This window comes from Caballeronia sp. SEWSISQ10-4 2, from assembly GCF_030464885.1.
In the GTDB taxonomy this organism is placed as follows: domain Bacteria; phylum Pseudomonadota; class Gammaproteobacteria; order Burkholderiales; family Burkholderiaceae; genus Caballeronia.
Genome location: NZ_JALPRJ010000034.1, coordinates 1 through 56,945, shown reverse-complemented (window position 1 = coordinate 56,945; position 56,945 = coordinate 1). Strand labels below are relative to the sequence as shown.

Sequence of the window (56,945 nt, the reverse complement as noted above, 5' to 3'; positions counted from 1 at the left end):
CGAAGCGGCGTCGGCGGCATCGGCCGTTCCCGTCGCGCCGAGCATGTTGCGCGCGCTCGAAGCGCCGCGCGTGCCGGTCCCGCCCATCGCCACGGAAGCGCGGGAAATGGCGCGGCCAGCAACTGCATCGAAAGCGCCGGCTGTTGCCAACGCGAAGGAAGTCACCCGCACAGCCGAGGTCCGCAAGGCCCCCGCCGCACCGACACCGCCGCCACCGCCGAAGGAACCCGCGCCGAGCGCCGCGATTCCCCGCAACATCGGCAAAGGCGCCATCCAGACGTTGACGCCGTCTGGCGGCATCGACGAGTAAAGGAGAATCGCCATGCAAGCGCTGCAATTCGACAAGCGCGTCTGGCTCGAACGCACGAAGCGCATGTTCGCGGGCTTCGACAAACCGCTCGCGCTGATCGTGTTCCTGCTGCTGTGCGTGGGCATCGTGACGCTGTATAGCGCAAGTCTCGATGTCCCCGGCCGTGTGGAAGACCAGTTGCGCAACATCATGCTGACGTTCGGGCTGATGTGGATTCTCGCCAACGTACCGCCGCCCACGCTGATGCGTTTCGCCGTGCCGCTTTATACCGTCGGTATGGCGCTGCTGATTGCGGTCGCTACGTTCGGGCTGACCCGCAAAGGCGCGAAACGCTGGCTAAACGTGGGCGTGGTGATCCAGCCCTCGGAGATCATGAAGATCGCGATGCCGCTCATGCTCGCGTGGTATTTCCAGCGGCGTGAAGGCGGCGTCCGCTGGTGGGATTACATCGTCGGCTTCGTGATCCTGATCCTGCCGGTCGCGATAATCGCCAAGCAGCCGGATCTCGGCACTGCCGTGCTGGTGTTCGCGGCGGGCCTCTTCGTGATCTATTTCGCGGGTTTGAGTTTCAAGCTGATCGTGCCGATTCTCGTTGCAGGCGTGATGGTGGTCGCGAGTATCGGCATATTCCAGGAGCGGATTTGCCAGCCGGAAGTGAACTGGCCGCTGATGCACGACTACCAGAAGCACCGTATCTGCACGCTGCTCGACCCGACCTCCGATCCGCTCGGCAAAGGCTTCCACACCATTCAGGCCGTGATTGCGATTGGCTCGGGCGGTACCTTCGGCAAGGGCTGGTTAAAGGGTACGCAGGCGCATCTGGAGTTCATCCCCGAGAAACATACCGACTTCATTTTCGCGGTGTTTTCGGAGGAATTCGGGCTCGTGGGCGGGCTCGTGCTGCTCTTCCTCTACATGGCGTTGATCGCGCGAGGGCTGTTTATCGCGGCGAACGGGGCGACGCTGTTTGGACGCTTGCTGGCCGGATCGCTGACCATGGCGTTCTTTACTTACGCGTTCGTGAATATCGGGATGGTGAGCGGGATTCTGCCGGTGGTCGGCGTACCGCTGCCGTTCATGAGTTACGGAGGAACCGCGCTGACGACGCTCGGCGTCGCGATCGGTCTCATCATGAGCGTGTCACGGCAAAAGCGGCTGATGAAAGGCTAGGGTTTCTCTAAATCACACGTTGTGACGGCCAAGCCCGCGATGATGTTTTCATCGCGGGCTTTTGTTTTATTGCGGCCGTTCCCGCGCGAGTTCCGCGCTGAGTTGCTGATACTTCAGCTTCGCCGCAGGATCGCCCTGCGCCGCCGCCGCTGCGTAATACGCGCGCGCCACGTTGATGTTCCTCTGCACGCCATCGCCGCCGCGTTCATAAAACGATCCGGCCACGTATTGCGCCGTCATATCGCCGCCTTCGGCCGCCTTCTTGTACCAGACGAACGCCTGCGCGTTGTCGCGCGGTGTGCCTCGGCCATCGAGGAATTGATTCGCCAGCGCGAGTTGCGCCTGGACGTGGCCCTGGTTCGCCGCGCGCAGAAACCAGCGGTGCGCCTCGATTGGATCGCGGTCGACAAACTCGCCGTCGTCGAACATCTTGCCGTACACGAATTGCGCTTGCGTCATGTTGGCATCGGCGGCTTTGCGCAACCACTTTTTGCCTTCGTCCACATCCGCCGGACCGCCTTCGCCATTCACCAGCATCATCGCGTAATTGAATTCGGCGAGGCGACTGCCCTTCTTCGCCGCACGTAGAAACTCCGAGCGCGCCGCGCCAAAGTTGCCCGCGTTGTAATCGGCGACGGCACTTTGCGTCGCCAGATCACTGTTCTTGATGGTCTGCGCGTTTGCTGCACTGCACGCCAATGTCACCGTCACCGTCACCGCCATGAAAACTGCGCCCAATATTCCGGGTTTCATGCCCTTGCCTCCTGCAACGCCTGTCGCGTCGCTTTTAACAGCCAGCCCACATCCGCCGATAACGCGATCACTTTCACGCCGGCTTCCGCGTACAACCGCGCGCTCGCAACATCAAGCGCGAAGATGCCGCTCGCGATGCCCGCGCGTTTCGCGGTATCGATGATCTTCGTGATCGCCGCCTGCACATCCGGATGTTTCGTATCGCCGAGATGGCCGAGACTCGCGGCCAGATCCGCTGGTCCGATGAACAGGCAATCCACGCCAGGCGTCGCCGCAATCGCGTCGACGTTCGCGAGCGCCTGCTCGGACTCGATCTGCACAATCGTCGATATCTGCGCGTTGGCCGAACCCACGTAATCGCGCCGGATTCCGTATGCCGCTGCGCGCACTGCGCCGGCCGCGCCGCGCAAGCCATCGCGTGCATCTGCGCTCGGATATTGCGTGAGACGCACGACGTGTGCCGCCTCTTCCGCCGACTCCACGTTCGGGAACATCAGCGTGCGCGCGCCTGCGTCGAGCACGCGTTTCACGAGCCAGCCTTCATGCGCCGGCACGCGAACGATCGGCTCAGTGGGCAAGTGCGCTGCGGCAATCGCGCGAAGTTGCGCGACGACGTCGTGGCTGTCGTTCGGCGAATGCTCCATGTCGATACAGAGCCAGTCGAAGCCCGCATGCGCCACGGCTTCGGCCACGTCCGCGCTGCCGAGCGACAACCACAGACCGAACAACGTGCCGGATTCGTTGAGGCGCTGCTTGAGGAGATTGGTGTAGGTGCTCATCGCGGGATCTCGGATAGATCAAACACGACGGGATAGTTGGCAGGCATGTCTCGCTCCGATAGGGCTATGTCGCTGGAATGCGCCGCAGCAAAACGTGCGGCTTGTTCAACGATCATACCGTGACAAAAGCGCGCTGGCAGGAGGCCAGCCTTGGAAGCCGCGACCTCGGAGACTTTAGATGCCTTCGACGTCAGCCCAGCAATTCGGCGTTTCATACAGGCGTATGCGCTTGAGCTTCAGATTGACGCCATAGTGCGCGTCGTAGACGCCGGAGAGAATCCGGAACGCCTCGCCGGCGAGATTTTCAACGGTCGGAATACGGTCGAGCACGATGGTTTTATGGTCAGCCATGGACTCGAGAAAACCGCGTACTTTTTCGTCGCGTGCATAGACGATGAACGCGTGGTCCCACTTGTTGACCAGGTGTTCCATTGCCAGCGCCTTGACATCGGCGAAGTCCATCACCATGCCGCGATCCGGCGCACCTTCGGTTTCGACGAGTTCGCCTTGCAGCGTGATTTCGAGCACGTAACGATGGCCGTGCAGGTTACGGCACTGGCTGCGGTGATCGGGGATGCGGTGGCCCGCATCGAATTCGAGTTTTCGGGTAATCGTCTGCACGTCGGCTCAGCTTGGGCGTGATTCGCGTTAGGGGATGTTGAGGTACTTGTGCGTCTGCATGGACAGGCGCCATTGCGGATGCCGCTTGCACCAGTCGATCGCGAGCTTCGTATTGATGTCGCGCGACGGGCCGTCCATGGGTTGCACAAGGAAATACTGGAAGTCGAGTTTCGCGTAATCGGCGAGCGGCTGATTGTCTTGCGGCACGACGACTTTCAACTCGTTGCCCTTCGTCACGACCAGCGGCGCGCCGGCTTTCGGGCTCACGCAAATCCAGTCGATGCCATCCAGCACCGGCAGCGACCCATTCGTTTCGATGGCCATTTCAAAGCCCGCTGCATGCAGGGCATCGACGAAAGGCTGGTCGATTTGCAGCATCGGCTCACCGCCCGTACAGACCACGAACTTATGCGCTTCGCCATCAGGCCATTGCGACGCGATCATCGCGACAAGCTCAGCCGGCGTGCGATATTTGCCGCCATTCTCGCCGTCCGTGCCGACAAAATCCGTATCGCAAAACTGGCACACGGCGTCCGCGCGATCTTCCTCGCGACCGGACCAGAGATTGCAGCCGGCAAAGCGGCAGAACACAGCCGGACGGCCGGCGTTCGCGCCTTCGCCCTGCAACGTGTAGAAAATTTCCTTTACTGCGTACGTCATGATTAAACCGGTTCGGTGGTGACTTGCTCGCCCGACTTGTAGGCTTCGTAGCCGCGCTTGCGCAGCTTGCATGCCGGGCATTGGCCGCAGCCGAAACCCCACTCGTGGAGCTCGGCGCGCTCGCCGACGTAACACGTGTGTGTCTCGACGCGCACCAGTTCCACCAGCGCCTCGCCGCCTAGCTGTTCGGCTAGCCGCCAGGTATCGGCTTTATCGAGCCACATCAACGGCGTCTCGAGCAGAAAGCGGCTGTCCATGCCGAGATTGAGCGTGATTTGCAGCGACTTCAGGGTGTCGTCGCGGCAATCGGGATAGCCCGAGAAATCCGTCTCGCACATGCCGCCGACCAGCACCTTCAATCCCCGCCTGTACGCGATGGCGGCTGCGATGGTCATGAACATGAGGTTGCGGCCCGGTACGAACGTGTTGGGCAAACCGTTCGCGCTCGCTTCGATTTCGATCTCGCGCGTCATGGCGGTATCGCTGATCGCACCGAGGACCGACAGGTCGATCATGTGATCTTCGCCGAGCCGCTCAGCCCAGTGCGGGAACTGCTGTTTCAACGACGTACGAAAGCCTTCCCGACATTCCAGTTCCACGCGATGCCGCTGACCATAGTCGAAGCCGAGCGTCTCGACGGTCGTATAACGATCGAGCGCCCAGGCGAGGCATGTGGCCGAATCCTGGCCGCCGGAAAACAGCACCAATGCGCTGTCTTTAGCGTCTGTCCGAGTCACCGTGAACTCCATGAATGAAGGCTTGAGAGGCGCGCCGTGGTGTGGCATTTCGCGCTAGACCTGGCGACGGCAGTGTCAGCACCGGGCCACACCAGTATAGGTGGCGAAAGCGGGTGCGCTGCGAGCTCATTGCGCCCAAGTCTTTGAAGAACCAAGGATTTTACCATGGCGCCGTTTTGACGCACCGGGGCAGCATTGGGACGACGAGGGTTGGCAGCTCGCTGGCAGCTCAAACGCGCCTTCCGGACACAATTGAAAATGCCCGGAAACCTTGCGGTTTCCGGGCATTTTTTGCAACTGTGGTGGCCTGGGACGGAATCGAACCATCGACACGCGGATTTTCAATCCGCTGCTCTACCAACTGAGCTACCGGGCCACGAAGAACGAAAGTATATCAAAGTGGATTATGCCGCTCAAGTGCTTTTTGGCACCTTTTTACTGCAACGATCCTGGAACCCAAGCCAGTCAAGCCTCGCTCTTGTTTTTACCAAGGTCAACGCCAAGCTGCTTTAACTTCCGGTACAAGTGCGTACGCTCCAGTCCCGTCTTCTCCGCCACGCGCGTCATGCTGCCGTTCTCACGCGCCAGGTGATACTCGAAGTACGCGCGCTCGAAGGCATCGCGTGCATCGCGCAATGGGATGTCGAAGGAAATGGATGCCGTCGCACCCGCCGGACTCGCCGCCGCGCCCAGCGCGTTGCCATCGGCGCTACCGCCTAAGTTCAGCGACGAAGCCACCGGCAACGCTGCAGATGCCGGCACCGTCGAACCGCTCACCGGCAACGCCGGCCGCATGGCCGCGTTTGCAATCGGCGCTGCCGCCGTTCCGCGAGCCAGCCCTTGCTCGACCGCCTTGAGCAATTTTTGCAACGCGATCGGCTTCTCAAGGAAGTTGAGCGCGCCGATCTTCGTGGCTTCAACCGCCGTATCGATGGTCGCATGGCCAGACATCATGATCACCGGCATGGTGAGCTTGCCCTGCGCCGCCCATTCTTTCAGCAGCGTCACACCGTCGGTGTCGGGCATCCAGATGTCGAGCAGCACGAGATCGGGCGCCTGCCGCAATCGATACTCCCGCGCATGCTGCGCATTCTCCGCCGTCTCCACCACGTGACCTTCGTCGCTCAGGATCTCCGAGAGCAATTCCCGGATACCCATTTCGTCGTCTACCACCAAGATGGTTGCCATTTACGCTGCCCTTGTCTGCACTAATGCTTTTGTCGTTCCGTGGCTCGCAGCCGTCGAGGGCGGCGTCGCGCCCGGTTCGGCGGTATCGTCCGCGAGTTGCAGGAACAGAATCGAGATCTGCGCGCCTTCGATCACGTCAGCGGTCTTCGAACGATTACGAATGTCGATGCGCGCGCCATGCTCGTCGACGATCTTCTTCACCGTTGCAAGACCCAGGCCCGTGCCCTTGGCCTTCGTCGTCACATAAGGCTCGAACGCGCGCGAGAGAATTCGCGCGGGAAAACCAGAACCGTTATCCGATACCGTCAACCGCACCGCTACGCGGGCATGTCCTGAGGCATCGGGGTCGCCATATTCTACTGTCTTCGTTTCAAGCAGCACGCGTGGCTCGGCGACATCGGCCACGGCGTCCTGTGCATTCTGCAGAAGGTTGTGAATCACCTGACGAAGCTGCGTGGCATCGCCGCGAATCACCGGCAATTTTGTCAGCTCGACGGTGATATGACTCTTGCCCTCTTCGATGCCATACAACGTCAGCACTTCCGTCACGAGATCGTTGAGTTGCAGGTTGCCAAGAACAGCCGGCGGCGTGCGCGCGTATTCGCGGAAGTCGTCGACCATCTGCTTCATTGCCTGCACCTGGTTCACGATGGTGGTCGCGCCGCGCTTGAGCACGTCAGCGTCGGCGGGAGCGAGCTTGTCAGCCAGCTTCATCTGCAGCCGTTCGGCCGACAATTGAATCGGCGTGAGCGGGTTCTTGATCTCATGCGCAAGCCGTCGCGCCACTTCACCCCATGCAACCGAACGCTGCGCCGAGATGACGTCGGAGATATCGTCGAATACGACTACGTAGCCGGTTGTCTCGGCGTCGTCGGTATCGCTTTCGGTCAGGGTCAGCAACTGCGTGCCGCGTACCAGCAAGGTCAGCGGATCGGTCTCGCCGGGTACGGGAACCGCGAGTTGCTGCTGCCAGTGACCGCGATCGCCGATAGGCCGGCCACTGCCGCTCGCCGCCGCGTCGCGATCAGCGAAGGCTTTACGGACCATCGCGCCGAACTCCGCCAACACGCCAATTTGCTCCAGCGGCAGATTCAATGACCCATTGAACGGCTGCCTGAAAATACGCTCGGCACCGCGGTTCGCCGTAGTCAAACGGAACTGGCGGTCGAACACGAACACGCCCGCCGTCAAGTTCGCGAGAATGCTCTCGAGATACGCCTTCGAATGCTCCAGCGCAATGCGATTGTTCTCGACCGCCGCGCGCGCCTCAGACAACTGCCGTGTCATTGCGTTGAACGACTGCGTGAGGAAGCCGAGTTCGTCACGCGACTTCACTTCGCGCTTGGGCGTGTAATCGCCCTCGGCCACTTCCTTCGTCCCTTGCGCGAGCAGGAACAACGGGCGGGCGAGCTGATTGCCGAGCGCGAGCGCCAGCATCATCGCAATGAAGGTCGCGAGGAACAACGCGAGCGTGAGCGTGCCGATGTACATCTTGCGCAAACCGGTGCGCCCAAGTGCCTTTTCCTGATACTCGCGATACGCGCGCTGCACAGCATCGGCATTGCGGGCGAGTCCGGTACTAACCGGCTGTTCGATCTGCAGGAAACGTTCCGTTGGCTGCAACTCGGTGGTGGAACTGTCGGGGATCTTTACAATCACCCGCAGCCGCAACGCGCCTTTCGGCCCGGTCTGACTCGAATCGCCATCCACCTCGCCTTCGATCGCCCCATAAGGCCGGCTGCGCGCCTGATTCAGTTGCAGGGGCGATGGCAAATCGTCGGGCACGAGCGCGGCGAAGTTACTCGATGCCTGCGCCACCACGCGCACATCGGGCGCGGTGCCCGAGCCGCTTCTCGCTGGTTCGACGATGGTCGCGTCCTGCACGTTGAACTGATCGCGCAGGCGCAAGAGCGTGAGCGTGAGGCTGGTTGGATCGGCGCTGGCAAGCTGGTCGCCCATCAGACGGCCTTTATTCTGCAGATCCGACAACGATGCGTCGAGCATGCCGCGCCCGAGATTGAGCCCCGACGTGAGCGCGGTTTCCACATTCACGTCGAACCATGATTCGATACTGCGTGACACGAACTGATACGACACCACGTAGATGATTCCGCCCGGCACCACGCCCACGAGCGCGAAGATAAACGCAAGTTTCGCGAGCAGCCGCGTGCCGAACTTACCCTGCCGCACCCGCGTGATGATGATCGCCAGCAGCCCGATGACAATGAGTATCAGCACGACCGCTACCGCGAGATTCGCGGCGTAGAGCCACTGATAATAGCGATCGAAGAACTCGGTGTTCGCGCTGGCGAGCGCCAGCATCACGAGCAGCAGAATGGCCGTGAGCGCGACCGTCGTCACGAGCACGCGAACCACGATGCCCGTCATGTTCGTGCGGCGCAGCGGCCGGCGGCGTAGTTTATTTAGCACTGGTCGCCGCCGTAAAAGTGAAACGCTTCCAGTCGGAAGAGAGATTCCAGTCGCGGTTGTTCACCGCGTCGATCTGGAACGGCTTGGGCATCAACGCTATGTCGAGCTGCATGCGCACCGACGCGTTATATGTCTCGCCGGGCTTGACCTGATTACGATCGATCACGTGCCATGACGTTACGTGCTTGACGACCGCGAGCGCCTCCTGAAGCGTGGCGAAGCCAAGCTGCAAGCCTCCCGTGGAGACACGATACTCGCGCGTGAGCGGCTGAAACGAAAGCCTGATGCTTTGCGACACGCTCACCGGTTCTTCGTCGAACCAATACCAGCGTGGCCGCGACAAATTGAAATCGGTTGTGAAATACAAAGGCACGCCCTTGTTCACGGCATCTTCAAGACTGCTGTTGAGATCGAAGTCGAAACGGGCGTCGAGGCTCCAGCCGGTTCCGTCCGCCTGCAACGACGCACGCTGCACAGCGATGGGATCGGCCTGCGCGGCCGAAACGCTCATGAACGACAGCGCAAGGCTCAACAACAAGCCCAGCAGGGCCTGGCCGGCAGGCGCGAGCCGCAGCGGAAAAAAGCGTTTGATCGTCACCGTTTCTGAAAGCGCGCGTAGAAGAATCCGTCGTGGTCCGCAAAGGCTTCCGCGTCCCGCGTTAATGTTAAGCGGGTACGTTGCGCCTCGCCTGAATTGTCCGTCAGCGAGTTCGTGGCCGGGTCCGGTGATACTTGCAAGCCAGCCGTGCCGGTTCGGCTGGCTGTCGGCAATAATTGCCCCGGCGCGTCCAATCGTACCGCATCTTCGTGCACCGCTCCAAACCACTGCGCCTGCAACTCGCCCTCTTCGGGAAAGATCGAGCACGTAACGTAGAGCAACTCGCCACCGCTCGCAACCAGTGGCCAGAGCGCGGCGAGAATGCGGCGCTGTTCTTCGACCAGCGCGGCAATATCGGTCGGACGGCGCAGCCAGCGAATGTCAGGATGACGCCGCACGATCCCCGACGCCGAGCACGGCACGTCGGCAAGAATACGATCGAACGGATCGCCGTCCGACCAACCGGCCGGGTCTCCGGCATCGCCCACGCGAATCTCGGCTTGCACATTCAGACGCTGCAAATTCTCACCAATGCGCCGCGCGCGCCCTGCATCGCTTTCCACCGCGATCAACTCTACGTTCGCGAGTTCGAGCACGTGGCCCGTTTTGCCACCGGGCGCAGCACAGGCATCGAGCACGCGCATGCCGTCGCGCGCGTTCAGCAACTGCGCGGCGAGTTGCGCGCCGGCGTCCTGAACGGAGACTACGCCATCGGCAAAACCGGGGATCTTGTCGACCGCCATCGGTGTTTTGAGGCGCACGGCGTGAATGCCCGCGGCTTCGGCTTCGATGTGCTCGGCCTTGAGGACGTCGAGATATTGCGCGACGCTCATCCGCCGTGCATTCACGCGCAAGGTAAGCGGGCCTTGCCGGTTACCGGCGTCCAGGATGTTTTCCCATTCGTCGGGCTGGCCGCGCTTGACGGCGTCGATCCACCACGCGGGATAGTTGAAACGCGCGACCGGATCGCTTTGAACCTCAGTCAGCAGCGCGTCGCGCTCACGCAGGAACGAGCGCAACACCGCGTTGACCAGACCCTTCGCAAACGCAAACTCGCGCCGCGCGGCGATGGCGCTGACGGCTTGATCGACCACGGTAAACGGCGTGTAAGCGGCGTCGGCTTCGTCGTCCACTAGCAGTGCGAACGCGCAGACCATCACATTCGATACGTGCGGCGGCGGCGCCTTGCGCACCAGCTTTGCAAGCAACGCGTCGGCTACGGCGAGACGCCGCAATGTGCGATAAGCGATGTCCTGCGTCGCTCCACGCGATACCGCCACATGCGTTGCCGCGATCACCGTCTGCAACGCCGCGGGCAGCGCGGAACCGGCGCGCACGGCGCCGACCGCTTGCGCGGCGGCATCGAGCGCGAACGCGAGTGAATCGGGAGCGAGGTGAAGCGTAGCGAGACGGGCGTCGGACGACGCTCGGCTGCTATCCGCAGATGAAACGGCGCGGCGCCGGGAAGGCTTTTCGGTCATGTCGGGGCGAAGGCGTTCGAGCCGGCCAATGCCGGTCCGCACAAACGAAGTATTGTAACTTGCGAGGGGTTTGGGCCTGAGATAGGCGCCTGCATGCTGGCCGAACGGACGGGATTGAAGGGGGTTCCGCTGTTATGACCGCTGTTATGACAAGACCCATCGCCGCTTGAACGGCGATGGGTCTATGGCCTGCGCCCTTGGTGCAATCACTCCATCCGACCGGTTCGCGCCATCTCCATCAGGCGTGCGACGCGCTCTTCGGTGGCGGGGTGCGTCGAAAAGAGCTTGGAGATTCCGCCGCCCGCCAGCGGGTTCATGATCATCATCTGCGCGGTGGCCGGATGTTGCTCGGCGGTCGGAAACGGCACGCCCGCTGCATAGGCGTGAATTTTCTCGAGGGCGCTGGCGAGCGCCTGCGGATCGCCCGAAATCTGCGCCCCGCCACGATCGGCTTCGAATTCGCGCGCGCGCGATATTGCCATCTGGATCAGCGCACCGGCAAGCGGTGCAAGCATCGCCACTGCAATGCTCGCGATCGGGTTCGACCGCCGCCCGTCTGAATCGCGTCCGCCAAAGAACATCGCGAAGTTCGCGAGCGCCGAGATCGCGCCGGCCATGGTCGCCGATATTGTCGAAATCAAAATGTCGCGATGCTTCACGTGCGCGAGCTCATGCGCCATCACGCCGCGCAATTCGCGCTCGGACAGCACCCGCAGAATGCCGGTAGTGGCCGCAACCGCCGCGTGCTCCGGATTACGGCCGGTGGCGAACGCGTTCGGCGCGGCTTCGTCGATGAGATAAACCTTCGGCATTGGCAACTGCGCGCGCGTAGCAAGCTCGCGAACCATGCGGTAGAACTGCGGCGCGCTGGCTTCGTCGACTTCCTGTGCGTTGTACATCTTCAGCACGAGCTTGTCGGAGAACCAGTACGAGAAGAAATTCATCGCGAGGGCGACGATCAGCGCAAGCGCCATACCCTTGCTGCCGCCGATCATTCCGCCGATCACGACAAAAAGGGCCGTGATCGCAGCCATCAGCATCGCGGTTTTGACCCAATTGAACATGTCTTGAACTCCTCACCCAATATCAATGCGCGTTAAGCGCGAGCGGCCGAAACGGCCTTTTTGCCTGACCGAACAGTTCGGCCATAGATTGTAAGCAAAATGTTAGATAAGGGCATCCCGGAAAAATTCAATCACCTTTGCGAAGTCGCCAGCTTGATGCCCAATCCGACGAATGCACTACCTACGACCCTGTCCAGCCATAGCTTTACGCTCGGCTTGCCAGAGAAGCGTTGCGTCACGCTGCCCGCAATCCAGGCAACTATCGCGTTCCAGAAAGTGCTGACGAGCACGAACACAAACCCGAGCGCGAGGAACGCCAACGTCTTGTGCGCGCTGTCGGCAGCGACGAACTGCGGAATGAAAGAGACGAAAAACAGTACTACTTTCGGGTTCAGCACGTTCGTAACAAAGCCTTGCGCGAAGAGTTGCTGGAGCGATTTCGGCGCGGCGCGAACACGGGTTTCTTCGGCTTGGTTGTCACGCTCTTTCGCAGCTGCGGGCTTTGCGAAGATCAGTCGCACGCCCAGATAGATCAGATAAATCGCGCCGGCAAACTTGACGATGGTGAACGCAGTCGCCGACGCAGCCAGCAACGCCGTGAGCCCGAACGCACAAGCGAGCGTATGCACGATGCACCCAAGCGCAATGCCCAGCGCCGACACCACACCCGCGCCACGTCCTTGCGCGACGCTCCGGCCAACGATGTACGCCGTATCTGGCCCGGGCGTGACGCTTAGCAACATGACGGCGACGACAAACAGCGTGAAACCGGTGATTCCAAGCATCGCGGGACCTTTGGTGAATTGTGTTCTTGGCTGGCTTTAGCCGCTGCGGCTACGGCGCGGGTGCATTCGCGCGGTCACCGTTTCAGGCTCCCGGCGCGACTTCCCGAAGTTCGAATCGTTGCCCTTTAACAATAGGCGATCCGGCAAGAAATTCGCGCACGGAGAGACGTTTGCCACCGGGTTTTTGCAACTGCGTGAGACGCAAGCCGCCCTGAGCACACGCAACCACGACACCCTCCGCGCCGCTTTCCACGATCACGCCAGCCTCGGCATCACTCGTCAATTCCACCGGCTCGGCCGCCCAGATCTTTACGACAACACCGTCGAGCGTGCCGAACGCGCCGGGAAACGGATCGAAGGCGCGAATCTGGCGCGCGAGCATGCTCGCCGGACGACGCCAGTCGAGCGCCGCTTCGTGCTTGGCGATCTTCTGCGCGTAGGTCGCGCCGTCTTGCGGCTGCGGCGTGGCGGGCAAGGCGCCGTCGCGCTCGAGATCGCGCAATGCTTCGACGATCAGCTCAGCGCCCAGTTGCGCCATGCGCTCATGCAGCGTGGCGGTGGTGTCTGTCGGGCTAATTGCTATGCGGCCCTCGCGGATCATGGCGCCGGTGTCGAGTCCTGCGTCCATCTGCATGAGCGTGATGCCCGTCTCGGCGTCGCCGGCTTCGAGCGCACGATGGATTGGCGCAGCGCCACGCCAGCGCGGTAGCAGCGAGCCGTGAATGTTAATGGCGCCAAGCGGCGCGATATCGAGCACTTCCTGCGGCAGGATCAGCCCGTACGCCGCAACCACCATGACATCGTGCGGCGTGGCCTTCAAACGCTCGATAGCGGCGACCGCTTCCTCGGGATACTTGCCATTGCGCCTGAGCGAGGTCGGCTGCGCCACCGGCAAGCCATGTTCAACGGCAAAGCGCTTGACCGGGCTCGCGGCCAGTTTCATCCCGCGCCCGGCCGGACGGTCCGGCTGCGTCAGCACGAGCGGCACGTGAAAACCCGCCGCGTGAATGGCGGCCAACGCGGCGGCGGCGAATTCAGGCGTTCCAGCAAACACGACACGCAGCGATTGAGTCATCGATCGGGCAACCTGCAAATTCCAGCATCAATCTTCGTGAATCGACGCGTTACAGCGCCTTTTCGAGCTTTTTCATCTTGCCGCGAATCCGCGTTTGCTTGAGCGGCGACAGGTATTCGACAAACACGTGCCCCATCAGGTGATCCATCTCGTGCTGGATGCACACGGCGAGCAACTCGTCGCAGTCGATTTCGAACGTCTCGCCTTTCTCGTTGAGCGCCCGCACGCGAACCTTTTCCGGCCGCTCGACGAAGTCGTAGATGCCCGGCACCGACAAGCAGCCTTCCTCGTGATCCTTCTTCTCGTCGCTCGCCCAGATGATCTCCGGGTTGATGAACGCCTGAAGCTGGTTGTGCGTGTCCGAGGTGTCGATCACGATCACGCGTTCATGCACATCCACCTGGGTCGCGGCAAGGCCGACGCCGGGTGCCGCGTACATGGTTTCAGCCATGTCGGCGACCAGTTTGCGAATCCGGTCATTGACGACTTCTACGGGCTTCGCGACCTTGTGCAGCCGCTTGTCCGGGTACTTGAGTATGTTGAGCAGAGCCATGATTCAGAGTATCGACGCACGCCGCAGCGCGCGATAGTCGGCCATTCGGCCAGGTTGTAAAAGAGTGCCGGTATCGAGAAGATGATTGGGCTGAAACGCGTCGGTTCAACGCCGCGTCAGTGCTGCTCGTGGAGCGGCAACGCGTTGCCCGAACGGCCGGAAACATGACCGCTCGGCAATCCTTTCGTATTTCGGGATATGAAAATTTTAACATGACGCCTTTCCAGATGCCGACAGCCGACACCACGCCCCATCTGGGCGAAACCGGTGCGTAAGACATTTCAGCCTGGTTGCGACTGGCGAATGCGAGCGGTTTGCCGCCCATCGCGCTACGTGCGTTGCTGGCCGAGTTCGGTGGTCCGCAGGCGGTGCTGAACCAGCCGTTTAACGCGCTGGCGGCGATCGCCGGTGAGAAAGCCGCGCTTGCCGTGCTCGGCTGCCCGCCGCGCTCGGAACTCGGTTCCTTCGAAGAATGCCTTGCGCGCACGCTTGAATGGGCGTCGGTGGCGGGCAACACAATCGTCACGCTCGCGAATTCAGCGTATCCGCCAGCGCTTCTGACCATGCCCGATCCACCGCCGCTGCTATATGTAAAGGGGCGGCTGGACCTGCTCCAAGTGCGGGCGGTCGCGATTGTCGGCAGCCGGAGCGCCACGCCGCGAGATATCGAAGATGCCCGGCGCTTCGCCCAGGCGCTGTCGGATGCGGGCTTGACGGTGGTGTCGGGGCTTGCGCTCGGTATCGATGGCGCCGCGCATCGGGGCGGGCTTGGGCGCGGATCTCGTCTATCCGTCGCTGCACCACGCGCTCGCACATGAAATTGCGACAAACGGCACGATCGTGTCCGAATGGCCGCTCGGCACACCGGCCCGGTCAGCCAATTTCCCGCAGCGCAACCGGTTGATCGCGGCACTCGTGAGTGGCGTGCTGATCGTCGAAGCAGCCATGCGCTCGGGTTCGCTGCTCGGGCACTGATTACTGCCCGGCTCGCCAACGGAATGGGGCGCGATGGGACGCGATAGGGCGCGATGTATTCGCCATTCCGGGATCGATCCACGCGCTGCTGTCGCGCGAGTGTCATCGGATGATCAAGCAGGGGGCGAAGCTCGTGGAAACGCCCGAGGATATTCTCGAGGAGTTCGGTTTAGCGGTCCCGAGCGGAGTGGCGGAGGCTCCCGCGTCGAAACCACGAAGGCGAGGAAAAGCACGTCCAGCGGCGGCGGCCGGCGCCGACCCGGCCACCAGCGAATTCGCGCTGGAACTTCAGAGCGCATCAGGGTCAGGGTCAGGATCCGCGTCCGCCTCGCGCGGCAAGCCGGCCAGTGCATCATGGGCGTCGGCATCGATAAAACCTGCCAACCCCGAAGCCGAACACCTGCTCGATGCACTCGGACACTCGCCCGCGACGCTTGAAATTCTTGCCGAACGGACCGAAATGAATGGAGCGACGTTACAAAGCCTGCTGCTGCAACTCGAATTGACGGGGCGAATCGGCGCGTTGCCGGGAGGACGTTTTGCCCGGCTTGAACGCTGATTTTTCGACGTCATGCTACATTCGCGACAAAATCCGCTGCTTGCAAGGCCAGACAAATCACTTACGAAGAGGACCGCAAGGAACCATGCCCGCGCTGAATCTCGACACCGACGCCGATCAGATTGCCGAGCGTCTGGCCAGCGCCGGCACGCTGCTCGTCGCCTGCCTGTGTGCCGAATGGTGCGGGACGTGCCGCGATTATCGCGAAGGTTTCGACCTGCTCGCAGACGCTCATCCGGAGGTCTGCTTTGCGTGGATCGACATCGAAAACCAGGCGGATCGCTTCGACGATCTCGATGTGGAAAATTTTCCAACCATCTTGATAGAGGACGCCGTGACCACCCGTTTTTTTGGAACGGTGTTGCCACAAACGTCCATCGTTGCGCGGATGTTGACGGACTTCAGCGCGTTGCCGGGGGTCGTCGGCGCGCCGAAGATACGACCCGCGCTGGTCGCCGCTTAAATCGAATCCGACCGGCAGGACCAAGCTGCGCGGCGAACCTGCGCAGTTAAGTGCGTTCGCAAGCTGAAACGGCTTTCACGCTCGCATCACAAAGCGCTCACATTCACCGTTCGGCATCCCGCGTTTCATCAAATGCCAGACCGCGCGCCGCACGCCATATGCTATAAAGCGGACGTTAACGGGTCCGAACCGTGGTGGCGCGAGCCGCCCGAACCCGGCCTCATGCCAGTCCCTAACTAGAATCGAGTCATGTCCAAAGCCCTGATCATCGCTGAAAAGCCTTCTGTCGCGAACGACATCGCGCGCGCTTTGGGCGGCTTCACCAAGCATGACGAGTATTACGAAAGCGAAGACTACGTGCTGTCGTCGGCTGTCGGCCACTTGCTCGAAATCGCTGCGCCCGAAGAATACGAGGTCAAGCGCGGCAAGTGGAGTTTCGCCAATTTGCCCGTCATTCCGCCGCATTTCGACCTGAATCCGATCGCGAAAAGCGAATCGCGATTGAAAGTGCTGACCAAGCTGCTCAAGCGCAAGGACGTCGATCGTCTGATCAACGCCTGTGACGCGGGGCGCGAAGGCGAGCTGATTTTTCGCCTGATCGCGCAACACGCAAAAGCCAAACAACCGGTGCAACGCCTCTGGCTCCAGTCGATGACTGCCGGTTCCATCCGCGACGGTTTCGCGAATCTGCGCAGCGACGCCGACATGCAGCCGCTCGCCGATGCCGCGCGCTGCCGCTCCGAAGCCGACTGGCTCGTGGGCATCAACGGCACGCGTGCGATGACCGCGTTCAACAGCAAGGGCGGCGGTTTCTTCCTGACCACTGTTGGCCGCGTTCAGACTCCAACGTTGTCTATCGTCGTGGAACGCGAGGAAAAGATCCGTCGTTTCGTGCCGCGCGATTATTGGGAAGTGCGTGCGGAATTTATCGCGGCAAAGGGAATTTACGAAGGCCGTTGGTTCGACCCGAAATTCAAGCGCGTCGAAGGCGATCCCGAGCAACGCGATTCGCGGCTCTGGAGTCTGCCGGCGGCCGAAACGGTCGTTGCTGCCTGTCGCGGCAAGACCGGTACGGTCACGGAAGAAGCGAAGCCGTCCACGCAAATGTCACCGCTGTTGTTCGACTTGACGAGCCTGCAGCGCGAGGCCAACGGCCGTTTTGGTTTTTCGGCCAAGAACACGCTCGGCCTGGCTCAGGCGCTGTATGAAAAACACAAGGTGCTCACGTACCCGCGGACCGACGCCCGCGCGTTGCCCGAGGATTACATCCCCACGGTGAAAGACACGCTCGCGATGCTCAAGGAGAGCAACAACTATCTGCCGCACGCGAAGCAGGTCCTGGACAAGGGCTGGGTAAAGCCGAACAAGCGCATCTTCGACAACTCGAAGATCAGCGATCACTTCGCCATCATCCCGACCCTGCAGGCGCCGAAAGCGTTGTCCGAGCCCGAGCAGAAGCTGTACGACCTCGTCGTGAAGCGCTTCCTCGCGGTGTTTTTCCCGGCGGCCGAATTCCTGGTCACCACGCGGATCACCGAAGTCGCCGGCCATCATTTCAAGACCGAAGGCAAGGTGCTGGTCGAACCGGGCTGGATGCAGGTCTACGGCAAGGAAGTGAGCGGTGAAGACGCCAATCTCGTGCAGGTTCAGAAGGACGAGAAGGTCGATGTGGAAAAGGTCGCGGCGCACGGTCTCGTAACGAAACCGCCGGCACGCTACAACGAAGCATCATTGCTCTCGGCAATGGAAGGCGCGGGCAAGCTGATCGAAGACGAGGAATTGCGCGAGGCGATGGCCGCGAAGGGCCTGGGTACGCCGGCTACGCGCGCGGCGGTGATCGAAGGGCTGCTGGGCGAAAAGTATATGGTGCGCGAAGGCCGCGAGCTGATTCCGACGGCGAAGGCGTTCCAGTTGATGACCTTGCTGCGCGGTCTGGGCGTCGAGGAATTGACGGCGCCGGAACTGACTGGCGAATGGGAACACAAGCTGTCGCAGATGGAACGCGGCAAGCTCCCGCGCGACGAGTTCATGCAGGAAATCGCGCGCATGACGCAGACCATCGTCAAGCGCGCGAAGGAATACGACTCCGACACCATTCCCGGCGATTATTCGACGCTCGAAACGCCGTGTCCGAATTGCGGCAGTCAGGTGAAGGAGAATTATCGGCGGTTCGCTTGTACGAAATGTGAGTTCTCGATCTCGAAGATTCCAGGCGGACGGCAGTTCGAAATTCCCGAAGTCGAGCAGTTGATCAAGGACAAGACAATCGGGCCGCTGTCGGGTTTCCGCAGCAAGATGGGCCGGCCGTTTTCCGCGATCCTGAAGCTTTCCTTCGACGACGAAATCAAGAACTTCAAGCTGGAATTCGACTTCGGTCAGGATTCGGGCGGTGAAGACGGAGAACCGCCGGACTTCTCGGAGCAGACGCCGGTTGGTGCGTGTCCGAAATGTCAGTCGCGTGTGTACGAGCACGGCATGAGTTATGTCTGCGAGAACTCGGTGGCGAACCCGAAGACCTGCGATTTCCGTTCGGGCAAGGTGATCTTGCAGCAGGAAATGTCGCGCGAGCAGATGTCGAAGTTGCTCGAAGAAGGGCGGACGGATCTGCTGACTGGCTTCAAGTCATCGCGCACGGGCCGGAACTTCAAGGCGTTTCTCGTGAAGCAGTCGGACGGCAAGATCGGCTTCGAATTCGAGAAGAAAGAGCCGAAGCCGGGTGCGAAGCCGGCCGCTAAGCGCGGTGCGGTAGCGGCGCCTGAAGTGGAAGACGACGGTGACGGCGACGTGGCCGTGGCGGCGAAGAAAACGACGGTGAAGCCCGCGGCTAAGAAAGCGCCTGCGAAGAAGGTGGCGGCCAAGAAAGCGCCGGCTCGGAAAGCGGGCTAGGTTTTCTAGTCGTTCCGACCGTTAAAAAAGCCGCTCATATCGAGCGGCTTTTTTTCGGTCATCGCGTTCAACTGCGCGCAGCGGATGCGGCACCACGGCGGCCGCCATCAGAACGGCGAAGGCACGACCAGGGTCGAACGCGTCCGTGACTTCGCCGGCTTGCCGCCGAGCTTGTTGTCATCGGCTGGAGGCGCTTCGAATCGTGAACCGCCCTCCGCCTCCGCATAGGCCGCGTGCGCGACGAGCGGCTCGGAGTCGTGTCCAATGATAGCTGGCAGTCCCGGCTTGACGAAACCGTCCTTCACCCACTGCTCGCCAAGCTGGTGATTCGGCGTCTGGCTGAAATGTTCGACAAGGTGGTCGATGAACGTGCGCACCTTCGCCGGCAAATGCCGCCGGCTCGGATAGGCAACGTTGATCTCGACCTGCGGCAACTGGTAATCGCTCAGCAGTCGCACCAGTTTGCCGCGCGTGGTGTCGTTGCCAATCAGATAGCTCGGCAGGATCGCGATGCCCATGCCGAGCAGCGCGAACTGGCGAAGCATTTCGGTATTGTTCGCGACGATCACGTTCGTCGGCCGCACGCGCACTTCGCCGTCGGGACCCGTGAACACGCGTTCGTCGCCGAAATATTCCGACGGCAAGCTCAGCGACGGATGTTCGGCCAGATCCTCCGGCCGCGTCGGCACGCCATGCTTCTCGAGATACCCGGGCGTGGCGCACACAGTCAGGCAACCGGTCGTGAGGCGCCGCGTAACAATGCTCGCGCTGCGCATCTGGCGCGCGATCACAATGCCCACGTCAAAACCCTCTTCCACCAGATCGACTTGGCGATCGACCAGCGTAACGTCGGGAATGACTTTCGGATAACGTTCCGTGTACGTCTGCAGCACGGGCGCGAGATTGTGTAGGCCAAACACCACGGGTGCGACAATTCGTAGCGATCCAACCGGCTCGTGGTTACGTGCAACCACCATTTGTTCGACGTCCTCGAGCTCATCGAGGATCTGCCGGGCGCGTTCCAGATACACCTGACCCGACTCGGTCAACGACAAACTACGCGTGGTCCGGTTAAGCAAACGGGTGCCGAGGCGCCCTTCCAGGTCGGCGATATGACGTGTCGCCACTGCATTCGAGATATCCATTGCGCCGGCTGCGCGGGCAAAACTGCCGAGATCGGCCACTCGGACGAACACTTTCATCGACTGCAAATGATCCATGAGACAACTCCTGCTGCTAGACGCCTCTTAAAATTCGAGAAGCAATTCGGAATTATCCTAGGACTCGCGTTTTCGTGCAGAAGTTGCCAGAAAAGTGACATTTTTCGACGAAAGTTTTCTGCTTTGCCGATCGGTAAGGTAGAAGGTGCCGCATTGTTGCTGATATCGGAACGATGTGAATATTAATGGATGGTCGTCTTAATTCTGAAAAGCTGGCTGACGCAATTTTGGCGCAGTACAGCGGGAAATGCATAAGGGCCGCTAATGCGGCCCTTATTTAATCGATTATGTCGACTTCCGTCATTAATCAGACTTAATAAAAAATTAAGCCGTCAGCCGTTTTTCGATTTCGGCTTTCGTCTCGGCAAGCTCCGTGGGCAGTCCTTGCGCGAGTTTGGTGAACAACTCATCGTGTAATTCGAGTTCTTCGCGCCATGCCGAGTCCTGCACGGAAATGACACGTTCGAACTGCTCGCGGGTGAAATCGAGCGCGCCCCAGTCGATGTCCTCAAAGCGCGGCGAGAGCCCGAACGCGTGTTCCTCGCCCTGCGCCGTGCCTTCAATACGCCCGATCATCCAGCTCAGCACGCGCATGTTGTCGCCGAAACCCGGCCACACGAACTTGCCGTCCGTGCCCTTGCGGAACCAGTTCACGCAGAAGAATTTCGGCAGCTTGGCGTCAAGTCGCTCCAGCCGCTCGCCTACTTTTAGCCAGTGGCCGAAATAGTCGCTCATGTTGTAGCCGCAGAACGGCAGCATCGCGAACGGGTCGCGCCTGACCACGCCTTGCTGGCCGGACGCGGCCGCTGTGGTCTCCGAGCCCATCGTCGCGGCCATGTAGACGCCCTCGTTCCAGTTGCGCGCCTCGGTCACGAGCGGCACGGTGTCCGAACGGCGGCCGCCAAAAATGAATGCATCGATCGCCACGCCCGCGGGATTTTCCCAATCGGCATCGATAGACGGACATTGCGCGGCCGGCGCCGTGAAACGCGCGTTCGGATGCGCCGCCTTTTTACCGGAGTCGGGCGTCCAGTCATTGCCCTGCCAGTCGATCAAATGTGCCGGCGGCCTGTCCGTCATGCCTTCCCACCAGACATCGCCGTCGTCGGTGAGCGCCACGTTCGTGAAGATCACGTTCTCTTTGAGCGTCGCCATGGCGTTGAAGTTGGTCTTCTCGCTCGTGCCCGGCGCCACGCCGAAATAGCCCGCTTCCGGGTTGATCGCGTAGAGCCGGCCGTCGCGGCCCGGCTTGATCCAGGCGATGTCGTCGCCGATCGTGGAAACCTTCCAGCCCGACATATCCTGCGGCGGGATCAGCATGGCGAAGTTGGTCTTGCCGCACGCCGACGGAAACGCCGCTGCGACGTGATATTTGCGCCCTTCCGGCGACGTCACGCCGAGAATCAGCATGTGTTCGGCGAGCCAGCCTTCGTCGCGTCCCATGGTCGATGCAATCCGCAGCGCGAAACATTTCTTGCCGAGCAGCGCGTTGCCGCCATAGCCCGAACCGAAACTCCAGATCTCGCGGCTTTCGGGGAAATGGACGATGTACTTCGTATCGTTGCACGGCCAAGCCATATCCTTCTGCCCCGCCTGCAAAGGCGCGCCAACCGAATGCACGCACGGCACGAACTCGCCGCCTGCGCCCAGCACGTCGTACACGGCGCGGCCCATGCGCGTCATGATGCGCATATTGGTCACCACATACGGACTATCGGTCAGTTCCACGCCGATATGCGCGATCGGCGAACCGAGCGGCCCCATCGAAAACGGGACGACGAACATCGTGCGGCCGCGCATGCAGCCGTCAAAAAGACCGTTCAGCGTGAGACGCATTTCCTTCGGGTCGATCCAGTTGTTCGTCGGACCGGCTTGCTCCGGGCGCGCCGAGCAGATGAACGTGCGATCTTCCACACGCGCGACGTCGGACGGGTCCGAGCAAGCGAGATAGGAATTCGGCCGTTTGGCGGGGTTCAGGCGTTTGAGCGTGCCGGCATCGACCATCTGCTGTGACAAGCGGTCGTATTCCTCCTCCGATCCGTCACACCATTCGATCCGGTCCGGTTTCGTCAGCGCGGCGACTCGCTCCACCCAGTCGATGAGTTTTTGATTCTTCACATACGCCGGCACATCGCTGTCGTCGGCCGCCACGTTTTGATCTACTACTGCGGGCTGGTTCATCGAGCACACTCCGTTCTTAGATGAGAAAACGGTTTGCAACCCGCCGGCGCTGCTCGCGAGAGGCGCATTTCGGTCGCCAGATGATTGACTGCACGGACTCACTCACGTGGCAGACGGCGACACAAAAACAAGGCATGCGTCGGGAGTTGACTAGTCTCGTGGCGACTGCCGTCTGAATCGCGGCTTGCGTCGGCACGGAACAAACTGTTAAAAAGAGATAGGGTTGTCTCCGTCGTTGCCGGTTTTCCGGCGCTAGCGACGCGTGAATGGCTAAACTGCCGCATTCCGCATTCGATATTCTTTCCATTACGTATCCGGCGACCGGTAAATTCGTCGGATACACCAGCAGCTTAACGCGAGGCGATGCCCTTATTTCGGCGAATTTGTACGTAATTACCCGAACTTAGCACGTCGATCCCTGTCCATCTTCGAATTTCTGCAGCACGTTTGATGCCTATCAAAAGCCAATCCATGCCAATCAAAATTGCCATCCTGGACGACTATCAAGACGCCGTTCGCAAGCTCGATTGCTTCAGCCTTCTCGCCGATCACGAGGTGAAAGTATTCAATAACACGGTGCGCGGGCTCGGACAGTTGGCTAGCAGACTCTCGGAAGTCGAAGCCCTGGTTTTGATCCGCGAGCGCACCCGGATCAGCTCCCAACTGCTCGATAAACTGCCCCGGCTGCGCATGATCAGCCAAACCGGCAAGGCGGGCGGCCATATAGAACTCGAGGCCTGCACCGAACGCGGAATTGCCGTGCTCGAAGGCACCGGTTCGCCGATCGCGCCGGCCGAGCTGACCTGGGCGCTGATCATGGCCGCGCAACGCCGGATTCCGCAGTACGTCGCGAACCTGAAGCAAGGTGCGTGGCAGCAATCGGGTCTGAAAACCTCCGCGTTGCCGCCGAATTTTGGCTTGGGCCAGGTGCTACGCGGCCAGACGCTCGGGATCTGGGGCTACGGGAAAATCGGCCAGTTGCTCGCCGGTTACGGCAAGGCGTTCGGCATGAAAGTGCTGATCTGGGGACGGGAGCATTCGCAGGCCGCCGCGCGGGCGGACGGTCTGGATGTCGCAGAAAGCCGCGAGGCGCTGTTCGAACGCAGCGATGTGCTGTCACTGCATCTGCGGCTCAACGACGACACGCGGGGTATCGTCACGGCGGCCGACCTGATGCGCATGAAGCCGACCGCGTTGTTTGTGAACACGAGCCGCGCCGAGTTGCTCGAGGAAAATGCGCTGCTCAATGCGCTGCATCACAACCGGCCGGGGATGGTTGCCATCGACGTGTTCGAAAGCGAGCCGATCCTGCAAGGTTATAGCTTGCTGCGCATGGAAAACGTCATTTGCACGCCGCACATCGGGTATGTGGAGCGCGAAAGCTACGAGCTCTATTTCACGGCGGCGTTCAAGAACATCCTCGCCTTCGATGCGGGCGACACGTCGAGCGTCGCCAATCCGGAAGCGCTGGTGGGCGGACGGCGGCGGTAGTCAGAGGGTGGAAATATCGGTGGACGGCTCGCATCGGACGGGGAAGTTCACCGAGTTCGCGATGAAGCAGAACTTATGCGCTTCCTCGTGCAAACGCTCGGCCAGCTTCACGTCGCCACCCGCGCCGATGCTCACTTGCGGGCGCAGGAGGACATCGGTGAAACGGCCGCTTCCTTGCGCCGATTCCTCCATCGTGCCGACGGGGTCGTCCACATAACCCGTCACCACAATGCCGTTGACGGCGCACAGGTGCAGGTACCAGAGCATGTGGCAGGACGAAAGCGACGCGACGAACAATTCCTCCGGATTGTGGCGCGTGGCGTCACCGCGGAACGCCGGATCGCTCGATGCTTCGATGGCGGGTTTGTTCGCTGCCCGCACCAGATGGTCGCGGGAGTAGGCATCGTAGCGCGAGGTGCCGGAACCCTGGTCGCCCGTCCAGACGACTTGCAGCGTGTATTTGTGATGTTTGGTCATCGGTCCAAGATTCCCCTTTTAGAGATGCGCGGCGGCGCTGAGCAGATCGGGCAAGCGCGTCAGGAATTGCTCGCCGTCCGTTCGGCCCAGGTCGTACGCGGGCCGCATCTGCGACGGACTGGTGTAATCCCACGCTGAGATCGGCACCTTGCGCGACGGCTGCACATACACGCGGCGCTGGTCGCGGTTCGGACCGTGCTCCACGACAAACATCTGCGGCCGCGGATACATGCGCGTCACCATCACGAGCACCAGTCCCGGCGATGCATCCAGTGCGCCGACCGGCACATTGTCGACCATTCCGCCGTCCAGCACGGGCCGGCCGTGTCGGCGCATGACTGGCGTAAACGGCGGCGTGCAGGACGATTGCAGGATCAGATCGGCGAGATCTTCGACGGTCGCACACTCTTGCGCCTTCACGAATTCCGGATGGAAACCGAGCGCCTGACCCAGCGTGGGATGCAGCTTCTTGCGCACATACTTTTCGATGTTATAGGCGATCAGCCCCGCCGCCACCGCGCTGCGTGCGCCGAGCCAACGCGGCAAATGCGATACACCGATTCGAATTTCCGGCGCGTTTTGCAGCGTCGCAAACTCGGCTCCGTAGATATCGAGCAAAGCCTGACGGTAGATCCGATAGTGCGGAAACACCGATTCGCCGCGCAACAAATTGCCCCAGTACGCGTTCTTCGGGTTGTCGCGCAGCACGTGCGCGTAGTAGTCCATCACCCATTCGGAGCGGTTCATGTACAGCATGCAGGCGGTGGCCGCACCGGCCGAGATGCTGGTGATCACACGCGGGCGCAGCTTGAGTTCCGGTTGGACGACGTCCCAGAAACCGGCTTGCCACCAGCAGCGGTTGCCGCCGCCGGCGAATACGACTTGATCGAACATGTTGAGTTGTTTTATGTGAGGAGCATGACCGTGGTGGTCGCGTGCGCGGCGAGCGCACCGGCTTCGTCGTGGAGTTCGATTTCGCCGAAGATCAGGTTGCGGCCACGGCGCAGGATGGAAGCGGTCACGAGGACATCGCCGGCTTTCACCGGGCGTAGAAAGCTTGTCGTGAGCGAGACGGTGGTCATCGGCTGGAAACCGCCGAGCGCGTGCGAAATGGCGACGATCATGGCCGTGTCCGCGGCGGCCATGAAAACCTGGCCGCAGATCACGCCGCCCGCGTGGCGGAGTTTGTCCGTGTGAGGGAGGCGCAGGGTGACGCTGGTATCGGTGGAGCTTTGCGGTGCCAGGCCCAAGTCGCGGATCCACGGCGCGAACGTGGTGTCGAGCAAAGCGCGGATGGCGGATTCGTCCATGGGTTGATGACTTTTCGACGTGATTTATTGACGTTAAAGCACGGCCGTTCGCCGTGTGAGCGTCATGATAACGGCTACCGGCTTGGCCTTGCGCACCGTTTTTTTAGGATCGCCGATGCGCGGTTTCCCCATGTGCCGCGCGGCTTTCACGCATCATCGAAACGGTATTTTAGGGTTTTCTGTCGCGGACGGTTGCATGATCCGCGAAAACGTCGCTATAATTCGGATTCAGTTTTTCCGGGGCGTTAGCTCAGCTGGTAGAGCAGCGGACTCTTAATCCGTAGGTCGACAGTTCGAATCTGTCACGCCCCACCATAGATATCAAGCACTTAGCCCGGTCATTGCGACCGGGCTTTTTGCTTTCTGAGATCCGTGTGGGCGCCATGTTGGTTTCCCCGCGTAGTTGCGTCCCGTGTAGGAATGGTAGCTGTCTGCCCGTTAACTCACATTTTGTTCGACACGGGTGTTCCATACGTTGTTTCGCAAGCGAGCAAGGCTCGGATACGAGATTCAGCCGCGCCCTTCTAATTTGGGCGGCGCTTGGAGACTGCTGCTCCTTGAGGGCGGCACGGAAGTAGGAGGGGGTGTCCCCGCCGATGCCCATGCAGATCCGCAGTCCGGCATGGACTGGCGAAACATCGGGATGTAGCGCGAGTGTCACGTGTGCTAAACGCGGCGTACTGCTGAGCGGCTTTCGTTGACGACGCCCCAAGTTCAACGCTTGGTGGCACGACTGCGCGAGGCCGGCAAGAAGTGCGACGCTCGTTGTAGTCTTGGAACCGGCGGCTAGTGTCCCAACGTTGCACCCAATCCGAGTTCGTCGGCGATCTTATTCAGTCGCTTGTCGCGCGTCCAGATGGTTACGCCGGGCTGCAACCGCGTGGATGCCAGTAGCGCGGTATCGACGTATCCAATTCCGCGATTGAATAGTTGCTCGCCCTCGATGAGATAAAAAATCTCTTCGGGCGTGGCGATAGGGGCGCCCGGAAGGTCACGTAGCGCGCCAAGGACGACTTCGCGGTTGCGCAAGCTGCCGAGAGAGATTTCCCCAATGACGTAGGGGTGGGCGAGCACGCGTTCTTCTGTCAGCAAGCTCACCAGCATTGAATCGGACGCGTTGATGTGGTCGATCCATATTGATGTGTCGACCAGAATCATTCGATATCCTGCTGACGACGCGGCGCACCCTGAATTCCCGGTTGGCTGCCGCCAAGGTTCGCCAGTCGGCGCGCGGCCTCGCGCTGGATAAGGGCTTTGAGAGCTTCACGAACCAGCGCCGTTTTTTCGTCCAAACCGGTATACGCTTGAGCCTTGGCGATCAATTCGTCGTCCAACGCAATGGTGGTACGCATAAACGCCTCCGCAGTAAGGCTTTTATTATAGCATCATTTGATGCATAAATCTGTGCCCAAGGCCTGCCAGGATCTCGCCGCCGACCTGTTGTGGCGCCCTCAAGAATGCTTGAAGGCGGACCGTCGTGACGTGATGCGCGTGCTACGTGCGTTCGACGTTGAGTTGCGGGCGACGCTGCGGGAGCTCGCCAATCACGGTGGCCGCGTCGGCGGCTCTCCGTGTGCCCACTAGCTATCGCAAGTGGATCTCCCGCGTCGGGGAAATGCGCCATACCTGCGGTGACCACTGTCCTGAGCGGCGACAGCCGCGCCATTCACTTCGACTCGCATGCGACTGTCCCGTTCTGCGCCTCAGTGCTGGTTGATTTGGCCGCTTCCGCAGCCTTCTTTGCCCAGAGCGCACGCAGTTACTCAGATGCCGCAGTATTCCCGACATCCGCCCCACCGTGGGGAGGTGTATCGATGATTGCGCTCACTAGCCCCAGCACCCCCCTCTTTTCGCGAGGCTTCAGTTCGCGATATCCGGCGAGAAGCCTCTCCTCATCGCGATCAAGCGCAAGGGTTGCTGGATCGGAAGTGCGCCCGGTCAGCAGATACAGGACATCGACGCCGACCTCCGCAATCCCGACCAGATAGCTGGCATCCGGATATCTCAAGCCCTTCTCGTAATTGGACTGCGCTTGCTTTAGAACCCCACCTGCGTTGCCGAAATCTGTTTGGTTCATGCCAAGACGCCGCCGCTCCTGCCTCAACCGGAGCACAAAGTTATTCATTTGTGGACTTTCATTTTATATGAACGTTTTTGTTGATTAAAGTAAGATATAGATGATTTCGCAACAGCGACATTACGCCAGCATCGATGCACGTCTGTTACGCCCCAGCGGCCCGTTGATGAGTGGGATACCCGGTTGACGACCTACCGATGGCATTCCGTCGGTCGCGATACGCGCCCGTTTATGCCTGAACAAAGGGGTTTGCTGCCTCCCGGAAAAGGAAATGTCATGTCCGCCAACTACGAAATCCGTGGGGCCCTGCCGCTGCGCTCAAGTTTCAAGCACGCCCACGCACGGCAGCTCGCCGAAAGCCTCGCAAACCCGGCTGACGTCTATTTTGCAACTGACGACGTAACCCATTCCCTCGTAATACGCGTGCGCGGTGCGCTCTCGGAAGACGAACAGCAGTCGGTCGAAGATACGCTCGAACAGTTCTCACGCGATTGGGCCGCGGCGGGCGCGATCTTCAGCCGGCTACGCTATGGCGAGCCGTCATTCGTCACCCTCGGGCTGGAGTCACACGTCGAACTGCTCGACGAACTCACGGATCTGCACGCCCAGCTGGACGCACTGCTGGCTCGTCAGGCCTTCATCCTCGCCCAACTAGGCGCCACGAACGTTGCACCAGCAACAGAACCCACTGGTCGGTAACAAGCACCATCGCAAGCATACAAGGATGGCCGCCATGGAAAAAGGAACGTACGCCCTCTCGGGCTCGCTGCCCGTCAATGACGACCTGGAAGCTGAACAGATCGATCGGGTCCGGCGGCACCTGAGCGGCTTCGCCAGCGTTTACCTCGCGCACGACGAAACCGCACATACGGTGTCGCTGCACATCTCGGGCACGATGCTCCGGGATGATGCCCGGCTCGTCGGGCGGCGCATCGAAAAGTTCGCCGAGGAGAACTGTACCGCTGGCGCCATCCTGCTGGCCGAATGGAACGGCCTGACGGATTGGCTCGTTGTCGGGATGAACTGGCACGTACAGTGTCTTCTGAAGCTCGGCGCCGTGCAGGAACAGTTCGCAAGGCTCGTGGAACGCGATTTCGATTTCCTCGTGCGACTTGAACCGCCCAGCGAGAAGGCAGCCGGCGAGGGCCAGCCGCTGATGTGCGTCTCGATCGCGATCTGACACAGGAAACGGGCGAAACGGACGATGCGGCCGCCCCGAATCCCGGAGGCAGAATACAGTCGTGGGTTGCGGACGCAATCCTCGGCCTGATCAGTCGTCCAGTACCGTTGATCTAAGGCCTAGGTAATCGACAAAAGGATTGAAGTCCCTGTCGCTGAACAGCAGCGAAACGCCATTCTCGATGCAGTAAGTTGCGATCAGCGTATCGATGGTCTTCCGGATCGTCACGCCCTGCGCTCTCAAGGCACGGTAATTTTGCGCAGCCTGAACAGCGTTATCAGGGCCGACGAGCGACACAACGCTCAGGCCCGTCGTCATCAGTTGCCTGGCTGTGTTGAATTCGGACTCAGCCGAGAAGCCCTGCAACACTTCCGCCACGATCAGGTCACCGGTCAGCAGCGCTTCCGTGCCCAGCAAGGCGTCGAATTTGTCGGTTTCCGGCGAGGTCACGCCCCGAAAATAATCGATCCAGACGCTCGAATCGACGAGCGTCATCGATCCGTTCTCATCGCATCAAGATCGCCTTCCCAGTGAAGCTTCCCCCGGAACTGGCGGATCTGTTCCTGCTGCTTGAGTCGGATGATCGTCTTCAGGCCGAGTTCGACAGCCTCCCGCTTGGTCTTGATACCTGTCGCGGCAAGCGCTTCGGCCATCAGCCTGTCGTCGATTTCGATGTTGGTGCGCATGGCATACCTCGCAATGTGTATAGTCTCTTTAAATTATACACATCTTCATGTACCCCGCGAGAACCCGAAAACAACGAGTGGTCAGCATGGCATGGGGAGCGCCCAACCACTACCGCTCCGGCCCATCGGGAGATGGCTCCGGCTTCCGCTCGGGCCGTCGTGGTTCGCTGACCGTTCGCTGCGACGGCATGGAGCGGGCTTTTTGTACCGCGCGCTGTGCGGAATAAATGGGCCGCCGGCGGGTGCCGTAAGGGTCGCCGTCCTCAGCGGAGGTCAGCGTATTGTGCAGCTGTTGCGGACGGACAGGCCGCACTACGATCCGGATGCGGCGATTCTGACGCTCTTTGTTGCCAAGGGGCGAAGACAGGAGCCTCGCCGCCATAGCATTCCGCTGCCCGGGATGGCGGCGGCAATCGTCAGAGAGCGGCTTTGCTCAATACCGAACGACGCGGCCGACCAGCGGATATTCGGTACGACGGCGGCTGACACCGTGAGCGACGTGGTCTCGGAAATCTCTACAGCCATGGTGAAGGGCGGCGATGCGGTTGCGCTATTCGGTTGGACAGATGTCCGTCGCACGATCGAGACGCTGCTGGTTCAAGAGCTTCGTGTGTCAAAGGACCTGCGTGCGCAGATTCTCTCGCATGGTTTGGGCGGAGCGCGGGCCCGGCATTATGATCGCGCAAACTATACCTATCAGATCCGGCCGGTGCTGGCCCGTTGGGAAGCTTGGATTAAAAGGGGGCGAACGAAAACCTGCCGGCACAGGCCAGAGAACCAGGCCGCCGAAATGCGGACCGTATAAGGGGTCAATCGTCGATTTTTATCCGGTCGACGCGCATCCAATTTCGGAGTGCGGTGCGGCACTCGTGACGGATTTTGGGTAGTATTATGAGGTATTACCTTTTACTACGAGGTCGCTATGGCAACATCGATAAAGCTCGATGACGAGCTGAAAAACCGCGTCCAGCGTCTGGCTGGCGTGCGACAGCGCTCGCCGCACTGGCTCATGCGCGAGGCGATTGCGCAGTATGTCGAGCGCGAAGAGAAGCGCGAAAGTTTCCGGCAGGAGGCGCTAGCGTCGTGGCAGCATTATCAAGAAACTGGCTTGCATCTGACATTTGAAGAGGCAGATAGTTGGCTTGCGAAGCTCGAAGCTGGCGAGGAAACGGAATTGCCTAAGTGTCACGAGTAATCTGGACCGCGCCGGCGCTGGCGAGCATACAACGGCTCTACCGGTTTCTGACCCGCAAGGATGCAGACGCGGCACACCGCGCGATCAGGGCAATCCGGGCCGGCGTGAAGACTCTTGCATACCAGCCACAGATCGGCCGCCCGGTTGATGATCTTGACCCCGAATTTCGGGAATGGCTGATTGACTTCGGAGATAGTGGCTACGTCGTCATGTACCGCTTCGATGGCGAGGTAGCAGCAATTCTCGCGGTGCGTCATCAGAAAGAAGCCGGATATTAGAAAATGTTACGAGTGAACTGGCAGAGCATTCCGACGCGGTGAGAGAGGGATCGGAAATCGCTTGGCGATGGGCATCAGCGCCTGTTATGGAAGTAGGCCGCATGTCGGCTTTAACGGTCGTAGGTGAGAAATCGGCGGGCCTGCTGTTTTCGTCGTTAAGATCGGCGTCGCGTAAGAGCCTTGCTCGAATAGAAATCCAGTGCGGCCGGGGCTTCTAGCCAAGCTGAGTTGGGGACGAGAATCAATTACTGCCCGCCAACTTTTACTTCTCCAAATCTGCCCAGTCCAAGAGTTGCCCGAAGAGTTTGGTTTCTCCATTTCCGGCTGCGGGAAAATTAGTGAAATTGAGCTCAATACCCGATTTGGCATAGTTCTCGTAAATCTTGTTTATGCAGGCTGTAAAAAAGCTTCAGAAAGATCCTTCTGTTCCTCCCCCATGCGAAAAAAATCCGGTAACAGCCGCATGAGGGCGCCGAATCCGATGGTTTTAGCAAGAGGGGTTTGACATCATTCCATTCAGATTTGGCGGTGGCAACATTGCGACGGTCAAAGATCTCGTGGAAGAGCGCGAGCAGCTTCGCAGCGCACAGAAGGATGCACAGAAGGCCCTAGAGCGTAGCGTCACTCCCACGACCGGGTACTCCGTTCTATTCGCGGATTTAAGCGCCCTCACACCACCGCATCGCTATCGTCGACACTAAACCGCAGCCTCCCGGCATCGACGAACACGCGCAACTGACGATACTTCGCCAGATACCGAATCCCGACGATCGCCGCCGCAAACCCCGACGCAGCGGCCACGCCAAGCGCCCAGCGCGGGCCGAAAGTATCGGCGACCCAACCGACGACCGGTGCGCCCAACGGCGTGCCTCCTAACGCGATGGCCAAAAAGATCGCCATCACGCGCCCGCGCATCGCGGGCTCGGTCGACAGTTGCATCGTACTGTTCGTCGTTGTGGTAACAGTTTGCGCGCACACGCCGATGACCACGAGAGCAAGACCAAAGAACCCATAGCTCGGCGCGATCGCCGCCAGCGCGCAGCCGGCCCCGAAGATCGCGGCACCGGTGAACAACACGGCAATGCCGGGTTTCGCCCGCCTCGCGGCGAGCAGCGCGCCCGCGACTGTCCCTATCGCCATGATCGAGCTCAGGAGCCCGTATTGACTCGCTCCGGCATGAAAGACCGTGACGGACATCGTCGAGATGAAAATCGGGAAGTTGAGTCCAAACGTGCCGATCAGAAAAAGCATGAGAAGGATCGCTTTCAGATCGGGGCGTTTCCAGACATAACGAAACCCTTCAGCAAGACTTCCCCGGCCTCGGGCAGCCCTTTTGCTCCGATGAAATTCGCCGACGCGAAGAAACCCCAGCGAGCAGAGCACCGCGACAAACGACGCCGCGTTGATCAGGAATACCCACCCCGAACCCACCGATGCAATCAGAACACCCGCCATGGCCGGACCGATCATCCGCGCGGCATTGAACGATGTGGAATTCAGCGCCACGGCGTTCGACAAATCGGCTTCTCCAACCAGTTCCGAGACGAAGGTCTGGCGCGCGGGGGCATCGAACGCACTGACGCTGCCAAGCAAGAACGCAAATACGTACACGTGCCACAACTGAACCCATCCGGTGACCGTGAGAATACCCAGTCCGAGCGCGAGTGTTCCCAAGGCTGCTTGAGTAGCGATCAAGAGCTTGCGCCGGTCAAGATGATCGGCCGCAAAACCGGTGAAGGGCAGCAAGAGAAGATGCGGGCCGAACTGGAGCGCCATGACCACGCCAACCGAAGTCGCATTGTGGCGGGTCAGTTGCGTGAGCACGAGCCAATCCTGGGCGGTGCGCTGCATCCACGTCCCGATGTTGGATACGATCGCGCCGCCGGCCCAGACCCGATAATTGAAGCTCTCTAGCGATCGGAAGGTGCCTTTCACCGGACAGCCCCCGAGGCTGCACTCTGCGTGTTGGAGCGGGTCACGCGCGGGTGCCGCCAAGCAGTTCGATGATCTCCCGGGCCGTGCCGGTTTCGCCCAGCCTCGGGAAGATCCGCGCGATGCTGTTGGCGTGGGCATCGGCGTTCATGTCGGTCATAGCGTCGATGGCGAGCGTCACGTTGAACCCTTGCTCGTGCGCATGACGTGCAGTCGACTCGACACCAATGCTCGTAGCCCCCCCCGCGATAACGACCTGCGTGATGCCCAGCTTCTTGAGATGCTCATCGAGACCGGTGTTCGTGAACGCACCCCACGTCCGCTTCGTCACGATGTGGTCTTGCGGCTGTTGCCTGAGCTCGGGGATGAGATCAGCCCAGTCGGCGGGAAGCCCGGCGAGGTTACGAGACTGTTCCGTCCGGCCCGGCGCGCCGCCCGCAACGTTGACGAGCACGACAGGCAGACCGTGGCTGCGGAATGCGTCAACCAACTCGCTGGCGTGCTTGATGACTTCATCGACGGGATGCGCGGTGGGAAGCGAGACAATGCCCTTTTGCAAATCGATGACAACAAGAGCGGTCTTTGGGTCAAGCGTAGTGATTGCCAAGGTGTTCTCCTTCCTGTGATTGGACTACGGCGCGTCGGGATCGGACGAGTGAGTTTCGTTACGAATCGACGAGCCTGTTGAGCAGTTCCACTGTGACCGCAAGCTGCTCTTGCTCCCCCGGCGTGAGCTTGGTTCGAATGGCACGGAATAACCAGTCTTCCCGCGCTGCGCGGCTGGCCTTGATCCATTCCCGGCAGGCGGTGGTGAGGGACAAGATGGTTTGACGGCCATCGGTCGGGTCCGGTGCGCCACTCACGAACCCAGCCGCTTCCAGAGTGGAAACCGTGGCGCCCATGGATTGCGGGCGCACGCCTTCAGCGCGTGCGAGCGTGGTTACGGTGGCGGGCCCTTCGCGCTCCAGGCGGCCGAGAACCGACATCTGGGACAAGGTGAAATCTCCCAGATTCGCCTCTTCACGCAGCCTCCGCTTCAATTTGCCGAGCACCACGCGCAATTCCCCTGCGACAGCTAACGCATGCGCCGCTTCGGGATCGCCCTGTTGCTTTTTCATGGTCGTGTTCATGTTCATATCTTAGTAGATATGAAGCCAAACTACAAAGTTTTCCTTCATATCAAGGCGTGACTTCGCAACTCGCGGTACGGCACCGAGGCGGATGTGCGATTCAGGCGTGGTGAAGACTTCGCGGGATGGGCGCGAATAAACATCCAATCTGCGCAATAACAATGGAAATACTGGAAGGCGTGCTCGATAAAGCCACACGATGTGCGCCGACATCATTCAATAACCCTACGCAATCCTTATCTTTCACGACAAAAATATTTCAACGCGAAACTTTCGCGCACGCGTAGTCGATTTCATCATCGCGTAATAAAAGCCCGCGTACGTAAAACCATTCGCTGTAAGCAGCGTATTTTTGAACTTTTGCAAAACGGCTCTCTTGCAAGGTGTTTCGTTCACATCCCCGCCCAGCGGGCGCGCGCTTTTTTGCACGTGTTGTTTCCTTTTTTTTCAATTGCTAACAACCGCGTTTACCCCGACACGAGAAAATCACAGATCGAAAATTTCGTTTAACGGGGAGGCCGAATGCACGCCATTCCACTCAACTATAACGATCACGTCCTGGTGCCCCTTGCAGCAGGCGAGCGCGGCAGTTTTGCATCGATGGTCATCGTCACGAAACCGAATGGCGCGCGCTGGGCGTCGGGCGTATTGGGCCATTTCAGCGAGGCAGACGACGCCTGTCGATTTGCAATCGAATATGGAAAAGCGGAGGTCGACGGACGAAGACGCCCGCGCGCATTGAAACTGATCGTTACGGCGGAACCAGACGTAAACCTCACCGACACCCCGTGCGTTTCCGGGTCGGTGCCATGATATTTCGCCGCCCTACCCCGATTCTTCTTTGCCCACCGCGCGTTGCACAGTGGGCTTTTTCTTTTTAGAGCCGCGTTAATGTTTATGGTGCAGCCAGCTCATGTGATGCGTATCGAGCCACTCACGCATACGCATCGATGCGCTGGGATCCTCCGGATGGTCGTGCCGATACCGGCGACCCAATACAGCTGCAATGACTATCAGGACCGCCAGGCCCACCACAAAACCGATCATCGACTGAGTCATGGCCGCCTCCTTAATACGTCACCACTCGCTTACATTTTAGGTCACGCCGTTTGAAATGCGAGTTCTGCCGCATGTAAGCGCCGTACACGCAAAAAAGCCCAGACATTGAAGCTGGGCAAGTCCACCGGGATTAAACCCGTTGGAGGAGGTTCAAATTCAGTTTTTATAAAGGAGGCGCGCAAGGATTCTGCGCGCTCGCGACACACTGCGCGGCGACCCGGACACGCTCAGTCGCCAGCGCCTTGGCGTATTGCATGATGATTAATGACCCATGTACACCGAGCGCACGTTGTCGCCGAACGCGGACTGGACAGCGGTTCCGGAATCCGACGTACCGTTTGCCACGCCGCCGTAGCTGCTGGCTCCGCCGTTTTGCGCGGCAACGCGTGCTTCCGCAGCTTGAATGTTGGCTGGGTAGTCGTAGTCGTTCGCTGTCACCGGGTTGTAGCCGGCCTTTTCGATCTGGATCAGTTGTGCCCTCACTTCAGCGCGTGTCAGCGGTTGGTTCGACTGAGTCGATTGAGCAAACGACACAGCCGGGACGGCGAGCACTGCAGCAACTACAACGGCTTGAATGAGCGATTTCATGATACTTACCTCCGAATCTTTGTTTTGCCGCGAACAACCTTGTTCGCGTTCTGTGGTTTCAGTGTAGGTAAGCCGTTTCTGAAAATTAAGTACTGTCCCAGCAAGAGATTATTGTGGTTTTAGGTGTAAACCCTACGTATGGTTTGAGCGGCTCACGTTTCGAATTAAATCGCCTCGTTCGCCTAGCCACGTCAAAATTCCAAAAATGCGAAACTTCGAACTTCGCTCCTCCACCCCTTCGCGCCCATGCTCCCCACCGTCCTCGTCGTGGTCCCGCTTCGTCCTGAAAACCAGATCACCGTCGCCAGCGCCTTCAATGCCATTACAGCCCTCGACCAACCCGCCCTCGATCAAGCCCTCGCCGATCACGCCAGCGAAATCCGCGCTGTCCTGACAAACGGCACCATCGGCATTGATGCGGCGTCCATCGCGAAACTGCCGAATCTCGAACTGATCGGCGCGTTAGGCGCGGGCTACGAAAACATCGCTCGGGACGCGGCGCAGGCGCGCGGCATCGTCGTGGTGAACGGCGCGGGAACCAACGACGATTGCGTCGCCGATCACGCCTTCGCGCTGCTGCTCGGCGTCGTGCGCCAGATCCCCGTGCTCGACCGCGCGTGCCGGGCCGGTATCTGGCGCGACGACCTGCCGTTCCAGCCGAACTTCTCGGGCAAGAAACTCGGCGTGATCGGGCTGGGCAACATCGGCAGGAAGGTGGCGAAAAGAGCGCAAGGCTTCGATATCGAGATCGGTTATCACAATCGCCGGCCGCAACCGGACTCGACGTACACGTACTTCGACTCGGTGATCGCGCTGGCCGAATGGGCCGATTACCTCGTGGTCGCGACGCCGGGCGGCGCATCGACGAAACATCTGATCGACGCGAGCGTGCTCGCCGCGCTCGGCCCGCACGGCTACGTGGTGAACGTGGCGCGCGGCAGTGTCGTCGATACGGCCGCTCTGGCAGATGCGCTCGAACGCGGCGTGATAGCGGGCGCGGGCCTCGATGTCTACGAAGGCGAACCCGCGCCGCCGGCATTGCTGACGGGCTCGGAGCGCGTGGTGCTGACACCGCACGTGGGCGGGCGCTCGCCGGAAGCCGTGGCCGCATCGGTGCAGATGTTCGTCGATAACGCCACCCGGCACTTTGCCGGAGAGGCCGTGCTGACACCTGTTTGAAAGCTGCCACGGGGGAGCCAGGCAAGCTTCGCCACGATCCCGTATCGTGTCGGACTACCGCCGATCACGCTCCATACCAAAATCGTGTCAAACCAGACCACTTTTCCCACCGACGGCCCCATGACCGCGCTTCAGCGTCGCGCCATGGCGGCAATTCTGCTGGCCGTTTCACTCGCCACACTCGATACCGCCATCGCGAATACGGCACTGCCTGCGATCGCTGCCGATCTCCACGCAACGCCCGCCGCGTCCGTCTGGATCATCAACGCGTATCAGCTCGCCATGGTGGCCACGCTGCTACCGTTCGCGGCGTTGGGTGGCATCGTCGGGCATCGGAAGATTTATCTGGGCGGGCTGATCCTGTTCCTTGTGGCGTCGCTGACATGCGCGCTGTCGTGGTCGCTGCCATCTTTGACCGCGGCGCGGCTGCTGCAAGGGGTTGGCGCAAGCGCGGTGATGAGCGTGAATACGGCGCTGATCGGAGCGATCTATCCCCATCACCGGCTCGGGCGCGGGTTTGGGCTGAACGCGCTGGTGGTGGGGATATCGTTCGCGGTCGGGCCGACGGTCGCCTCCATCGTGCTCTCGCTTGGACCCTGGCCGTGGCTGTTCGCCGTGAATCTGCCGGTGGGTTTGCTCGCGCTGTTTATCGGCTGGCGGGCGTTGCCGCAAACGCCGCGCGCGAAGCACGGCTTTGATCGCGTGGCGGCGATGCTGAACGTGGTCACGTTCGCCGCGCTGGTGTTCGCGCTCGGCGAAGCGGCGCAGCGCGCGCCCGCGCATATCGTGTTGATCGCGCTTGCGATAACAGCGGTGGCGGGCGGGTTGATGCTGCGCCGGGAACGCGGTCATCCGGCGCCGATGCTCCCCGTCGATCTCTTCAAGCGGCCGATGTTCGCGTTATCCACGGCGACTGCCGTTTGCTCGTTCGCCGCGCAAGGGCTCGCGTTCGTATCGCTGCCGTTTTATTTCGAAAGCGTGCTCGGGCGCACTCAGGTGGAGACCGGTTTCCTGATGACGCCGTGGTCGGTCATGGTGGCGTTGCTGGCGCCGGTTGCCGGGCGTTTATCGGATCGATATCAGCCGGGGCTGCTTGGCGGCGTCGGCTTGGCGATCATGTGCGCGGGCATGGCGTCGCTGGCGTTGTTGCCGGCGCATCCCCATGCTCTCGATATCTGTATCCGCATGGCCGTCTGCGGCGCGGGTTTCGGGTTCTTTCAATCGCCCAATCTGAAGGCGCTGATGGCGAGCGCGCCACGCGAGCGCAGCGGCGGGGCAAGCGGCGTGGTGGCGACGGCCCGGCTGATCGGTCAGGCTACGGGCGCGGCGCTGGTCGCGCTGAGCTTCGGTATTGCGGGACATCATGGACCGGCGTTGGCGCTCGCGATTGGGGCGGGATTCGCAGGCGTGGCGAGTATCGCAAGCGGCTTGCGGCTGATTACCCGCGACAAACCCGCTGAAACGATGCGCCCGGTCGAGGAGTAGGCAGCGTCAAGCTGTTGGCCAACTGCTATGGCCAATGTGCCAAGCGGGCGATGATCAGCCCGCCTTCAGCGCCGCTTTCGCCTGCGCCACCGGCCGCGCTCCAGTCGCCCAACGCCAAGGTCGTGCAGCGCGTCGACGTGATCGGGGCGCTCGTCGAGAATCTCGCGATACCCGCTGTCCGCGTCGGCCAAACGCCCGGCTTGGTGATGAACTAAAGCGGCGGCGAGTGGTGCGCAAAGTTGATTCATGGCGGGTTCGCTCAGCAAAGTAGATAACCCGTCGATGCTAGATGACGCTTTCCCGCCCAGCTATCGGATTGCTCCTATCCCTAGTTTCTTCGATTGAAGTGATGCGTTTCGTTGTGGGTTTCTATTCAGCGGGGTGCAAATTGCCGGCCTAGCGCTTGATTTAGCTTGATTTAAATGCGCCGCACCTTGACCTTCTTGCCCTTCACCTTGCCCGCCGACAACTTCTTCACCGCCTGATCCGCGATGTCGCGCGACACCGCAACATACGTGACCATGTCCGTCACATTGATCTTGCCGATCTGCGAGCCTTCGAAACCGGCATCGCCGGTGAGCGCGCCGAGGACATCGCCGGGACGAATCTTCTCTTTACGGCCGCCGAGGATCTGCAGCGTAGCCATCGGCGGCTGAAGATGACCGGGCTTCGCCGGCGTCAGCTCGCTTAGTTTGTGCCACTCGACTTCCTTCTTCTGCGCTTGTTCGATCGTGCCCACGCGCCCCATTTCGTCCATGCTCGCGAGACTCAGCGCCCAGCCTTCCTGATCCGCGCGGCCCGTTCGGCCGATGCGATGCACGTGGATCTCCGGGTCGGGCGTGACATCGACGTTGATCACCGCCTCCAGTTGAGCGATATCGAGCCCGCGCGCGGCAACGTCTGTCGCGACCAATACCGAGCAGCTACGGTTGGCGAACTGCACGAGCACCTGATCGCGTTCGCGTTGTTCCAGTTCACCGTGCAGCGCGAGCGCGTTGAAACCCTGCGCGACGAGGACATCGAGCAAGTCGCGGCATTGCTGCTTCGTGTTGCAGAACGCGAGCGTGCTCACCGGTTGGTAGTGATCGAGCAACAGGCCGACGGCGTGCAAGCGTTCGTTGTCGTGGACTTCGTAGAAGCGCTGCTTGATCTTCGAATTCGTGTGCTGCTCGGTGAGCTTGATTTCCTGGGGCTTGCGCAGGAATTGCTGACTCAGCTTGGCGATGCCTTCCGGATACGTCGCGGAAAATAGCAGCGTCTGGCGATCCTTCGGGCATTGCTTGACGACCGCGACGATGTCGTCAAAGAAACCCATGTCGAGCATGCGATCGGCTTCATCGAGTACGAGCGTTTTTAGCGCGGTCAACGGCAGCGTGCCGCGCTCCAGGTGATCCATGATCCGTCCCGGCGTTCCCACGGCAATATGGCAGCCATGTTCAAGGCTCGCGATCTGCGGCCGCATCGGCGAGCCGCCGCACAGCGTCAGGATCTTGATGTTGTCTTCCGCGCGCGCGATCCGGCGGATTTCTTGCGTCACCTGATCGGCGAGTTCACGCGTCGGGCACAGCACGAGCGCCTGCACGGAAAACAGCCGCGGATCGATCTTCGCGAGCAGCGGCAACGCGAACGCGGCGGTCTTACCGCTGCCCGTCTTGGCCTGCGCGATGAGATCGTGGCCGGCGAGCGCGATCGGCAGGCTGGCGGCCTGGATCGGGGTCATCGTGAGATAACCGAGCTGTTCGAGGTTCGCCAGCATCGCCGGCGAAAGCGGCAGAGCGCTGAAAGAAGTAGGCGTGGTCATGGAATTACTTTGCGGCAGGTTTCGGCGGGACCGAATTGTCCTGCTCGTAGGTGATGGTGCCGTCGGGCGCGTCGTGGCGGAGCACCTTGTTGCGCGCGCCACACATGGGGCAGCGGAACATGAGGCCCTGGCCTTCGTTCTTGATGAGCACGTCGGCGAGCTGCCATTCGGCGCCGCACGGCTGGTTTCGGCAGATAAACATGATTGATTTGAGCGTAATGGATGGAGTTGCAGCGTAAAAAGGGCGCCGGCAGGGCCAGCGCACGCTGTTTGCGCGCAATAGAAGCCGAAGTGTACGCGTACACGCCGCAATTGCCTCGTTTACGGCATTTTGCGTGGGTTTTTAGGGTGCTAGCTCAATGCTGGCCGAGTCGATCGGCTAAACTGGCAGCCACTAGAACCATGCGCGGCAACGCCTTCAACCCGACCCTTCGATGCGAATCCTGCACACCTCGGACTGGCACCTCGGCCAGTACTTTCTCGGGCATTCACGCCAGGCCGAACATCAAAAGCTGATTGCGTGGCTGGTCGAGCAGACGCGGCTGCATGCGGTCGATTCGGTACTGATCGCCGGCGATATCTTCGACACCGGCGCACCGCCCAGCTATGCCCGCGAGCTTTATTACACGCTGATTCTCGCTTTGCGTGACGCGGGCGTGGGCTTGACGCTGCTTGCGGGTAATCACGATTCCGTCGCCGTGCTGGAAGAGTCGCGCAACTTACTGACGGCGTTGAATACCGTGGTGATTGCCTCCGTTCGTGACGATCCGGATGAACAGGTTCGCGTGCTCAATACACGCGAAGGCAAGCCCGGTGCAATCGTCTGTGCAATCCCGTTCATCCGTCCACGCGACGTACTGCAGAGCATCGCGGGACAGAACGCGCGCGACAAGCAGCAGTCGCTGCAAGATGCGATTCACGCGCACTATCAGGCGTTGTTCGCGCTGGCCGAAGAAAAGCGCGTGGAGCTTGGCGCGCACTTGCCGATCATCGCGACCGGTCATTTGACGACGGTCGGCGCGAGCGCGAGTGAGTCGGTGCGGGAGATTTATGTCGGCGCGTTGGAAGCGTTCCCGACAGCCGCGTTTCCTGCGGCAGACTACATCGCGCTTGGGCATATTCATCGGCCGCAAAAAGTGGGCGGATTCGAGCACATCCGGTACAGCGGATCGCCCATTGCATTGAGCTTCGATGAAGCGCGGCAGCAAAAGGAGATGCTGCTCGTGGATGTTTCTCCAGACGGACTTGAGCGCGTGAGCGTGCTCGAGGTGCCGTGCTTTCAGCCGCTGATGTCAGTGAAAGGATCGTTGAAAGAGCTTGAGGCGGCAGTCGCGGTGGTTGCGTCTCAGGTGGTTGAAGGCGCAACCGTGTGGCTCGAAATCGTGGTCTGCGCCGATGACTATCTCAGCGACCTTAACGCTCGCATCCAGACGATCACCGAAAACCTGCCGGTGGAAGTACTGCGCATTCGCCGCGAGCGTTCTTCCGCGATGAACGCATTGCAATCGCAAGCGAAGGAAACCTTGAACGAACTCACACCCGATGATGTATTCGCGCGCCGGCTGCAATCTGAAACCATCGACGAGGAAACGCGTGCGCAGCTCTTAACGATGTATCGCGAGGTCGTGGCGGAGAGCGGCGAGGCGAACGCGCAATGAAGATTTTGTCGTTGCGTTTGCGGAATTTGAACTCGCTCAAGGGCGAGTGGAAGATCGACTTCAGCCAGCCGCCGTTTCGCGATAACGGCTTGTTCGCGATTACCGGTCCAACCGGCGCCGGCAAGACGACGTTGCTTGACGCGATCTGCCTTGCGCTCTATCACCGCACGCCGCGCATGGACACGGTCTCGCAAGGGACCAACGAGCTGATGACGCGGCACACGTTCGAATGCCTCGCGGAAGTGGAGTTCGAGGTGAAGGGCGAAGGGTATCGGGCGTTCTGGAGCCAGCGCCGCGCGCGCGACAAAGCCGATGGCAATCTGCAAGCGCCGAAGGTGGAACTCGCGCGTCTCGATGGCACCATCGTGACTGATCGGATCGTCGACAAGTTAAGGAAGGTCGAAGAGATCACCGGACTGGATTTCGGCCGCTTCACGAAGTCGATGATGCTCGCGCAAGGCGGCTTCGCCGCGTTCCTCGAAGCGAAGGCGAACGAGCGCGCCGAGTTGCTCGAAGAGCTCACCGGCACCGATATCTACGGCACGATCTCGCAGAACGTGTTCGAGCGAACGCGTGCCGAAAAGCTCGCTTTGGACACGCTTCTGGCCCAGGCGGACGGCGTTCAGTTGCTGACCGAGGAACAGCGGCTCGGCTTGCAGCAGGAACAAACCAAGCTTGGCGAACAAGAAGCGGCGCTTGGTAAGCAACTCGATGCAACGCGCGTGATGCTGGCGTGGCGGCTGGCGTTATCGGCGGCGCAAACGCGGCTCGAACAGGCGCTGGTGAACGAGCGGCAAGCGGACTCGAAGATCGCCGATGCCAAACCTCAACTCGATCGCCTGGCCGCAAGCGAACCCGCTGAAAAGCTGCGCTTGGATCATATAGCGATGCTTTCGGCTCGTGAAAGGCATGCGGAAACCGCGCGCCAGTTAGCCTGCGCAAAGGCGGACAAGCAGACAGCTTCGCTGGACGCTGCGCGCGGGTTACGTCTGGCATCGGTGATGGGCGGACGGATTACCGAGCTGCGGCAACGCACGTTAAACGAGGTGTTATCGGAAGCTAAAACCGTTCAGTCCACACTCGATGAACATCCGCATCGCAGCAAGCTCGGTGAGCAGATTGCGTCGTGGCGGCAGCAGTTCGACGCACGTCTGCAGACGTTGAGTGACATCGGGATAACACGCAAAAAGCATGATGACTTGCTCGCGTTGATCGATGCGCAAGCGCTGACAATCGATGCTCAGTGGATTGCCGTGCGAGACGCTTTGGTGGCAGCCGAGGCCGCGCGCAAAAGCGAGAACGAGCAGCGTACCAAGCTTTTGACGACGCTAAATGGTGAGAGCGAATCGACTTTGAAGAGCCGCTCCCAGCGGCTTCAAGACCAACATCGGTTGTTTGACAAGCTGGTGCATATCGGTGAAACGATTGCCCGCGGGACTAAGCAAGTCGCGCTAGATCGCGATGAGGTGGTACAAAAGAGCGCATCGCTCAAGCCCTTGATCGAGCAACGCGATCGTCTCGCCAAGGACAATGAAACGCTCGTCGAACAGATTGAAGACAAACGCAGATTGCTGCATCAGGAACAGCGGATCCTGGATCTCGCCGGTCATCGCGCGGCATTGCAGCCTGGCGAGGCATGTCCTTTGTGCGGCTCGATCGAGCATCCGGCCATCAGCGCGTACGCAGCGCTTGATGTGTCGGCGACTGAACTTGCGCTGAAGGACAAGGAGCTTGCGTTGGACGGCAAACGCAAGGAAGCCGCGACGGTCAACCTGACAATTGCCGGGCTAAACCTCGCGCTCGGCCAGCTTGGCAAACGTATCGATACGTGGCTCATCGATGAAGCCTCGCATGCCGACAGCTGGAAAAATCTATGCATCGAACTTGAACTGGAAGCCGTTGATCGTGACGCGCTCGATGCGTATATCGATAAACACGCTGCCAAGCTGAAGCTTGTACAAGAGACGCTCGCGGCGGCCGATCAACAGCAGGGCGTGATCGAGCAACACGCGAACGCCGCGAATGCGGCGGAGCGCTTTTCTATGCAACATCAGCACGATCTGAAGCTGCTCGAAGAGAAACAAAACGCTGCTGGCACGTCACTGAAGGAAACCGCTGACCATGCCGAAGCGCTGCAAAAAGCGCTGGTTAAACGAGAACAGGCGCTCGATGAATCCGTGACATCCGTTGGCTATGCACGCCCTGATTCGTGGACACGCTGGCAAGCGTGGCTCACTGAGCGTGACGCCGAGTGGAGCGTCTGGCAGAAGGCGCTGGACAAAAGCCGCGCTTTGACACAGCAATCCGAGCGCGCACGGCAGGCGCTTGAAACGGCATCGGCCGAGACAGAAAAATGGGCCACGCGATGGGCCACTTGCGAAGCGGATTTTGTGGGATTGCAGAGCGAAGCTATTGCAGCAACGGACGATCCCGATGCAGCGCTTTTATCGGCTATGCAACACTATGAAACTGCACGCGATAAAGCGAACGCTCTCGATGGCACCGAACGCACGCTAACGATTCGCCTGAGCGAAGACACCGAACGTGGGGAGAAAACATCGTCGGCATGGACGAGTGCGTTAAGCAAAAGCCTGTTCGCCGATGAACAAGCATTCTCCAAAGCGCTGCTGCCGAACGAAGAACGCGAGCGCTTGCAAAGACTGAAGCGAGAGCTCGATGAGCTATCGACAACCGTGCGTACGCTACGCACGAACGCGGAAATTCATCGCGCGGAATTGCTGAAGGATCCGAAGACTGATCAAGATACAGAGTTACTGCAGAACACGCTTGACGCAATGATCGCCACATCGAGGACCTTGAGCGAGCAGAAAGGCGGTCTTCGTGCGAGGCTCGAGAACGATGATCGGCTACGGCTAGAGAAGCAGGCGTTATTTCAGCAAATCGATGCGCAACGCACACGTTACGACTTGTGGCAACGCTTAAGCAGTCTGATCGGTTCCGCCGATGGCGCGAAGTATCGGAAATTTGCTCAAGGCCTGACGCTCGATCATTTGATCTATCTCGCGAACCGGCAACTCGTGCAGCTGCACGGGCGTTATCAGTTGAATCGCAAGCTCGCCGGTGATCTGGAAATGGAAGTACTCGATATGTGGCAAGGCGACGTTGCGCGCGACACACGCACGCTGTCGGGTGGCGAGAGTTTCCTGGTGAGTCTTGCGCTGGCGCTGGCTTTATCGGATCTGGTGAGTTTCAAGACGTCCATTGATTCCTTGTTCCTCGATGAAGGTTTCGGCACGCTCGATGGCGAGACATTGGAGATCGCGTTGAACGCGCTCGATTCCTTGAATGCGAGCGGCAAGATGATTGGCGTGATCAGTCACGTGGAAGCGCTCAAGGAGCGCATTGCGTTGCAGATCAGGGTGGCGAAAAGCGTGGGAATTGGCTTCTCGACGGTGGAAGTGGTGGGTGCGTGAGCAGCGGTTATACGTCCCGGCGCATCACGATTTCTCGAGACGCGATTTTCTCCACAATGAAGTTCTCGACAATGAAGAACGGCATGTCCAGGCGCCATTCACCGCTTTGCACAGTAGCCTCGTAGTCGAACAATGGCTTGCCGTGCGCGGAACTGAAAATCAGTCGCTAGGCAGCGCCTTCCGGCAGTGCGCTTTCGCCGCCTATCACCTGCACGCCATGTAGGCCAGTCGCACTTGCTTTGTCGCTCAGTCGCATAACTGTTGTCGACCGACAGAGATTCTGACCCCCTTGAATTTAAAGAAATTCTTCACGAATGGTGGCACCACCTGTCACGACACCTGCCGCTATTAGAGGCTCTTGCATGACGATGAGGAACTGGCGGTGCTGCGTGATCAGCGCGCCAATCCGGTGATGCCGACGCCGCGCTCCGAGGGGGCCAAAGCCAAAGCCGCGCGCCATCGTAGCGACGATGACCTGCCGGTGCATAGCCTGCATACGCTGCTGCAAGACCTCGCCACCTTGACCTATAACATCACTTCCACTCCGGTCAATCCACAGGCGAAGATCGTTATCACGACCCGTCCCACACCGTTGCAGAGCAAAGCCTTTGCGCTGCTTGGCATCGACCCTGCCTGTTCCCAGTAGCCAACCCCTTCGGTTCGAAAATCTCTCAGCGCTTCAACAGGTTAGCTCGGGCGCCGAGTCAAACGTCGGACTATTCGATCATGAGCACGAAGTCGCCGAACCTGACCTATCAGCCGGAACGGTTGTCGATGGAAAAAGTTACGTCGACGTTCTCGCCGCGCGACCGGATCGGGCAGTTGACCATGCGCAACCTGGACATCAACGATACGCGCGAAAAGCTCCGTGTCTACGCCCAGGTCGGCCTGCTGACGCCTGGCGAAACCTCAGCTCTACCGCGCATCTGAAAGAAGACGCCGAGTAGGACCAGAGACACTGATAGGAGCGCATCTACGCAGATGTTCGACTGACACCTGGATCCAGCTCAAATGATCGCCATCGGGCACGTGCCTGCCATCTTCTGACGTTCATTGATGCCGTCGCGCGGACATTCGAAAGTCGGTTTCACGGCAGAAAGCGGCCCTTCGTTGAACGATGCCATCCGGTGGGCCGTCGGTGCGGATTCAACCGGTGGATGCAACACACCAAGACTGTGCAAGCAGAAGGAGTGTTGCAAATGAAGCCGCGAAGTGGGTCCGTCGCGTCAGGAAAAACCGCTCAGGATTGGATAAATAATTGGCAGGACAAAGGACGTCAGAATGCCGTTCAGGCCCATCCCGAGGCCTGCAAAAGCGCCGGCTTCTTCACTCATCTGCAACGCACGAGCAGTGCCGATTCCATGGGACGCGACACCCAGTGCGAAGCCACCCAGGTCATGCCTCGACACGTGAATCAACCTCAAAAGGCCGCTGCCAATCACCGCGCCAGTGATGCCGGTCATGATCACAAGGACGGCCGTCAGCGACGGCAACCCGCCGATTTTCTCGGAAATACGGATAGCAATTCCTGCCGTAACGCTCTTCGGAGCAATAGTGGCGAGTATTTGACCGGTGGCTCCCAGGAGCCTTGGGATCAAAACGGCCGATGAGATGCCCGTCGCACACCCCGCCACAAGTGCGCCCGCCAGCTGCGGGGCTAGCCGGCGCAATTTAGGCAATTGTCGGTGCATCGGTATAGCAAGCGCGACGATTGCCGGTCCGAGCAAAAATTGAATGGGTTGGGCGCTTTGCATGTAGGTGACATACGATGTGTTCGATTCACGCAAGGCAAGTATCAAAAGCGCTACTGCAATTAACACGGGATTCGCGAGCGCACTTTTTCTTAGCGAACCGTGGACGAGCTGCGCGATTGCGTACGCGAGGAACGTGAGGGTCAGCCAAAGAAGCGGTGTTGTTCCGAGAAATCCCCACGCGGACGCGATGTTCTGATGAACGTTCACGGTGTATCAACCTTCGCAATGTCGGCAGCCGCAGGCGCTGTGTTTCCGTCGGCATGGAGCGGCGATGCAAACGGTGTTGTGAGCGATGCAAGCGGTGCAGCGCGCGCGGGCCATAAAGCGCACAAGCCTTGGCCGACAAGCGCGGAAACGACGATTGTTAGCGCCGTACTCACAACAACGGACACGGCTATCGGGAGCAGGTCATGAGCCACGCGGCCGGCAAAGACCATGATGCCGACTCCTGCTGGAACGAACAAAAGAGGCAGAAACCTAAGCAGGGCAAGAGAGTCGCTCTCAATGGCGGATGAAAGGCCGGGGCGCAGACTCAGGGAGGCTAACAACAGGATCATCCCTATAACCGCGCCGGGAATCGGCAGGTTCCCGGCATATGCTATTAATTCGCCAAGGCACTGGTAGGCGAGAAGCACAGTGAAGGTCTTGATCATCGGGTCACCTTCGATTCGGACGCGCACACGTTGAGCTACCAGCGAAGCACGACAAAGTGGGTGAAAGCCGTCATGCCAGAACTAGTTCACCCATTGGCAACAGTCAGCATTGCGGTGAGCAAAAAGGGTCGGGCATCCCGTGCATCTGCTCACTGCCCGCCGTAGAGCACGTTCAAGCGATCCAACGTGCCGTCCTTCTGGGCGCGTTGCAATTCCTGATAGACATCCGCGCGAGTCTTGCCAACATGGGCACCGCTCATGCTACTGCCCTCGGGCGTGCCGCCGACTGCGTCCGAGGTCATCGCTGCGTTGCTGCCGGTTGCCGTACTCGCTGTGCCAGCGTCGTCGCCCGCATAGGCCAGCGTGGTGCACAACGCCAATGCGGCAATAGGGATCAAAGTCAGGGTTTTCATCATATCCTCCAGCATGGTATATGACATGCCCGACGCCAATCGAACCATGCAGTTGGCGCCAGGTTTTCGTGCCGCTTCGAAAGGCATCGAAGGTTCTTGCAAGGACTCGGCACGCTCTTGCAATACCCGGGCAGAATTTCCTTTATCCGCGAGTTATCTCCTTTTTTTGTATCGCGACCGCTCCCAGGATAGGACCCAGGCATCCAACCAGGATCTATCTTCATCCCCTGCAATTTACTTTCTTGGTGTTTATGAAAGTTCTGCTGGTTGTTCCAGTTGGAACGATATTGGAATTATTTTTGTGATCTGTAAGCAGAACGTCGGCGTAGCGCACGCAAGCCAACTCAAGGCTCTGTCTGGATGGGCGAGTCCTATTTTCCACGGCCCATCCATAGGACCAAGACAGTACGGAATTCAGAACTACAACGGTTCAATGGATATTGGTGTTCATGGCAGCGATCCTCGTGGGATTGCTGGGTTTCGACGGCCCAGCCCGTCCACGTGTTGCGGCACGTCGACAGGTACCACCGCACTGTATGCGCTGACCGCATGCGCGTGAATAAGGCACTTGTCCTAAACGAGGCTAAGGGATTGCCTGATTCAACGACCGGGCTCCGTCCTATTGGCTCTCGATCCACTGAATGGCGAAGCGCATCAGCTCGTTGCCGCTACGGATATTCAGCTTTTCCTTAATGTTGGCCCGGTGCGCCTCGATGGTCTTGACGCTCCGATTCAGTTTCGCGGCGATTTCGCGGGTACTAAAGCCGAGTCCGATCAGGTGCAGGACCTCGAATTCCCGTTCCGAAAGGCTCGCAATTGGGCCCGCCGGCATTTTTTGGGGACCCGCAAGGGCGCGCGCCAGCTTTTCATGCATGGCGGCGCTCAAATAAATATTGCCTGCCAGCACTTCGCGGATGGCGCTCACGACATGTTCTGTGGCCTCGAGTTTCATCAGATACCCGTTTGCCCCGGACCGTAATGCTCGTTCGGCAAACAGGTTTTCGTCATGCATGCTGAGCACGAGGATTGCCAAATTTGGATAGCGGTGGCGGAGGGTCTTGACAAGATCCAGGCCGGAGTCCGATTGCAGACTGATGTCGACAATGGCCATGTCGGGCTGGCAGGCCATCGCCGCCAGGGCTTCTTCGGCGCTGCCGGCCGCACAGCAGACGTGCAGATCCTCTTGCAGATTCAGCAAGTGCGTCATCCCCTCCCGGATGATGGGGTGGTCATCCACGATCAGGATTTGAGTTGCGCGGCTTGGGCTAGACGAGTTCCCGTGCATGGTCCGGGTGCTCCGGTATCGGATAGCTGATGGCGACCGTGGTGCCACCCAAAGCATTGCGGGCCACCGTGCAAGAGCCGCCCAGAAGGCTCGCCCGGTGACGCAGGTTTTGGAGCCCCAGTCCTGAGGCACGCTCCATTTGTTCCGGGCCGACGCCCACCCCGTCGTCACTGATTGAAAGCGTCTGCAAGCCGCCTACGCGCCCCAAGTCGATCCAAATGTGGCGGCCTTCGCTATATTTCAGCGCGTTGTTAACTGCTTCCTGTGCGGCACGGTACAGGTTGATCTGAGTAGGCGGATCCAGTAAGTCCACATCTGGCTCGATCCGGAGCATGCAGTCTATGCCACTCAGCGTGCGAGCCGTTTCCGCCAGCCCATGCAGTGCGGCCGCAAGGCCACCATATTCAATGGCGACCGGGTCCAGCCCATGGGCAATCCTGCGGGTCATCAAGGACGCCTGCTTCACCAATCCGACGATAATAGTGGCGTCGGCGGCGGCTGGGTGGCCCTGCGTCTGGAGTTTCTGATTCAAGGCGGCGCAGTACAGACCCAGGCTGGTCAGGTGTTGCCCAAGTCCGTCATGCAGTTCCCGGCCGAAGAGTCTCTGCTGTTGATCGCCGACCTGGATCAGTTCTCCTTCCAACAGACGGCGCCGCGCCATCTCCTCCTTGAGTTCATTGTTTTTCTTCTCCAGGTCTTCGGTTCGCTCTTGGACGCGCCGTTCCAATTCGATGTGGGATGCCTGCAGCAGACTATGGACGCGCTGCTCCTGAGCACGTACCGCCACCAGCAGCAGTCCGGTCACCGCCACGACGTTCGCGAAGGTGCACCACCTCACGAGGCTATCCACCGGAGATTTGGCGGCGAAGGGGCCCGTGCCGTGGGTGGTCCCCCAGATGGCCACGACCGAGACCATCAAGGTCGCGAGACTGGTGCCCAGGTGATCAAAGCGCAGAGCCGCCCAGATAATGAACGGAAAGATCGCCAAGGCTGCAGGATAGTAGCCGTGTCCGGCAAGTTGCGGGGCGCCGAAGATGAGGTAGCTCACCCAGAAGGTCGCAATGGTCAGTCCGCACGCCTCCACGGCCTGCTGCGCCGAGCGGATGGGGTTCGGATACGCGAGCAAGCTGAGCAGGGGCGGAGCCACCACCAGCACGCCCATCATGTCACCGAGCCACCATTTCAGAAAGGCAGCGCCGTACTCGGCGACCGGCACCCGGCCCCCTCCGACTAAGGCGGTCGTGCCGATCAGCGCACTCACTGCCGTGCTGAGCACCGCAGCCAGGACGATGAGGGCTAATACGTCCTTGATGCGGTCGAGGGTGATCTGGAATCGGGCTAGGCGATTCAACAGTATTGCTGCCGTCAAGGCTGCAGCTGTACCGCCGGCGCTAATCACTGCGGCCACTGGCAAGGGCACGCCCACCGACACATTGGCCAGGAAGGACCCAATGACGATTCCGGGGGCAACTTCGAAGCCCAGAGCGAGCAGCGCAACAAGGGCGATGCCGCTGGAGGGCCACACCAGAGACACTGCGCCGCCCACTATCGCATAAGCAAGTCCTACTTTTGCGCCTGCGTAGTACGCCAATGCCACAAGCCCGGTGTGCAGGAAGAGCCTAAACCTGGAATTGCCCCGAATGATGACCATTGTTCGCTTGAAACCCTCTACGCGAGCGATGCCTCACGCGTCCCGGCACAGCCCGCAAGCAGCAATCCTGATGAACCTATCGATATAGCGAATTTGATGCCGGGATTACGCAGGTCACACACCTCATATCAAGACGACCAAAACAACTATGAACCCGTGTCAGAATTCTTCTGCGCGCCATCGCACATACAAAGGATCATCATGGCAGTACAAGGCGAGCTCGTTCAGGCGGGTGTTGTTCTGCCTGACCAAGACGTCGAGATTGAGAGACAGTGGTTTCCGATCAAGGGGCAATGCCCGGATTCAAGGAGGCTCCGGATAATCGGGAGACGTCGCCAAAGAGCCGTTCCGGCCGACGATGTGCCGACCGGCACAACGGCTCCGATGACCGGTAAACGTCAAGCGCCTGTCGCCTTCTCGGAACGATCGTTCATCGGTGCACGTGCCCGGTGCCGGCTGCGCCGCGGCGTGCTGCGACTGGTGACAGGCATATTGCGGCCTACTGACGGGACAGCGCACGGGGGGCGCCCGCGCGCGCTATCTGTCGTAGGCCGGCGCGGCGTTCGTTAGAACTCCGAGCTTTCGCGGCAGTCCCGTCAATTCCGTGCTCTCGAGTCTAGCTAACCGCGCGCGAATCCGGCCAATTCCGTTTACCTGCGCAAACTGCGAAGGCACTGAATTCGTTGGACTGCGCCGTCCTATCAATCAATAACTTGCTAACGTTTTCGGTCACCATGCATGCGCAGCCCGAACGAAAATAGGTGGACTGAGCGGATTCGTGCCACGAATTAATTGGACTGGATCACCCGCTCCTTGCAGCGCCGACCGCAATCGCTTTTCGCTGCTGCGAGCGGCACGTCGGACCAGGAACGCATCAGATGCCCGGCGACTGAAACCGGTACCTCTCGAGTATCGGTTGTCAGAGCACGAACAACTCCTACGGCAGGAGGTACTCGACGCCTAAAGGCAGTAGACGCCGAGCGAGGATACGGATGCGCTGTCGCAGGAGAGCGGGTATCTGAATCACATCGTAGACCACGGCGCGATCAAACGCACTATTCCTCTAGCACCCCGCTGGAACATCGGCGTCTGGGCTGCTACCTTTGCCTTATACACGCTCCCAATCAGACGCTGCCGCTGGACTTTAGTGACCAGCGTCCAGGTAAGGGCATACGTTGCCCGGCCCTGCCGCGCACGCGAGTCCGCGGAGCGAGAATCCGACACTGGCTGGGCGTACGACCGTGTCACTCGATCAAACAGGCGATGTACATGTCCCGCAGGTTCTCGCGGTGCTAGCAGCCGAATATGTTCGGATGTCCACTGAGCACCAGCGGTACTCCACGGAGAACCAGCGTGACAAAATTCGCGACTACGCCATGCGACGTGGTCTCGAAATAATTCAGACCTACGCCGATGAAGGCAAAAGTGGTTTGCGCATCGACGGGCGTCGGGCACTCCAGCAGTTGATCAAAGACGTCGAAAGTGGCAACGCGAATTTTCAGGTGATCCTCGTTTATGACGTGAGCTGTTGGGGGTGATTTCAGGACGCCGATGAAAGCGCGGACTACGAGTACGTCTGCAGACGCGCCCCTCGGAGCGCTGGTTTGCGGACGCCCCAATTTATGCTCGGGGCTCGTGCACACGATCCATATACCAAACCGGTGGGTTGGACAAATTAAGCTCATGGTGGGCGACAGTGCGACCGGGTAACGTAATGGCCATAGCTGTGGTGTTGGAGAATTCCCAACTACTGGATGCCCGTGCTGTTTTGCAGAAGGGTGCCGAGTGCTACACCGGGCTCGAAAGGGGTCTGCTGGAGCTGACATCCAATAAGATAGCCGAGCTTGCGATAGCTTTCGAATTGCGCTTCGTCGAACCACTGATCGAGCGTAGTCTGCTGAGGAAATGCAGGTTTCGAGAGCGCATAGTTGATGAGGTCGGACGCGTTCGCGATGTCTTTCGTCAGCGTCGGCTTGACGAGGATCAGCGTGCCCTGGAATGCCTCCGAGTTTCCGTCCGCCCCCGTCGTCTTCGGGTAGCGGATGATCCCCTCCACGACATGAGCGTGGCTGTGCGGCGGTTGTTTGTCGCCGGCCACATGCCGTAACTTATCCACGTCGATGATAATGTCCACGCCGAAGTCGGACGAGCACTTGCGGATGGTATCGGCGAGATCGTCGAACTGCAGCGGCGGATCTTCGCCGCAATCGCAGACAACGGCCACCCGCACGCGTCTGCGGACCAGTTCGTAGAGGCCAAGATTGTCGAAGTGGCCACCGTCGGACAAGTAGACGTATTCCGATTGGCTACTGGCGTTTCCGAACAGTTCGTTGAGATAGAGCCTGCCGCCGAACGTGGGCGTCGACGGCGCTTTGGACCGCGCCGGGTTGGGACACCAGCGTCCGAGTCGCACGTTGAACAGCGTGAGCAGGAAAGCCACGCCGGGATCGGTATGAAATCCCCAGTTCGGGCTTGCGGCAGCGCCCGAGATTGCGACGGCGCCGCCAAGCATTGGCCCAACGTCGCGTGCGGTCCCAATGCCGCGTGTGCGTCGCATGTACTCGCCGGTCTTCACAAACTGTCCCGCTTTTCCGTTGTCGGCATAGGCGGGCGGCAGCAGGAATCCACAAAAGAGCGGAGAAAAGAAGAAGGACGCGGCCTTGCGCTGCTGCCACGCCAGATTCTCGCCGGAAGTAATGTTGAGCGTCGTATTGATGACGTGATACGGACGCTGGGCGAATGTCCCGTTCTGGCCGGGGGGCATCACGCGTGCGGCAAGCTGGTCGAGCGGGATATCGTCGGCCATGTCGAAGCCCGTGAAAGGATGCGGTTCACAAACCCCCAGCGCGACACGAGGCGCGCCCAAGTAGCAGCGTGTCAGGCGATTCCGGTAGAAGTTGTTCAGCGAAAAGAGATTGACATCGACTCGCCAGGCTAGCACGCAACACGCGAGCAGCAATCCGAGGAAAAGAGCGCAGGTCTCGTACACCCAGGGCGCGCTCGAGAGCGTGCGGTCGGTCTGACTTGCCATGTCATGCAGCACCGCAGTGAAGACAGCCGCGAAGTGTGTATCGTTGCCGGCTTTCGCCGAGCATGCACCGGCTGCCTCTTGACCACGCGGTGAGAACTGGTATATGCCGTACGAGAGCGTAATCATCAGACCGACGATGAATATATACGGCACAACGACAAGCGCACGCTCGGTCCACGAGGCACGCTCGCCGCTCGTCTTGGATGACGCCCCCTTGACCACGCCCCAAAGCGAAGTCGCGAGCCAAGCGACACCGCCGGCGTGCTTCAGCCAGGCTCCGCCATACTCCACCAGCGCGGCGCCATAGACGCCGGCCGTAAAAGTCCCGCCAACGAACACGGTCAGTGCAATCAACCAGCCGCCGTAGCGGGCCCACCACTCCTGCACTTCGTACTCGAAGATGCGACCCACCAGTCCGAGGTGCAGGACGATGATGAGCGAGAGTGCGCCGAGGATCAGGAACGGCGCGATCGAGACGGCGAACCATAGCGTGCCGTCCCACGAGCCTCCTTTCACCATGGCCTCGGTGGCGGCATGCACGCACCACAGCAATGCCCCGCCAATCCCGCCAGCGACCACGCCCGCACCGATGATGGCGAATCGCTTGAAAAAGCGCGTCCAGAAGGGCTCGGTGCTCACGCCGGCGGTATCGTGACGCTCCACGCCCACGGGAGGCTCATAGGGCGCATTCGAGATGTGCGCCGGCATCATCGCCGACACGCAGCCGAACAGGAACCCCGAGACAATGATCCAAGGCAGGATGTTTTCGGTGTGGAGCGGACCGTCGGCAGAATGCGCTCTACGAGCGCCCTGCGACGATGTCGCTTCTAGGCGATGTCAATGGTTTGCATGTTCTCGATGCGGGATGTGGTCCTGGCATTTGCAGCGAATATCTCGCGCAAAACGGCGCAACTGTTCACGCGGTCGATGTAACACCCCAGATGGTCGAACTTGCACGCCTTCGATGCGCCCAACTGACGGTCGAAGTGGTGACAGGCGACCTTGCTTCTCCGCTCGGCTGGCTTCCTGCGCAATCGTTCGACAAGATACTGTGCTCGCTCGCCTTCGACTCCGAACTACCGGACAAGATGATTGTCGCTACGCCGGACTTGCTGATTGTCGCCGTCCACTATGCGCGACTGGATGGATGAACGAACCCGTGGCGAAGGGACATACTTCACGACCTCTCGCTTCGGGCTATATTGGTCAGGCTTTGGTGAGCCGAAACCTTACGTGCAGGCTTACCGTCGGCCTCTTTCCGACATTCTCAACGGATTGACTGAAAGCGGCTGGCTATTGGATCGCTTCGTCGAACCTCAACCACTCGCCGAGATGCAAGCGGTGTCGGAGCTTCTGCACGCGGAGCTATCAAAAGCTCCAGCATTCATTTGTGTGCGTGCACGCTGCTAGTGATCGCACGTGCATCGGACACAATCCGGCCAAGAGCCGCCGATGCCCGCTGTTTCGACATAGACGTTCAAGGGTCTTGCCGAGTCTGCAAGCGGACATTCGGGCGCCGATTCGGCTTCAGCACAATTCGGCCTAAGCTGACGTTGGTCAATCGACCTTGCTTCGCCACTTCCCGCTGCAAACCAGCCATTCGTCGACGGCGAATGTCTAATAACGGCATCGGCGAATAAGTACCTTCCACTTGTGTCGGTCGCTCCACCTGCGCTGCTCTGCGCAACCGATCGATTGAACGCTCATGGTGTCGACGTCGAACCATGCCTCCCGGTCTATCCCTTCCTCACGCAAGGGACGAACAAGTTTCTATAGTGCGGGAATTTTATGAAATAGTACGATAAGACGAGTGGGCGGTTAGATCTCCAGGCGCCACTTATACCTCAACATAATGAAGAGCTATAGCCATGTCGTTGTTCCTTATGACCTTCGCGCCATTCCTTCTCATCGGTTGCAATCTGGTTTGGGGGATTCTTGACTTTGCTTGGGTTGCCCGTTCGCCGTTTCGCATCGCCGCCGTAGGGCTGTTTACATGTGCGTCGGGATTTTTCATCCAAACGCAGGTTCATCACACTGAGAACCTTCCCGCATGGTTTATACAAAAAATCCCCATCTTCTCGGTTGATCATGCTGTGCTCGCGTTCTTTGACAAACTAGTCGACGTGGTGATCTACGCCGCTGGTGGAGGGATCGTTGCATCGGCACTGTTCCTTCGAGCGCAATTGCGTTTCGAACAAGAACGGCGCGAGCAAACTGAAATCAAGGAGCACACCAATCAATGGATTGTGAAGCTTGAGCGTGATTTGAAATTCGTTGAGGCCGATGCTCGCATTGAGGGGATCGACAACGCGCAGCGAAGACGTAGCGCTATCCTGAGGACGTTGGGTCGGTACGAGAAGAAACTCGAAAGGGCAAACCGTATCTTGAAAGCTATGGGCAGTAGCTCTTGAACGAGGTAGGGGTTGATTGGTGCGCGACAATTATGAAGTCCGGGCGGCCATCGTAGTTGACGCTATCCAGGTTGATCCTCTACAAGCGGGTTCTGGTATTGCCAGTTTCTATAATATTGGGATTTTATGACACGGTGAGACCCGAAGGCTGCAGGATATCAATGTCCGTTGCGCACCTGAAGCCGTCCTTGCGATGACAGAAGTCCGAATGACGGCTCGGGGTCGTCAAGCGCCTCTCACCCTATCTCAACAAAGCCTCATCGGCACGTTGCCGGGAGCCAACTGCGCCGCGCGGCAGT

At 60.0% G+C, this 56,945-nt stretch carries 52 protein-coding genes, 2 tRNA genes and 6 pseudogenes (1 of these 60 running past the window's edge); 22 read left to right on the top strand and 38 right to left on the bottom strand.

Annotation, left to right across the window (positions count from 1 at the left end; all coding sequences use genetic code 11):
- Positions 1–310: the 3' end of a penicillin-binding protein 2 gene (mrdA, locus tag M0D69_RS22895; RefSeq protein WP_301784178.1), read on the top strand. It extends 2,090 nt beyond the left edge of the window; only the last 310 of its 2,400 coding nucleotides appear in the window; its start codon lies beyond the left edge, outside the window; its stop codon occupies positions 308–310.
- A gap of 21 nt (positions 311–331) precedes the next feature.
- Positions 332–1,480: a rod shape-determining protein RodA gene (gene rodA / locus M0D69_RS22890; RefSeq protein ID WP_301784208.1), complete on the top strand. Its 1,149-nt coding sequence runs from the start codon at positions 332–334 to the stop codon at positions 1,478–1,480.
- Between the two features lie 66 nt (positions 1,481–1,546).
- On the opposite strand, the gene M0D69_RS22885 is transcribed toward rodA, so the two are convergent.
- The 14 genes from M0D69_RS22885 to def form a co-directional block, all read right to left on the bottom strand.
- Positions 1,547–2,233 carry a tetratricopeptide repeat protein gene (locus tag M0D69_RS22885; protein WP_301784177.1) on the bottom strand — a complete coding sequence of 229 codons (687 nt, stop codon included), beginning with the start codon at positions 2,231–2,233 and terminating at the stop codon, positions 1,547–1,549.
- Positions 2,230–3,012 carry an HpcH/HpaI aldolase/citrate lyase family protein gene (locus M0D69_RS22880; RefSeq protein ID WP_301784176.1) on the bottom strand — a complete coding sequence of 261 codons (783 nt, stop codon included), beginning with the start codon at positions 3,010–3,012 and terminating at the stop codon, positions 2,230–2,232. Before M0D69_RS22880 ends, M0D69_RS22885 begins: the two co-directional genes overlap by 4 nt.
- A gap of 174 nt (positions 3,013–3,186) precedes the next feature.
- Positions 3,187–3,633: a 6-carboxytetrahydropterin synthase QueD gene (gene queD / locus M0D69_RS22875; RefSeq protein ID WP_301784175.1), complete on the bottom strand. Its 447-nt coding sequence runs from the start codon at positions 3,631–3,633 to the stop codon at positions 3,187–3,189.
- 27 nt (positions 3,634–3,660) lie between these two features.
- Positions 3,661–4,293: a 7-carboxy-7-deazaguanine synthase gene (gene queE / locus M0D69_RS22870; RefSeq protein ID WP_301784174.1), complete on the bottom strand. Its 633-nt coding sequence runs from the start codon at positions 4,291–4,293 to the stop codon at positions 3,661–3,663.
- A gap of 2 nt (positions 4,294–4,295) precedes the next feature.
- On the bottom strand, positions 4,296–5,030 hold the full coding sequence (gene queC, locus M0D69_RS22865) for a 7-cyano-7-deazaguanine synthase QueC (RefSeq protein ID WP_301784173.1): 735 nt from the start codon (positions 5,028–5,030) through the stop codon (positions 4,296–4,298).
- A gap of 300 nt (positions 5,031–5,330) precedes the next feature.
- A tRNA-Phe gene (locus M0D69_RS22860) sits at positions 5,331–5,406 on the bottom strand.
- A gap of 89 nt (positions 5,407–5,495) precedes the next feature.
- Complete coding sequence (gene esaR, locus M0D69_RS22855) at positions 5,496–6,218, bottom strand: response regulator transcription factor EsaR (protein WP_301784172.1); 723 nt, start codon at positions 6,216–6,218, stop codon at positions 5,496–5,498.
- Positions 6,219–8,606 carry a PAS domain-containing sensor histidine kinase gene (locus M0D69_RS22850; protein ID WP_301784207.1) on the bottom strand — a complete coding sequence of 796 codons (2,388 nt, stop codon included), beginning with the start codon at positions 8,604–8,606 and terminating at the stop codon, positions 6,219–6,221.
- Positions 8,607–8,637: 31 nt separating this feature from the next.
- Positions 8,638–9,246: a DUF4390 domain-containing protein gene (locus M0D69_RS22845; RefSeq protein WP_301784171.1), complete on the bottom strand. Its 609-nt coding sequence runs from the start codon at positions 9,244–9,246 to the stop codon at positions 8,638–8,640.
- On the bottom strand, positions 9,243–10,727 hold the full coding sequence (gene rsmB, locus M0D69_RS22840) for a 16S rRNA (cytosine(967)-C(5))-methyltransferase RsmB (protein WP_301784170.1): 1,485 nt from the start codon (positions 10,725–10,727) through the stop codon (positions 9,243–9,245). The genes M0D69_RS22845 and rsmB overlap by 4 nt, the downstream gene beginning before the upstream one ends.
- Positions 10,728–10,933: 206 nt before the next feature.
- On the bottom strand, positions 10,934–11,791 hold the full coding sequence (htpX, locus tag M0D69_RS22835; RefSeq protein WP_301784169.1) for a zinc metalloprotease HtpX: 858 nt from the start codon (positions 11,789–11,791) through the stop codon (positions 10,934–10,936).
- 131 nt (positions 11,792–11,922) lie between these two features.
- On the bottom strand, positions 11,923–12,576 hold the full coding sequence (locus M0D69_RS22830; protein ID WP_301784168.1) for a LysE family translocator: 654 nt from the start codon (positions 12,574–12,576) through the stop codon (positions 11,923–11,925).
- 82 nt (positions 12,577–12,658) lie between these two features.
- Positions 12,659–13,651 (bottom strand): methionyl-tRNA formyltransferase, encoded by a 993-nt coding sequence (gene fmt, locus M0D69_RS22825; RefSeq protein WP_301784167.1) that lies wholly within the window; start codon positions 13,649–13,651, stop codon positions 12,659–12,661.
- Positions 13,652–13,700: 49 nt separating this feature from the next.
- Positions 13,701–14,204 (bottom strand): peptide deformylase, encoded by a 504-nt coding sequence (def, locus tag M0D69_RS22820; protein WP_301784166.1) that lies wholly within the window; start codon positions 14,202–14,204, stop codon positions 13,701–13,703.
- 278 nt (positions 14,205–14,482) lie between these two features.
- Here def and M0D69_RS22815 point away from each other — a divergent pair.
- The 3 genes and pseudogenes from M0D69_RS22815 (at position 14,483) to M0D69_RS22805 (ending at position 19,087) form a co-directional block, all read left to right on the top strand.
- Positions 14,483–15,738 (top strand): annotated as a pseudogene (locus tag M0D69_RS22815) (DNA-processing protein DprA).
- 85 nt (positions 15,739–15,823) lie between these two features.
- On the top strand, positions 15,824–16,201 hold the full coding sequence (locus M0D69_RS22810) for a thioredoxin family protein (RefSeq protein ID WP_301784165.1): 378 nt from the start codon (positions 15,824–15,826) through the stop codon (positions 16,199–16,201).
- A gap of 249 nt (positions 16,202–16,450) precedes the next feature.
- The gene (locus tag M0D69_RS22805) at positions 16,451–19,087 is read left to right on the top strand and encodes a DNA topoisomerase III (protein ID WP_301784164.1); all 2,637 of its coding nucleotides are present in this window, start codon (positions 16,451–16,453) and stop codon (positions 19,085–19,087) included.
- Between the two features lie 305 nt (positions 19,088–19,392).
- Here the strand turns inward: M0D69_RS22805 and M0D69_RS22800 are convergent.
- Positions 19,393–20,307 (bottom strand): annotated as a pseudogene (locus M0D69_RS22800) (LysR family transcriptional regulator); the annotation flags it as partial.
- Positions 20,308–20,631: 324 nt separating this feature from the next.
- On the bottom strand, positions 20,632–22,488 hold the full coding sequence (locus M0D69_RS22795; protein WP_301784162.1) for a phosphoenolpyruvate carboxykinase (GTP): 1,857 nt from the start codon (positions 22,486–22,488) through the stop codon (positions 20,632–20,634).
- Between the two features lie 477 nt (positions 22,489–22,965).
- On the opposite strand from M0D69_RS22795, the gene M0D69_RS22790 reads away from it, so the two are divergent.
- Positions 22,966–23,979: a D-2-hydroxyacid dehydrogenase family protein gene (locus tag M0D69_RS22790; RefSeq protein WP_047895394.1), complete on the top strand. Its 1,014-nt coding sequence runs from the start codon at positions 22,966–22,968 to the stop codon at positions 23,977–23,979.
- On the opposite strand, the gene M0D69_RS22785 is transcribed toward M0D69_RS22790, so the two are convergent.
- From M0D69_RS22785 to M0D69_RS22775, 3 genes are read right to left on the bottom strand one after another with little or no spacing between them, the layout of a single operon-like run.
- The gene (locus M0D69_RS22785; protein WP_301784161.1) at positions 23,980–24,456 is read right to left on the bottom strand and encodes an OsmC family protein; all 477 of its coding nucleotides are present in this window, start codon (positions 24,454–24,456) and stop codon (positions 23,980–23,982) included.
- Between the two features lie 18 nt (positions 24,457–24,474).
- Positions 24,475–25,350, bottom strand: a complete 876-nt coding sequence (locus M0D69_RS22780; RefSeq protein ID WP_301784160.1) for a patatin-like phospholipase family protein — start codon at positions 25,348–25,350, stop codon at positions 24,475–24,477.
- An 11-nt stretch (positions 25,351–25,361) separates the two neighbouring features.
- Positions 25,362–25,766: a PaaI family thioesterase gene (locus M0D69_RS22775; RefSeq protein ID WP_301784159.1), complete on the bottom strand. Its 405-nt coding sequence runs from the start codon at positions 25,764–25,766 to the stop codon at positions 25,362–25,364.
- A gap of 239 nt (positions 25,767–26,005) precedes the next feature.
- Between M0D69_RS22775 and M0D69_RS22770 the strand changes: the two genes are divergently transcribed.
- Positions 26,006–26,081 (top strand) — tRNA-Lys (locus M0D69_RS22770).
- Between the two features lie 471 nt (positions 26,082–26,552).
- Here the strand turns inward: M0D69_RS22770 and M0D69_RS22765 are convergent.
- The 3 genes from M0D69_RS22765 to M0D69_RS22755 all read right to left on the bottom strand — a co-directional run bounded on the left by M0D69_RS22765 (position 26,553) and on the right by M0D69_RS22755 (position 27,843).
- Positions 26,553–26,924, bottom strand: a complete 372-nt coding sequence (locus M0D69_RS22765) for a type II toxin-antitoxin system VapC family toxin (RefSeq protein WP_301784158.1) — start codon at positions 26,922–26,924, stop codon at positions 26,553–26,555.
- On the bottom strand, positions 26,921–27,118 hold the full coding sequence (locus tag M0D69_RS22760) for a type II toxin-antitoxin system VapB family antitoxin (RefSeq protein WP_301784157.1): 198 nt from the start codon (positions 27,116–27,118) through the stop codon (positions 26,921–26,923). Before M0D69_RS22760 ends, M0D69_RS22765 begins: the two co-directional genes overlap by 4 nt.
- A 407-nt stretch (positions 27,119–27,525) precedes the next feature.
- Positions 27,526–27,843 (bottom strand): helix-turn-helix domain-containing protein, encoded by a 318-nt coding sequence (locus tag M0D69_RS22755; RefSeq protein ID WP_301784156.1) that lies wholly within the window; start codon positions 27,841–27,843, stop codon positions 27,526–27,528.
- A 276-nt stretch (positions 27,844–28,119) separates the two neighbouring features.
- On the opposite strand from M0D69_RS22755, the gene M0D69_RS22750 reads away from it, so the two are divergent.
- Together M0D69_RS22750 and M0D69_RS22745 are read left to right on the top strand one after the other, a co-directional pair.
- Complete coding sequence (locus tag M0D69_RS22750; RefSeq protein ID WP_301784155.1) at positions 28,120–28,542, top strand: hypothetical protein; 423 nt, start codon at positions 28,120–28,122, stop codon at positions 28,540–28,542.
- A gap of 25 nt (positions 28,543–28,567) precedes the next feature.
- A complete protein-coding gene (locus M0D69_RS22745) occupies positions 28,568–29,023 on the top strand; it encodes a hypothetical protein (protein WP_301784154.1) in 456 nt (151 codons plus the stop codon).
- Between the two features lie 90 nt (positions 29,024–29,113).
- Here the strand turns inward: M0D69_RS22745 and M0D69_RS22740 are convergent, their stop codons facing one another.
- Together M0D69_RS22740 and M0D69_RS22735 are read right to left on the bottom strand one after the other, a co-directional pair.
- On the bottom strand, positions 29,114–29,518 hold the full coding sequence (locus M0D69_RS22740) for a PIN domain nuclease (protein ID WP_301784153.1): 405 nt from the start codon (positions 29,516–29,518) through the stop codon (positions 29,114–29,116).
- On the bottom strand, positions 29,515–29,709 hold the full coding sequence (locus tag M0D69_RS22735; RefSeq protein ID WP_047895290.1) for a type II toxin-antitoxin system VapB family antitoxin: 195 nt from the start codon (positions 29,707–29,709) through the stop codon (positions 29,515–29,517). Before M0D69_RS22735 ends, M0D69_RS22740 begins: the two co-directional genes overlap by 4 nt.
- Positions 29,710–29,911: 202 nt before the next feature.
- Between M0D69_RS22735 and M0D69_RS22730 the strand changes: the two genes are divergently transcribed.
- The 3 genes from M0D69_RS22730 (at position 29,912) to M0D69_RS22720 (ending at position 31,182) form a co-directional block, all read left to right on the top strand.
- Complete coding sequence (locus M0D69_RS22730; RefSeq protein ID WP_301784152.1) at positions 29,912–30,514, top strand: hypothetical protein; 603 nt, start codon at positions 29,912–29,914, stop codon at positions 30,512–30,514.
- A gap of 117 nt (positions 30,515–30,631) precedes the next feature.
- A complete protein-coding gene (locus M0D69_RS22725; protein ID WP_122175761.1) occupies positions 30,632–30,904 on the top strand; it encodes a CopG family ribbon-helix-helix protein in 273 nt (90 codons plus the stop codon).
- Positions 30,892–31,182, top strand: coding sequence for a type II toxin-antitoxin system RelE/ParE family toxin (locus tag M0D69_RS22720; RefSeq protein ID WP_301784151.1), 291 nt, complete (start codon positions 30,892–30,894; stop codon positions 31,180–31,182). Before M0D69_RS22725 ends, M0D69_RS22720 begins: the two co-directional genes overlap by 13 nt.
- A gap of 669 nt (positions 31,183–31,851) precedes the next feature.
- Here the strand turns inward: M0D69_RS22720 and M0D69_RS22715 are convergent.
- From M0D69_RS22715 to M0D69_RS22705, 3 genes are read right to left on the bottom strand one after another with little or no spacing between them, the layout of a single operon-like run.
- On the bottom strand, positions 31,852–33,117 hold the full coding sequence (locus M0D69_RS22715) for an MFS transporter (RefSeq protein WP_301784150.1): 1,266 nt from the start codon (positions 33,115–33,117) through the stop codon (positions 31,852–31,854).
- Positions 33,118–33,157: 40 nt separating this feature from the next.
- Entirely contained in the window at positions 33,158–33,721 is a 564-nt protein-coding gene (locus M0D69_RS22710; protein WP_301784149.1) for a cysteine hydrolase family protein, read from the bottom strand.
- A gap of 58 nt (positions 33,722–33,779) precedes the next feature.
- On the bottom strand, positions 33,780–34,232 hold the full coding sequence (locus M0D69_RS22705) for a MarR family winged helix-turn-helix transcriptional regulator (RefSeq protein WP_301784148.1): 453 nt from the start codon (positions 34,230–34,232) through the stop codon (positions 33,780–33,782).
- A gap of 534 nt (positions 34,233–34,766) precedes the next feature.
- Here M0D69_RS22705 and M0D69_RS22700 point away from each other — a divergent pair.
- Positions 34,767–35,057, top strand: coding sequence for a hypothetical protein (locus tag M0D69_RS22700; RefSeq protein WP_301784147.1), 291 nt, complete (start codon positions 34,767–34,769; stop codon positions 35,055–35,057).
- Between the two features lie 75 nt (positions 35,058–35,132).
- Here M0D69_RS22700 and M0D69_RS22695 read toward each other — a convergent pair whose 3' ends face one another.
- Together M0D69_RS22695 and M0D69_RS22690 are read right to left on the bottom strand one after the other, a co-directional pair.
- Entirely contained in the window at positions 35,133–35,303 is a 171-nt protein-coding gene (locus M0D69_RS22695) for a hypothetical protein (protein WP_301784146.1), read from the bottom strand.
- Positions 35,304–35,564: 261 nt separating this feature from the next.
- Positions 35,565–35,891 carry a DUF4148 domain-containing protein gene (locus tag M0D69_RS22690; RefSeq protein WP_301784145.1) on the bottom strand — a complete coding sequence of 109 codons (327 nt, stop codon included), beginning with the start codon at positions 35,889–35,891 and terminating at the stop codon, positions 35,565–35,567.
- Positions 35,892–36,137: 246 nt separating this feature from the next.
- Here M0D69_RS22690 and M0D69_RS22685 point away from each other — a divergent pair, with 246 nt between their 5' ends.
- Positions 36,138–37,070 (top strand): 2-hydroxyacid dehydrogenase, encoded by a 933-nt coding sequence (locus M0D69_RS22685; RefSeq protein WP_301784144.1) that lies wholly within the window; start codon positions 36,138–36,140, stop codon positions 37,068–37,070.
- Between the two features lie 120 nt (positions 37,071–37,190).
- On the top strand, positions 37,191–38,555 hold the full coding sequence (locus M0D69_RS22680) for an MFS transporter (RefSeq protein ID WP_301784143.1): 1,365 nt from the start codon (positions 37,191–37,193) through the stop codon (positions 38,553–38,555).
- A 65-nt stretch (positions 38,556–38,620) separates the two neighbouring features.
- Here M0D69_RS22680 and M0D69_RS22675 read toward each other — a convergent pair whose 3' ends face one another.
- The 3 genes from M0D69_RS22675 to M0D69_RS22665 form a co-directional block, all read right to left on the bottom strand.
- Positions 38,621–38,803 (bottom strand): hypothetical protein, encoded by a 183-nt coding sequence (locus tag M0D69_RS22675; RefSeq protein WP_301784142.1) that lies wholly within the window; start codon positions 38,801–38,803, stop codon positions 38,621–38,623.
- 170 nt (positions 38,804–38,973) lie between these two features.
- Positions 38,974–40,356: an ATP-dependent RNA helicase DbpA gene (dbpA, locus tag M0D69_RS22670; RefSeq protein WP_047895278.1), complete on the bottom strand. Its 1,383-nt coding sequence runs from the start codon at positions 40,354–40,356 to the stop codon at positions 38,974–38,976.
- Between the two features lie 4 nt (positions 40,357–40,360).
- Positions 40,361–40,558, bottom strand: a complete 198-nt coding sequence (locus tag M0D69_RS22665; RefSeq protein WP_047895277.1) for a hypothetical protein — start codon at positions 40,556–40,558, stop codon at positions 40,361–40,363.
- Positions 40,559–40,790: 232 nt separating this feature from the next.
- Here M0D69_RS22665 and sbcD point away from each other — a divergent pair, with 232 nt between their 5' ends.
- The 4 genes and pseudogenes from sbcD to M0D69_RS22645 form a co-directional block, all read left to right on the top strand.
- Positions 40,791–42,014 carry an exonuclease subunit SbcD gene (gene sbcD, locus M0D69_RS22660; RefSeq protein WP_301784141.1) on the top strand — a complete coding sequence of 408 codons (1,224 nt, stop codon included), beginning with the start codon at positions 40,791–40,793 and terminating at the stop codon, positions 42,012–42,014.
- Positions 42,011–45,448, top strand: coding sequence for an AAA family ATPase (locus tag M0D69_RS22655; protein ID WP_301784140.1), 3,438 nt, complete (start codon positions 42,011–42,013; stop codon positions 45,446–45,448). The genes sbcD and M0D69_RS22655 overlap by 4 nt, the downstream gene beginning before the upstream one ends.
- Before the next feature lie 358 nt (positions 45,449–45,806).
- The gene (locus tag M0D69_RS22650) at positions 45,807–46,094 is read left to right on the top strand and encodes a hypothetical protein (RefSeq protein ID WP_301784139.1); all 288 of its coding nucleotides are present in this window, start codon (positions 45,807–45,809) and stop codon (positions 46,092–46,094) included.
- 17 nt (positions 46,095–46,111) lie between these two features.
- A pseudogene (locus M0D69_RS22645) lies at positions 46,112–46,378 on the top strand (hypothetical protein); the annotation flags it as partial.
- A gap of 296 nt (positions 46,379–46,674) precedes the next feature.
- Here the strand turns inward: M0D69_RS22645 and M0D69_RS22640 are convergent.
- The 5 genes and pseudogenes from M0D69_RS22640 to M0D69_RS22620 form a co-directional block, all read right to left on the bottom strand.
- Positions 46,675–47,409, bottom strand: a complete 735-nt coding sequence (locus tag M0D69_RS22640; RefSeq protein WP_301784138.1) for an LrgB family protein — start codon at positions 47,407–47,409, stop codon at positions 46,675–46,677.
- 122 nt (positions 47,410–47,531) lie between these two features.
- Positions 47,532–47,855, bottom strand: a pseudogene (locus M0D69_RS22635) (CidA/LrgA family protein); the annotation flags it as partial.
- Between the two features lie 149 nt (positions 47,856–48,004).
- The gene (locus M0D69_RS22630; protein ID WP_301784137.1) at positions 48,005–48,268 is read right to left on the bottom strand and encodes a DUF4148 domain-containing protein; all 264 of its coding nucleotides are present in this window, start codon (positions 48,266–48,268) and stop codon (positions 48,005–48,007) included.
- A 619-nt stretch (positions 48,269–48,887) separates the two neighbouring features.
- Positions 48,888–49,553 (bottom strand): response regulator transcription factor, encoded by a 666-nt coding sequence (locus M0D69_RS22625; protein ID WP_301784136.1) that lies wholly within the window; start codon positions 49,551–49,553, stop codon positions 48,888–48,890.
- Positions 49,534–51,204, bottom strand: coding sequence for an MASE1 domain-containing protein (locus tag M0D69_RS22620; protein ID WP_301784134.1), 1,671 nt, complete (start codon positions 51,202–51,204; stop codon positions 49,534–49,536). The genes M0D69_RS22625 and M0D69_RS22620 overlap by 20 nt, the downstream gene beginning before the upstream one ends.
- 1,313 nt (positions 51,205–52,517) lie before the next feature.
- Here M0D69_RS22620 and M0D69_RS22615 point away from each other — a divergent pair.
- Positions 52,518–52,739 (top strand): annotated as a pseudogene (locus M0D69_RS22615) (recombinase family protein); the annotation flags it as partial.
- A 212-nt stretch (positions 52,740–52,951) separates the two neighbouring features.
- On the opposite strand, the gene M0D69_RS22610 reads toward M0D69_RS22615, so the two are convergent.
- Positions 52,952–54,946 (bottom strand): hypothetical protein, encoded by a 1,995-nt coding sequence (locus tag M0D69_RS22610; RefSeq protein ID WP_301784133.1) that lies wholly within the window; start codon positions 54,944–54,946, stop codon positions 52,952–52,954.
- 80 nt (positions 54,947–55,026) lie between these two features.
- Between M0D69_RS22610 and M0D69_RS22605 the strand changes: the two are divergent.
- Positions 55,027–55,645, top strand: a pseudogene (locus M0D69_RS22605) (class I SAM-dependent methyltransferase); the annotation flags it as partial.
- 458 nt (positions 55,646–56,103) lie between these two features.
- Positions 56,104–56,646 carry a hypothetical protein gene (locus tag M0D69_RS22600; protein WP_301784132.1) on the top strand — a complete coding sequence of 181 codons (543 nt, stop codon included), beginning with the start codon at positions 56,104–56,106 and terminating at the stop codon, positions 56,644–56,646.
- Positions 56,647–56,945: the final 299 nt, after the last annotated feature.

Bases quoted from the DNA above. Each gene is read 5' to 3' on its own strand.
- M0D69_RS22885 (WP_301784177.1), bottom strand. From the start codon at position 2,233: ATGAAACCCGGAATATTGGGCGCAGTTTTCATGGCGGTGACGGTGACG.
- M0D69_RS22880 (WP_301784176.1), bottom strand. From the start codon at position 3,012: ATGAGCACCTACACCAATCTCCTCAAGCAGCGCCTCAACGAATCCGGC.
- queE (WP_301784174.1), bottom strand. From the start codon at position 4,293: ATGACGTACGCAGTAAAGGAAATTTTCTACACGTTGCAGGGCGAAGGC.
- esaR (WP_301784172.1), bottom strand. From the start codon at position 6,218: ATGGCAACCATCTTGGTGGTAGACGACGAAATGGGTATCCGGGAATTG.
- M0D69_RS22850 (WP_301784207.1), bottom strand. From the start codon at position 8,606: ATGACGGGCATCGTGGTTCGCGTGCTCGTGACGACGGTCGCGCTCACG.
- rsmB (WP_301784170.1), bottom strand. From the start codon at position 10,727: ATGACCGAAAAGCCTTCCCGGCGCCGCGCCGTTTCATCTGCGGATAGC.
- htpX (WP_301784169.1), bottom strand. From the start codon at position 11,791: ATGTTCAATTGGGTCAAAACCGCGATGCTGATGGCTGCGATCACGGCC.
- M0D69_RS22830 (WP_301784168.1), bottom strand. From the start codon at position 12,576: ATGCTTGGAATCACCGGTTTCACGCTGTTTGTCGTCGCCGTCATGTTG.
- fmt (WP_301784167.1), bottom strand. From the start codon at position 13,651: ATGACTCAATCGCTGCGTGTCGTGTTTGCTGGAACGCCTGAATTCGCC.
- def (WP_301784166.1), bottom strand. From the start codon at position 14,204: ATGGCTCTGCTCAACATACTCAAGTACCCGGACAAGCGGCTGCACAAG.
- M0D69_RS22810 (WP_301784165.1), top strand. From the start codon at position 15,824: ATGCCCGCGCTGAATCTCGACACCGACGCCGATCAGATTGCCGAGCGT.
- M0D69_RS22805 (WP_301784164.1), top strand. From the start codon at position 16,451: ATGTCCAAAGCCCTGATCATCGCTGAAAAGCCTTCTGTCGCGAACGAC.
- M0D69_RS22795 (WP_301784162.1), bottom strand. From the start codon at position 22,488: ATGAACCAGCCCGCAGTAGTAGATCAAAACGTGGCGGCCGACGACAGC.
- M0D69_RS22785 (WP_301784161.1), bottom strand. From the start codon at position 24,456: ATGACCAAACATCACAAATACACGCTGCAAGTCGTCTGGACGGGCGAC.
- M0D69_RS22780 (WP_301784160.1), bottom strand. From the start codon at position 25,350: ATGTTCGATCAAGTCGTATTCGCCGGCGGCGGCAACCGCTGCTGGTGG.
- M0D69_RS22775 (WP_301784159.1), bottom strand. From the start codon at position 25,766: ATGGACGAATCCGCCATCCGCGCTTTGCTCGACACCACGTTCGCGCCG.
- M0D69_RS22765 (WP_301784158.1), bottom strand. From the start codon at position 26,924: ATGATTCTGGTCGACACATCAATATGGATCGACCACATCAACGCGTCC.
- M0D69_RS22760 (WP_301784157.1), bottom strand. From the start codon at position 27,118: ATGCGTACCACCATTGCGTTGGACGACGAATTGATCGCCAAGGCTCAA.
- M0D69_RS22755 (WP_301784156.1), bottom strand. From the start codon at position 27,843: ATGAACCAAACAGATTTCGGCAACGCAGGTGGGGTTCTAAAGCAAGCG.
- M0D69_RS22750 (WP_301784155.1), top strand. From the start codon at position 28,120: ATGTCCGCCAACTACGAAATCCGTGGGGCCCTGCCGCTGCGCTCAAGT.
- M0D69_RS22745 (WP_301784154.1), top strand. From the start codon at position 28,568: ATGGCCGCCATGGAAAAAGGAACGTACGCCCTCTCGGGCTCGCTGCCC.
- M0D69_RS22740 (WP_301784153.1), bottom strand. From the start codon at position 29,518: ATGACGCTCGTCGATTCGAGCGTCTGGATCGATTATTTTCGGGGCGTG.
- M0D69_RS22735 (WP_047895290.1), bottom strand. From the start codon at position 29,709: ATGCGCACCAACATCGAAATCGACGACAGGCTGATGGCCGAAGCGCTT.
- M0D69_RS22725 (WP_122175761.1), top strand. From the start codon at position 30,632: ATGGCAACATCGATAAAGCTCGATGACGAGCTGAAAAACCGCGTCCAG.
- M0D69_RS22705 (WP_301784148.1), bottom strand. From the start codon at position 34,232: ATGAAAAAGCAACAGGGCGATCCCGAAGCGGCGCATGCGTTAGCTGTC.
- M0D69_RS22700 (WP_301784147.1), top strand. From the start codon at position 34,767: ATGCACGCCATTCCACTCAACTATAACGATCACGTCCTGGTGCCCCTT.
- M0D69_RS22695 (WP_301784146.1), bottom strand. From the start codon at position 35,303: ATGACTCAGTCGATGATCGGTTTTGTGGTGGGCCTGGCGGTCCTGATA.
- M0D69_RS22690 (WP_301784145.1), bottom strand. From the start codon at position 35,891: ATGAAATCGCTCATTCAAGCCGTTGTAGTTGCTGCAGTGCTCGCCGTC.
- M0D69_RS22685 (WP_301784144.1), top strand. From the start codon at position 36,138: ATGCTCCCCACCGTCCTCGTCGTGGTCCCGCTTCGTCCTGAAAACCAG.
- M0D69_RS22680 (WP_301784143.1), top strand. From the start codon at position 37,191: ATGACCGCGCTTCAGCGTCGCGCCATGGCGGCAATTCTGCTGGCCGTT.
- M0D69_RS22675 (WP_301784142.1), bottom strand. From the start codon at position 38,803: ATGAATCAACTTTGCGCACCACTCGCCGCCGCTTTAGTTCATCACCAA.
- dbpA (WP_047895278.1), bottom strand. From the start codon at position 40,356: ATGACCACGCCTACTTCTTTCAGCGCTCTGCCGCTTTCGCCGGCGATG.
- M0D69_RS22665 (WP_047895277.1), bottom strand. From the start codon at position 40,558: ATGTTTATCTGCCGAAACCAGCCGTGCGGCGCCGAATGGCAGCTCGCC.
- sbcD (WP_301784141.1), top strand. From the start codon at position 40,791: ATGCGAATCCTGCACACCTCGGACTGGCACCTCGGCCAGTACTTTCTC.
- M0D69_RS22655 (WP_301784140.1), top strand. From the start codon at position 42,011: ATGAAGATTTTGTCGTTGCGTTTGCGGAATTTGAACTCGCTCAAGGGC.
- M0D69_RS22630 (WP_301784137.1), bottom strand. From the start codon at position 48,268: ATGAAAACCCTGACTTTGATCCCTATTGCCGCATTGGCGTTGTGCACC.
- M0D69_RS22625 (WP_301784136.1), bottom strand. From the start codon at position 49,553: ATGCACGGGAACTCGTCTAGCCCAAGCCGCGCAACTCAAATCCTGATC.
- M0D69_RS22620 (WP_301784134.1), bottom strand. From the start codon at position 51,204: ATGGTCATCATTCGGGGCAATTCCAGGTTTAGGCTCTTCCTGCACACC.
- M0D69_RS22610 (WP_301784133.1), bottom strand. From the start codon at position 54,946: ATGATGCCGGCGCACATCTCGAATGCGCCCTATGAGCCTCCCGTGGGC.
- M0D69_RS22600 (WP_301784132.1), top strand. From the start codon at position 56,104: ATGTCGTTGTTCCTTATGACCTTCGCGCCATTCCTTCTCATCGGTTGC.